50 protein-coding genes and 1 pseudogene (1 of these 51 running past the window's edge) are annotated in these 57,671 nt (G+C 64.8%); 15 read left to right on the top strand and 36 right to left on the bottom strand.

What is annotated here, in order from left to right; translation table 11 throughout:
* The 4 genes in view from glyS to B9Z01_RS13190 are tightly spaced (at most 40 nt apart) and all read left to right on the top strand, a layout consistent with a single transcriptional unit that may run on beyond the window.
* Positions 1-1,111, top strand: the 3' portion of a protein-coding gene (glyS, locus tag B9Z01_RS13205; protein ID WP_085483644.1) for a glycine--tRNA ligase subunit beta. It extends 989 nt beyond the left edge of the window; the window shows 1,111 of its 2,100 coding nt (coding positions 990-2,100); its start codon lies beyond the left edge, outside the window; it ends in the stop codon at positions 1,109-1,111.
* Positions 1,112-1,121: 10 nt separating this feature from the next.
* Entirely contained in the window at positions 1,122-1,676 is a 555-nt protein-coding gene (gene gmhB / locus B9Z01_RS13200; RefSeq protein WP_085483642.1) for a D-glycero-beta-D-manno-heptose 1,7-bisphosphate 7-phosphatase, read from the top strand.
* Positions 1,677-1,716: 40 nt separating this feature from the next.
* Positions 1,717-2,475 (top strand): lysophospholipid acyltransferase family protein, encoded by a 759-nt coding sequence (locus B9Z01_RS13195; RefSeq protein ID WP_085483640.1) that lies wholly within the window; start codon positions 1,717-1,719, stop codon positions 2,473-2,475.
* 40 nt (positions 2,476-2,515) lie between these two features.
* Positions 2,516-3,418 (top strand): M48 family metallopeptidase, encoded by a 903-nt coding sequence (locus B9Z01_RS13190; RefSeq protein ID WP_085484741.1) that lies wholly within the window; start codon positions 2,516-2,518, stop codon positions 3,416-3,418.
* Positions 3,419-3,506: 88 nt separating this feature from the next.
* Here B9Z01_RS13190 and gloA read toward each other — a convergent pair whose 3' ends face one another.
* Entirely contained in the window at positions 3,507-3,890 is a 384-nt protein-coding gene (gloA, locus tag B9Z01_RS13185) for a lactoylglutathione lyase (RefSeq protein ID WP_085483638.1), read from the bottom strand.
* A 211-nt stretch (positions 3,891-4,101) separates the two neighbouring features.
* Between gloA and B9Z01_RS13180 the strand changes: the two genes are divergently transcribed.
* Entirely contained in the window at positions 4,102-5,058 is a 957-nt protein-coding gene (locus B9Z01_RS13180) for a DMT family transporter (RefSeq protein ID WP_085483636.1), read from the top strand.
* Positions 5,059-5,120: 62 nt separating this feature from the next.
* Here the strand turns inward: B9Z01_RS13180 and rsmA are convergent, their stop codons facing one another.
* The 4 genes from rsmA to B9Z01_RS13160 all read right to left on the bottom strand — a co-directional run bounded on the left by rsmA (position 5,121) and on the right by B9Z01_RS13160 (position 10,998).
* Positions 5,121-5,963 (bottom strand): 16S rRNA (adenine(1518)-N(6)/adenine(1519)-N(6))-dimethyltransferase RsmA, encoded by an 843-nt coding sequence (gene rsmA / locus B9Z01_RS13175; protein ID WP_085483634.1) that lies wholly within the window; start codon positions 5,961-5,963, stop codon positions 5,121-5,123.
* Between the two features lie 210 nt (positions 5,964-6,173).
* A complete protein-coding gene (pdxA, locus tag B9Z01_RS13170) occupies positions 6,174-7,184 on the bottom strand; it encodes a 4-hydroxythreonine-4-phosphate dehydrogenase PdxA (RefSeq protein ID WP_085483632.1) in 1,011 nt (336 codons plus the stop codon).
* Positions 7,185-7,198: 14 nt separating this feature from the next.
* A complete protein-coding gene (locus B9Z01_RS13165) occupies positions 7,199-8,566 on the bottom strand; it encodes a peptidylprolyl isomerase (RefSeq protein ID WP_208625985.1) in 1,368 nt (455 codons plus the stop codon).
* 65 nt (positions 8,567-8,631) lie between these two features.
* Entirely contained in the window at positions 8,632-10,998 is a 2,367-nt protein-coding gene (locus B9Z01_RS13160) for an LPS-assembly protein LptD (protein WP_085483628.1), read from the bottom strand.
* 221 nt (positions 10,999-11,219) lie between these two features.
* Here B9Z01_RS13160 and B9Z01_RS13155 point away from each other — a divergent pair, with 221 nt between their 5' ends.
* Both B9Z01_RS13155 and murU read left to right on the top strand, forming a co-directional pair.
* Entirely contained in the window at positions 11,220-12,287 is a 1,068-nt protein-coding gene (locus B9Z01_RS13155) for an aminoglycoside phosphotransferase family protein (protein ID WP_085483626.1), read from the top strand.
* Positions 12,288-12,290: 3 nt separating this feature from the next.
* Positions 12,291-13,010 (top strand): N-acetylmuramate alpha-1-phosphate uridylyltransferase MurU, encoded by a 720-nt coding sequence (gene murU / locus B9Z01_RS13150; RefSeq protein ID WP_085483624.1) that lies wholly within the window; start codon positions 12,291-12,293, stop codon positions 13,008-13,010.
* 37 nt (positions 13,011-13,047) lie between these two features.
* On the opposite strand, the gene B9Z01_RS13145 is transcribed toward murU, so the two are convergent.
* Positions 13,048-14,955 (bottom strand): ABCB family ABC transporter ATP-binding protein/permease, encoded by a 1,908-nt coding sequence (locus B9Z01_RS13145; protein ID WP_085483622.1) that lies wholly within the window; start codon positions 14,953-14,955, stop codon positions 13,048-13,050.
* Between the two features lie 282 nt (positions 14,956-15,237).
* Between B9Z01_RS13145 and B9Z01_RS13140 the strand changes: the two genes are divergently transcribed.
* Both B9Z01_RS13140 and B9Z01_RS13135 read left to right on the top strand, forming a co-directional pair.
* The gene (locus tag B9Z01_RS13140) at positions 15,238-15,633 is read left to right on the top strand and encodes an acyl-CoA thioesterase (protein WP_085483620.1); all 396 of its coding nucleotides are present in this window, start codon (positions 15,238-15,240) and stop codon (positions 15,631-15,633) included.
* A gap of 298 nt (positions 15,634-15,931) precedes the next feature.
* Positions 15,932-16,546 carry a glutathione S-transferase family protein gene (locus tag B9Z01_RS13135; RefSeq protein ID WP_085483618.1) on the top strand — a complete coding sequence of 205 codons (615 nt, stop codon included), beginning with the start codon at positions 15,932-15,934 and terminating at the stop codon, positions 16,544-16,546.
* Positions 16,547-16,630: 84 nt separating this feature from the next.
* On the opposite strand, the gene B9Z01_RS13130 is transcribed toward B9Z01_RS13135, so the two are convergent.
* Both B9Z01_RS13130 and B9Z01_RS13125 read right to left on the bottom strand, forming a co-directional pair.
* Positions 16,631-19,759 carry a sensor domain-containing protein gene (locus tag B9Z01_RS13130; protein ID WP_085483616.1) on the bottom strand — a complete coding sequence of 1,043 codons (3,129 nt, stop codon included), beginning with the start codon at positions 19,757-19,759 and terminating at the stop codon, positions 16,631-16,633.
* 281 nt (positions 19,760-20,040) lie between these two features.
* Positions 20,041-20,517: a nitrate reductase associated protein gene (locus B9Z01_RS13125; protein ID WP_085483614.1), complete on the bottom strand. Its 477-nt coding sequence runs from the start codon at positions 20,515-20,517 to the stop codon at positions 20,041-20,043.
* Between the two features lie 158 nt (positions 20,518-20,675).
* On the opposite strand from B9Z01_RS13125, the gene fdhD reads away from it, so the two are divergent.
* Positions 20,676-21,650 carry a formate dehydrogenase accessory sulfurtransferase FdhD gene (fdhD, locus tag B9Z01_RS13120; RefSeq protein ID WP_244196010.1) on the top strand — a complete coding sequence of 325 codons (975 nt, stop codon included), beginning with the start codon at positions 20,676-20,678 and terminating at the stop codon, positions 21,648-21,650.
* 127 nt (positions 21,651-21,777) lie between these two features.
* On the opposite strand, the gene B9Z01_RS13115 is transcribed toward fdhD, so the two are convergent.
* The 9 genes from B9Z01_RS13115 to B9Z01_RS13075 all read right to left on the bottom strand — a co-directional run bounded on the left by B9Z01_RS13115 (position 21,778) and on the right by B9Z01_RS13075 (position 31,076).
* Positions 21,778-22,986, bottom strand: a complete 1,209-nt coding sequence (locus tag B9Z01_RS13115) for an ABC transporter substrate-binding protein (protein WP_085483612.1) — start codon at positions 22,984-22,986, stop codon at positions 21,778-21,780.
* Positions 22,987-23,012: 26 nt separating this feature from the next.
* Entirely contained in the window at positions 23,013-23,813 is an 801-nt protein-coding gene (locus B9Z01_RS13110; RefSeq protein WP_085483610.1) for a GntR family transcriptional regulator, read from the bottom strand.
* 39 nt (positions 23,814-23,852) lie between these two features.
* The gene (locus B9Z01_RS13105) at positions 23,853-25,991 is read right to left on the bottom strand and encodes an acetate--CoA ligase family protein (protein WP_085483608.1); all 2,139 of its coding nucleotides are present in this window, start codon (positions 25,989-25,991) and stop codon (positions 23,853-23,855) included.
* Between the two features lie 31 nt (positions 25,992-26,022).
* Positions 26,023-26,784, bottom strand: a complete 762-nt coding sequence (locus tag B9Z01_RS13100; RefSeq protein WP_085483606.1) for an enoyl-CoA hydratase/isomerase family protein — start codon at positions 26,782-26,784, stop codon at positions 26,023-26,025.
* Between the two features lie 4 nt (positions 26,785-26,788).
* On the bottom strand, positions 26,789-27,511 hold the full coding sequence (locus B9Z01_RS13095) for an ABC transporter ATP-binding protein (RefSeq protein ID WP_085483605.1): 723 nt from the start codon (positions 27,509-27,511) through the stop codon (positions 26,789-26,791).
* Entirely contained in the window at positions 27,508-28,266 is a 759-nt protein-coding gene (locus B9Z01_RS13090) for an ABC transporter ATP-binding protein (protein WP_085483603.1), read from the bottom strand. The genes B9Z01_RS13095 and B9Z01_RS13090 overlap by 4 nt, the downstream gene beginning before the upstream one ends.
* On the bottom strand, positions 28,263-29,285 hold the full coding sequence (locus tag B9Z01_RS13085; protein WP_085483601.1) for a branched-chain amino acid ABC transporter permease: 1,023 nt from the start codon (positions 29,283-29,285) through the stop codon (positions 28,263-28,265). The genes B9Z01_RS13090 and B9Z01_RS13085 overlap by 4 nt, the downstream gene beginning before the upstream one ends.
* Positions 29,286-29,334: 49 nt before the next feature.
* Positions 29,335-30,204, bottom strand: coding sequence for a branched-chain amino acid ABC transporter permease (locus tag B9Z01_RS13080; RefSeq protein ID WP_208625982.1), 870 nt, complete (start codon positions 30,202-30,204; stop codon positions 29,335-29,337).
* Between the two features lie 266 nt (positions 30,205-30,470).
* Positions 30,471-31,076, bottom strand: coding sequence for a TetR/AcrR family transcriptional regulator (locus B9Z01_RS13075; protein WP_085484735.1), 606 nt, complete (start codon positions 31,074-31,076; stop codon positions 30,471-30,473).
* A gap of 132 nt (positions 31,077-31,208) precedes the next feature.
* Between B9Z01_RS13075 and B9Z01_RS13070 the strand changes: the two genes are divergently transcribed.
* Both B9Z01_RS13070 and B9Z01_RS13065 read left to right on the top strand, forming a co-directional pair.
* Positions 31,209-32,024, top strand: coding sequence for an enoyl-CoA hydratase/isomerase family protein (locus tag B9Z01_RS13070; protein WP_085483599.1), 816 nt, complete (start codon positions 31,209-31,211; stop codon positions 32,022-32,024).
* Positions 32,025-32,060: 36 nt separating this feature from the next.
* The gene (locus tag B9Z01_RS13065; RefSeq protein WP_085483597.1) at positions 32,061-33,056 is read left to right on the top strand and encodes an MDR family oxidoreductase; all 996 of its coding nucleotides are present in this window, start codon (positions 32,061-32,063) and stop codon (positions 33,054-33,056) included.
* A gap of 110 nt (positions 33,057-33,166) precedes the next feature.
* Here B9Z01_RS13065 and B9Z01_RS13060 read toward each other — a convergent pair whose 3' ends face one another.
* Complete coding sequence (locus B9Z01_RS13060) at positions 33,167-33,547, bottom strand: ATP-binding cassette domain-containing protein (protein WP_420814665.1); 381 nt, start codon at positions 33,545-33,547, stop codon at positions 33,167-33,169.
* On the opposite strand from B9Z01_RS13060, the gene B9Z01_RS13055 reads away from it, so the two are divergent.
* Complete coding sequence (locus B9Z01_RS13055) at positions 33,547-33,993, top strand: IclR family transcriptional regulator (RefSeq protein WP_167387470.1); 447 nt, start codon at positions 33,547-33,549, stop codon at positions 33,991-33,993. The genes B9Z01_RS13060 and B9Z01_RS13055 overlap by 1 nt on opposite strands.
* 3 nt (positions 33,994-33,996) lie before the next feature.
* A pseudogene (locus tag B9Z01_RS36905) lies at positions 33,997-34,108 on the top strand (IS110 family transposase); the annotation flags it as partial.
* A 31-nt stretch (positions 34,109-34,139) separates the two neighbouring features.
* Here the strand turns inward: B9Z01_RS36905 and B9Z01_RS13050 are convergent.
* The 18 genes from B9Z01_RS13050 to B9Z01_RS12965 all read right to left on the bottom strand — a co-directional run bounded on the left by B9Z01_RS13050 (position 34,140) and on the right by B9Z01_RS12965 (position 56,856).
* Positions 34,140-34,910 (bottom strand): enoyl-CoA hydratase, encoded by a 771-nt coding sequence (locus B9Z01_RS13050; RefSeq protein ID WP_085483593.1) that lies wholly within the window; start codon positions 34,908-34,910, stop codon positions 34,140-34,142.
* A 142-nt stretch (positions 34,911-35,052) separates the two neighbouring features.
* Complete coding sequence (locus B9Z01_RS13045) at positions 35,053-36,252, bottom strand: acetyl-CoA C-acyltransferase (protein ID WP_085483591.1); 1,200 nt, start codon at positions 36,250-36,252, stop codon at positions 35,053-35,055.
* A 131-nt stretch (positions 36,253-36,383) separates the two neighbouring features.
* Positions 36,384-38,819 carry a 3-hydroxyacyl-CoA dehydrogenase/enoyl-CoA hydratase family protein gene (locus tag B9Z01_RS13040; RefSeq protein WP_085483589.1) on the bottom strand — a complete coding sequence of 812 codons (2,436 nt, stop codon included), beginning with the start codon at positions 38,817-38,819 and terminating at the stop codon, positions 36,384-36,386.
* 181 nt (positions 38,820-39,000) lie between these two features.
* A complete protein-coding gene (locus B9Z01_RS13035; RefSeq protein WP_085483587.1) occupies positions 39,001-40,788 on the bottom strand; it encodes an acyl-CoA dehydrogenase C-terminal domain-containing protein in 1,788 nt (595 codons plus the stop codon).
* A gap of 95 nt (positions 40,789-40,883) precedes the next feature.
* Entirely contained in the window at positions 40,884-41,483 is a 600-nt protein-coding gene (locus B9Z01_RS13030) for a TetR/AcrR family transcriptional regulator (protein ID WP_085483585.1), read from the bottom strand.
* Positions 41,484-41,747: 264 nt separating this feature from the next.
* Positions 41,748-43,007 (bottom strand): cardiolipin synthase ClsB, encoded by a 1,260-nt coding sequence (clsB, locus tag B9Z01_RS13025; protein ID WP_085483583.1) that lies wholly within the window; start codon positions 43,005-43,007, stop codon positions 41,748-41,750.
* Positions 43,004-43,555, bottom strand: a complete 552-nt coding sequence (nudB, locus tag B9Z01_RS13020; RefSeq protein ID WP_085483581.1) for a dihydroneopterin triphosphate diphosphatase — start codon at positions 43,553-43,555, stop codon at positions 43,004-43,006. The genes clsB and nudB overlap by 4 nt, the downstream gene beginning before the upstream one ends.
* 185 nt (positions 43,556-43,740) lie before the next feature.
* Positions 43,741-45,540: an aspartate--tRNA ligase gene (aspS, locus tag B9Z01_RS13015; protein WP_085483579.1), complete on the bottom strand. Its 1,800-nt coding sequence runs from the start codon at positions 45,538-45,540 to the stop codon at positions 43,741-43,743.
* 76 nt (positions 45,541-45,616) lie between these two features.
* Positions 45,617-46,273 (bottom strand): DUF502 domain-containing protein, encoded by a 657-nt coding sequence (locus tag B9Z01_RS13010; RefSeq protein WP_085483578.1) that lies wholly within the window; start codon positions 46,271-46,273, stop codon positions 45,617-45,619.
* Between the two features lie 75 nt (positions 46,274-46,348).
* Positions 46,349-46,693: an FmdB family zinc ribbon protein gene (locus tag B9Z01_RS13005; protein WP_085483576.1), complete on the bottom strand. Its 345-nt coding sequence runs from the start codon at positions 46,691-46,693 to the stop codon at positions 46,349-46,351.
* A gap of 191 nt (positions 46,694-46,884) precedes the next feature.
* Positions 46,885-47,508 carry a methyltransferase domain-containing protein gene (locus B9Z01_RS13000; RefSeq protein ID WP_085483574.1) on the bottom strand — a complete coding sequence of 208 codons (624 nt, stop codon included), beginning with the start codon at positions 47,506-47,508 and terminating at the stop codon, positions 46,885-46,887.
* 35 nt (positions 47,509-47,543) lie between these two features.
* Positions 47,544-49,121, bottom strand: a complete 1,578-nt coding sequence (ubiB, locus tag B9Z01_RS12995; RefSeq protein ID WP_085483572.1) for a ubiquinone biosynthesis regulatory protein kinase UbiB — start codon at positions 49,119-49,121, stop codon at positions 47,544-47,546.
* Between the two features lie 15 nt (positions 49,122-49,136).
* A complete protein-coding gene (locus tag B9Z01_RS12990) occupies positions 49,137-49,781 on the bottom strand; it encodes a ubiquinone biosynthesis accessory factor UbiJ (RefSeq protein WP_085483570.1) in 645 nt (214 codons plus the stop codon).
* 165 nt (positions 49,782-49,946) lie between these two features.
* Positions 49,947-50,939 (bottom strand): Tim44 domain-containing protein, encoded by a 993-nt coding sequence (locus tag B9Z01_RS12985; RefSeq protein ID WP_085483568.1) that lies wholly within the window; start codon positions 50,937-50,939, stop codon positions 49,947-49,949.
* 37 nt (positions 50,940-50,976) lie between these two features.
* Positions 50,977-51,708, bottom strand: coding sequence for a bifunctional demethylmenaquinone methyltransferase/2-methoxy-6-polyprenyl-1,4-benzoquinol methylase UbiE (ubiE, locus tag B9Z01_RS12980; RefSeq protein ID WP_085483566.1), 732 nt, complete (start codon positions 51,706-51,708; stop codon positions 50,977-50,979).
* 66 nt (positions 51,709-51,774) lie between these two features.
* Positions 51,775-52,188, bottom strand: a complete 414-nt coding sequence (locus B9Z01_RS12975; RefSeq protein WP_085483564.1) for a gamma-butyrobetaine hydroxylase family protein — start codon at positions 52,186-52,188, stop codon at positions 51,775-51,777.
* Positions 52,189-52,287: 99 nt separating this feature from the next.
* Positions 52,288-52,716, bottom strand: a complete 429-nt coding sequence (locus tag B9Z01_RS12970; RefSeq protein WP_085483562.1) for an HIT family protein — start codon at positions 52,714-52,716, stop codon at positions 52,288-52,290.
* Positions 52,717-52,749: 33 nt separating this feature from the next.
* Complete coding sequence (locus tag B9Z01_RS12965; protein WP_085483560.1) at positions 52,750-56,856, bottom strand: DUF3683 domain-containing protein; 4,107 nt, start codon at positions 56,854-56,856, stop codon at positions 52,750-52,752.
* 471 nt (positions 56,857-57,327) lie between these two features.
* Between B9Z01_RS12965 and B9Z01_RS12955 the strand changes: the two genes are divergently transcribed.
* Positions 57,328-57,671, top strand: a 344-nt coding sequence (locus B9Z01_RS12955; RefSeq protein ID WP_420814664.1) for a pyridoxal-phosphate dependent enzyme, incomplete at its 3' end; no start/stop codon positions are given.

Raw genomic sequence — 57,671 nt, 5'->3', positions numbered from 1 at the left:
CGTGGTGCGCCCGCGTCTCGCCGACGCGAAGTTCTTCTTCGAGCAGGACAAGAAGAAGCCGCTCGCGGATCGTGTGCCGCTGCTCGCGAACGTCGTCTATCACAACAAGCTCGGCTCGGCGCTGCAACGCGTCGAGCGTCTCGAAGGACTCGCCGGCGCGATCGCCGGGTTGACCGGCGCGGACGTCGCGCTCGCCAGACGCGCGGCGCGTCTCGCGAAGGCCGACCTCATCACCGACATGGTCGGCGAATTCCCCGAGCTGCAAGGCACGATGGGCACGTACTACGCGCGCCACGACGGCGAGCCGGAAGAGGTCGCGCTCGCGTGTTCGGAGCACTACCAGCCGCGCTTCTCGGGCGACGCGTTGCCCGCCACCGCGACCGGCACCGTCGTCGCGCTCGCGGACAAGCTCGAAACACTGGTCGGCATCTGGGGCATCGGCCTGCAACCGACCGGCGAGAAAGATCCGTTCGCGCTGCGCCGTCATGCGCTCGGCGTGCTGCGCATTCTGGTCGAGAAGCAGTTGCCGGTCGACTTCGTCGAACTGCTGCGCGCCGCCTACGCGCAATTCGCGGGCGTGCCGAACGTCGCCGATTCGACTGACGCGATCTACGAATTCAGCATGGACCGCCTGCGCGGCCTGCTGCGCGAACGCGGCTACGCGGCCGGAGAAATCGACGCGGTGCTCGCGCTGAACCCGACGCGGCTCGACGACATCGTCGCGCGCCTCGACGCGGTGCGCGAATTCGCGTTGCTCGCCGAAGCGGAGTCACTCGCGGCGGCCAATAAGCGCATCTCGAACATCCTGAAGAAGTCGGACGGCGCGGCAACGGGCGGCGTGCAGCCCGCACTGTTCACCGAAGCGGCGGAAAAAGCGCTGCATGCGCAGCTCGAACAGGTCGCACCGCGCGTGCAGTCGCAACTGGCCGCGCGCGAGTACACCGGTGCGCTCAGCGCGCTCGCCGCACTGCGCGAGCCGGTCGACACGTTCTTCAACGACGTGATGGTCAACGCCGAAGACCCGGCGTTGCGCGCCAATCGTCTGGCCTTGCTCGGCGCGCTGCATCAGCAGATGAACTGCGTCGCCGACATTTCCCGACTCGCCGCCTGAGCCCAGCGCCATGCCGAACAAGAAAGTGGTGATCCTCGACCGCGACGGCGTCATCAACGTCGACTCCGACGCGTTCATCAAGTCGCCCGACGAATGGATCGCGCTGCCCGGCGCATTCGAGGCGATCGCGCGTCTGAACCAGGCGGGCTATCGCGTCGCGGTCGCGACGAACCAGTCGGGCATCGGCCGGGGTCTGTTCGACATGAATGCGTTGAACGCCATGCATCTGAAGATGCACCGGCTGGCGGCGGCCGTCGGCGGGCGCATCGACGCGGTGTTCTTCTGCCCGCACACGGCGGAAGACCACTGCGAATGCCGCAAGCCGAAGCCCGGCATGCTGAAGATGATCGCCGAGCGTTTCGAGATCGATCCGGCGCATACGCCGACCGTCGGCGATTCGCTGCGCGATCTGCAGGCAGGCGCGGCGCTCGGTCATCCCACGCATCTGGTGCTGACCGGCAAGGGCCGCAAAACGCTCGCCGCCGGTGGCCTGCCGGAAGGCACGATCGTGCACGACGACCTGCGCGCGTTCGCGCTCGACTTTCTCGCCGACGCCCAGGAGTGACGCGCACGCCGCGCGTTTCCAACCCTCACCGACCACGCCGATGCGCTCTCTCCGCTCCCTGCTGCTGCTGATCTATTTCGTCCTGGTCACGGTACCGTACGCAACCGCGTGCTTCATCGCGTTTCCGTTCCTGCGCGCGGAAAAGCGCTACTGGATGGCGGCCGGCTGGTGCCGCATCACGCTGTGGACGGTGCGCTACCTGAACGGCATCCGCTACCGCATCGAAGGCTACGAGAACCTGCCCGACGGTCCGGCGGTGCTGCTGTCCAAGCATCAGTCGGCATGGGAAACGCTCGCGTTTCCGGCGATCATGCCGCGGCCGCTGTGCTACGTGTTCAAGCGCGAGCTGCTATACGTGCCGTTCTTCGGCTGGGCGCTCGGCATGCTGAAAATGATTCACATCAACCGCAAGGAAGGCAAATACGCGTTCGTGTCGGTCACGAACCAGGGCAAGGCGCGCATGGCCGAAGGCGCGTGGGTCATCATGTTTCCGGAGGGCACGCGCACGCCGACCGGCAAGCAGGGCAAGTACAAGACCGGCGGTGCGCGCTTCGCGATCGCAACCGGCGCGCCGGTCGTGCCGATCGCGCACAACGCCGGACGCGTCTGGCCGCGCAACTCGTTTACGAAATATCCGGGTATAGTCACAGTGTCGATCGGCAAGCCGATCGACACGACGGGACTCACCCCCGAAGAAGTGAACACGCGCGTCGAACAGTGGATCGAAGCCGAAATGCGCCGCATCGATCCCACGGCATACAGCGCGGCGGCAAGCGATTCCGCCGCCGCTCCCATCTGACGCGCCACGCCCTCGCGGCGTATTGCGCGAAGCGAAGCCGATGCAGAAGTCTCCTACGCCGCAGCCCGCCGCGGCGCTCGAAAACCGGCAGCTCGATCTCCCGCTCTTCGCCGAGCCGGGGTCGACGTCGTCGTCCCCTTCACCTGTGGCGCCCGGTTCGCCGGGGCCAGCGGGCCTCGTGCCAGCCACACCGCCCACCGTGCCGCTCGCGCCGGACGGCAGCAAGCTGCGCAGCCTCGCCCTCGGTTCGCGTACGCTGCACTACGTGCTCAAACGTTCGGCGCGCCGCTCGATCGGCTTTGCGATCGACAGCACCGGGCTCACGATCACCGCGCCGCGCTGGGTCACACTTGCCGATATCGAAACGGCGATCACCGAGAAGCAGCGCTGGATTTTCACGAAGCTGATCGAATGGCAAACGCGCGTCGAACAGCGCGCGCTGCCGAAAATCGACTGGAAAGACGGCGCCGAGGTGCCCTACCTCGGCCAGCCAGTGCGCGTGACGCTCGGTGCGCCGCAAGGCACGCTCGCGTTCAGCGCCGAGAACGCCGCGCTACGGCTGCCGCTGCCGTTGCAAGCCGACCCGCAACAGATCAAGGATCGTGTGCAGGGCTGGCTGCAAGGCGAAGCAAAGCGCCTGTTCGGCGAGCGTCTGGCGATTTACGCGCAGAAGCTCGGCGTCAACTATCGCGCGTATGCCCTGTCTTCAGCGGCGACGCGCTGGGGCAGTTGTTCGAGCGACGGCAAGATCCGCCTGAACTGGCGGCTCATTCATTTTCCGCTGTCCATCATCGATTACGTCGTCGCGCACGAACTCGCGCACCTGCGCGAGATGAATCACAGTCCGCGCTTCTGGCAAACGGTCGAATCGATTTTTCCGGAATTCCGCGAGGCGCGGCAGACGCTGAAGTCGCATCCGCCGGAATTGCTGCCTACGCTTTGAGGCAGCTTCAGGACTCTCGGGCCGGTATGAAAAACGCGGGCCGGAACTTGCGTCCGGCCGCGCCTGCGGATTCAACCGGCCGTTCACATCACTTCTTCTGGATGAATTCGATCTTGTAGCCGTCCGGGTCCGTGACGAACGCGATCACGGTCGTGCCGTGCTTCATCGGACCAGCTTCGCGCACGACGGTGCCGCCTTGCGCCTTGATCTTTTCGCATGCGGCATAGGCGTCTTCGACTGCGACCGCGAGGTGACCAAAGCCGTTGCCGAGATCGTACGACGGCGTATCCCAGTTGTGCGTCAGCTCGATGACCGTGCCTTCGCGCTCGTCCGTATAGCCGACGAACGCCAGCGTGAATTTGCCATCGGGATAGTCTTCACGGCGCAGCAGTTTCATGCCGAGCAGTTCGGTATAGAAAGCGATCGAACGATCGAGGTCGCCGACCCGGATCATGGTGTGAAGCAGGCGCATTACGCACTCCCTGTTGCTTGGTAACGAGACCGTAAATGTACCCGGAATCAGGCGACGCTGCAGCGCGCGGCGAACCTGCCGCGATTCCCGGGAAGCTCGTGTCGAAGATAGGGGCTTCGATCGGCGCTAATGCAGGTTTGCTATCGTATGGCCTCTGCCATCCGCCCGGCCAACTCATTCGCCGCTTCTCCCTCTCACCACCACACCGCCCATGAGCACTACCACCGCCCTGCCCGCGCGCCGCGCTCCGGATAGCTTCGCGATCCTGCTGATGATCGGCCTCTGCGCAATCTGGGGACTCCAGCAGGTCGCGATCAAGAGCACCAACGCGGCGCTGCCGCCGGTCTTTCAGGCGGGGCTGCGCTCGGCGATTGCCGCGGTGCTGGTGTGGATGTGGGCGCGCTCGCGCGGCACGCCGCTCTTTCGCGACGATGGCACGCTCGGCGCTGGCTTGCTCGCGGGCGTGCTGTTCGCGGCCGAGTTCGTCTGCATCTTTCTCGGCCTGACGCTCACGAGCGCGTCGCGCATGGCGGTCTTTCTGTACACGGCGCCATGCTTCACGGCGCTCGGCCTGCACTGGTTCGTCGATGGCGAACGGATGCGCCGCATTCAGTGGCTCGGCATTGCCGTCGCGTTCGCCGGAATGGCGCTCGCGTTCGCGGACGGCTTCCTGCACACCGGCGCAGGTACAGGCGCAAATACAGGCCACGGCTCGACGCTCGCGGGCGCCGCCGGCGACGCGCTCGGCGTACTTGCCGGCATCGCGTGGGCCGCGACCACGGTCGTGGTGCGCGGCTCACGGTTAGCGCACACGAGCGCGAGCAAGACGCTGTTCTATCAGTTGGCGGTGTCGGCGGTGGTATTGCTCGCGCTGGCGCTCGGGCTCGGCCAGATGCGCGTGGACGCCGTGACGCCGCTCGCGCTCGCGAGCCTCGCGTATCAGGCGGTGATCGTCGCGTTCGTGAGCTATCTGTTGTGGTTCTGGCTGCTCACGCGCTATATCGCCTCGCGCCTCTCGGTGTTTTCGTTTCTCACGCCGCTGTTCGGCGTGACCTTCGGCGTGCTGCTGCTCGGTGATTCGTTCAGCGCGCGCTTTCTGAGCGCCGCGCTGCTCGTGCTCGCCGGCATCGCACTCGTGAACGTGCCGGCAAAGCGCAACAAGGGCTAACGGCGAACGCTCGTGACGGCACCACCGCGATAAGCGGTGCGGCGGTGAATGGCGCCTGCCGCTTATTGCGGCGCAGCCCTGGAGCCTGCCACCGCCTGCGCGACGCGCACGTATTCGGCCACCGGCACGTCTTCGGCGCGGCGTTGCAGATCGAAGCCGAGCGCGTCGAAGTCGACGGTATCGCGCAGTGCGGAGAGCGTGTTGCGCAGCATCTTGCGGCGTTGCGAGAACGCGGCCGTCACCACCTCGCCGAGTACGCGTTCGTCGACGACCGGCAGTTCGTGCCGCTCGTACGGGATCATCCGCACGATCGCGGAGTCGACTTTCGGCGGCGGCTGGAACGCCTCGGGCGGCACGTCGAGTTGCTTGTCGATCACGTAGCGGTATTGCAGCATCACCGAGAGGCGGCCGAATGCCTTGGTGCCCGGCTCCGCGACCATCCGCTCGACGACTTCGTTCTGCAGCATGAAGTGCTGATCGATCACCCGTTCCGCGAACGTCGTCAGATGAAACAGCAGCGGGCTCGAAATGTTGTACGGCAGATTGCCGACGATGCGCAGCGACGCCTTCTCGCCAGGTGCCGCGAGCGAGCCGAAGTCGAACGCGAGCGCGTCGCCCGCGTGCAGTTCGAGCAGGTCGCCGAATTTCGTCTTCAGGCGGGCGATCAGGTCGCGGTCGAGTTCGACCGCATGGAGCGGCGCCTCGGGCGTCGCGAGCCGCTCGATCAGCGGTTCGGTCAGCGCGCCGAGCCCCGGCCCGATTTCGACCATGCGCTCGCCGCGCTGCGGCCGGATCACATCGACGATCGAATCGATCACGCCCATGTCGACCAGAAAGTTCTGACCGAAACGCTTGCGTGCGAGATGGCCCTGGTGACGGCCTTGCTGCTGTCTGCTGGTGGACATCGGAGAAACGCCAGAAAGAAAACTGCTTGGGAAAAGGGGTTAGGTCGGGCTAAACCGGGTTGAGTCGCCGCGCCGCGTGCATGGGAGAACACATGAAGCGCACATATGAAGCACACGTATGCGCGCCGAAGCCGCTGAACAGGCGTCGCTCGAACCACGGCAAGCGCACGCAACGCACACCACGCGCGCACCGCTAACGCGGCAGCGGCCTCAGCCCGCGCGACGGTGCTGCGCCATCGACACCGCCGTGTCGATCGCGGCGATCAGGCTGCCCGCGTCGGCGCGGCCGGTGCCGGCGAGATCGAGCGCGGTGCCATGGTCGACCGAGGTGCGAATGATCGGCAAGCCGAGCGTGACGTTGATGCCTTCGCCGAACGTCGCGTACTTCAGCACCGGCAGGCCCTGATCGTGGAACATCGCGAGCACGCAGTCGGCCTCTTCGAGATAGCGCGGCTGGAACAGCGTGTCGGCCGGATAGGGGCCGCGTGCGTCGATGCCCTGAGCATTCGCGCGCTGCAACGCCGGCGTGATGACGTCGATTTCCTCGCGGCCCAGATAGCCGTTTTCGCCCGCGTGCGGGTTCAGCCCCGTCACGAGAATACGCGGCGCGGGCAGACCGAAGTGCAGGCGCAAATCGTGGTCGACGATGCGCAGCGTCTCGACCAGACTCTCGACCGACAACGCCGCGGACACATCCTTGAGCGGCAGGTGCGTAGTGGCGAGCGCGACACGCAGCGGCCGCTTGCCGGTGCCCGCGAGCATCATGACGACGCGCGGCGTATGGGTGCGCTCGGCGAGATATTCGGTGTGACCGGTGAACGGCACACCAGCGTCGTTGATCGTGCTCTTCTGCAGCGGCGCCGTGACGATCGCATCGAAGGTGCCGGCCACGGCGCCGTCGATCGCGGTATCGAGCAGATCGAGCACGTAGCGGCCGTTCGCGGCGTCGAGCTTGCCCGCCTGCGACGGCGCGCCGAGCGCGCGATGCTCGACTCGCACGCGCTTGCCGTCGGCGATCAGCGCGGCCCAGTCGACGCCCACCGCGCGCGCACGTTCGGCGAGCAGTTGCGCGTCGCCGAGCACCGTGAACTGCGCGCCGGGCCAGTGCACCGCCGTGCCGGCCAACGCCTGCGCCGTCAGCTCGGGACCGACGCCGGCGGGCTCGCCGGTCGTGATCGCGATCCGCGGCGGGCGGCTTGTGGACTGGGCGGCGCCTGTCATGATGCTGACTCCGGTTACTGCACGCTCGACGACGTGATCGGCTTCACTTCCACGTAAGCGGTGTCGCGCAGTTCACGCAGCCAGTCGGCGTAAGCCTGCTCCGCCTTGCGCTGGCCGATCGCCTGGCGCGCGAGATCCATCTGCTGCGCGACCGAGCCTTCCGCGTCGCGGCGGCCCAGCACCTGGATCAGGTGGTAGCCGTATTCGCTGCGCACCGGGTCGCTGATCTGGCCGTCCTGCAGCGAGTTCATCGCGCGCTCGAATTCCGGCACCGTCTCGCCCGGGCTGACCCAGCCGAGGTCGCCGCCCTGCGAAGCCGAACCGTCCTGCGAGTAGGTGCGCGCGAACTTCGCGAAGTCGCCGCCCGCGGCGATCTCGTTGCGGATCTCGAGCAGCTTCTCGCGCGCCTGCGGCTCCGACATGCCGTCGCCGACGCGCAGCAGGATGTGGCGCACGTGCGTCTGCACGAGCTTCGGCGCATCCGCGCTGGTGCCTTGACCGGCGCGGCGCTCCACGAGACGCACGATCTCGAAGCCGTCGTTCGTGCGGATCAGATCAGGATTGACCTCGCCCGGGCGCAGCGCCGACGCGGCCTTGACGAATTCAGGCGGCAGCTTCGACGGTGCGAGGAAACCGAGGTCGCCGCTGTTCTTCTCCGCATCCGGCGCCTGCGAATTAGCCTTCGCGAGCTTTCCGAAATTCGCGCCGCCCTTCGCTTCGGCGAGCAGCGCCTCGGCTTTCTTCTGCGCCGCTTCGATGTCGGTCTCCGACGCGTTCAGCGGCGCCTTCACGAAAATGTGCTGGATATGCAGGTCGTTCGTCTGGCCGGCGTTCGGGCCGCGCTGGCTGGCGATGTAGTTCACGACTTCAGCGTCCGTCACCGTGATCTTGCTGTCCACTTCCTTCTCGCGCAGACGCGAGAGCGTGAGTTCCGTGCGCGCGTCACTCATGAAGGTGCTCCAGGGCACGCCTTGCGCCTCGATGCGCGCGCGGTAAATTTCGAGCGACATGTTGTTCGCCTGCGCGAGACGCTCGAGCGTGCGCTGCACGGCCGCGTCGTCGACGGTGATGCCGTCTTCCTTCGCCTTCTGCAACTGGATGCGCTCGAGCACCATCTGCGTGAGCACCTGCTGGCGCAGCTGGTCCATCGGCGGGACCGGCGCGTTCTGCTGGTTCAGCCGGTGCGTGATGAGACCGATGCGTTCGTCGAGTTCGCGCCGCGTAATGACCCCGTTGTTGACCACCGCGGCGATGGTGTCGACCGTCTGGCCGCTATCGCCACCCAATGCCTGCGCCTGCGCCGGCGCAACCAGAATGAAAGACGCCGCGGCGGCGAGACCCGCCGCGAGTGTTGCCAAGCGAAGCTGTTTCATGATTGCCACAAATACTCCAATGATGTCGGGCGCTTCGCCCGTCTTTTCGCAAGCCATGAATGACCGGGCGAACGTCATTCGTAGTTGGTGAACCGCGACTCCGGCGGCGGCGGCGGCGGCAGCGGCGTATAGCCGGCCACGCTGGTACGGAACGCGGTCATCAGTCCGTTGTCGACGCTCGACAGACCCTTGAACGTCAACTGCGCCAGAAACCGCGTGCTCGACTGATTCTGTCCCGAGGTGTTCAGGCCGTTCGCATAGCGCTGGATGCCGGCGCCGAGCGTCCAGCAGTCCGCGTCGTATTGCAGGCCGATCAGCCCGTCGACGATGCGATGGCCACCCAGGTCGTAATTGAACCGTCCAACCCCGAACACCCGGTGCGACAGCGGCCATTGGCCCGAAATCAGCACCTGATTGATCGGCTGGTTGTCGAGCGTGGTGTTGGCGCGCGTGTAGCGGTACGCGACGTTGATCACCTTGCCGCTCGCCGGACTGAACCCGAAGCCGACGCTCGTCTTCATGAGCTGGTTGTTGTCCGCATTATATTGGAACGCCGTTTCCGAAGCGAAACCGGCGCCCAGCTTGAGCGACGCGCCCGCGATCAGGTCCGAATGCGTGGCCTGCGTGCTGGTTTCGGTCGGCAGCAGCGTGACGCGCTGATCCTGGAAATAGTATTCCTGCGCGATCACGAAACGCGCCCGTTCGTCGCCCGTGGCCGGGTTGATGAAGCGCGTGGTGATACCGGCGGTCAGACGGTTCGCGTCCGCGATCCGGTCGTTGCCGACGAACGTGTTCGGCGTGAAGATTTCCGCGAGGCCGAAGTCGGATTCGGCGGTGTCGAAGAGCGGCGCGTTCTGCTGGTTGCGGTACGGCGTGTACACGTAGTACAGACGCGGCTCCAGCGTCTGGATGTAGTCCGCGCCGAATATGCGCACCGAGCGCTCGAAAATCAGCCCCGTGTCGAAGCTCAGCGTCGGGATCGATTCGGTGAAATTCTTCTGCGAGCCGGCCGGCAGATCGGTGCCGATGTTGTTCAGGTTGTACGACGCCAGGTGCATCTGCACCTTCGGCGTGATGAAGTAGCCCGGACCCACCACCGAATACGACACGTACGGGTTGAACAGCACCCGCTGGCCTTCGGTCACGTCCGCGGTGGTGATGCGGAAGTTCGTGTAGTCGGCTTCGGTGCCGAAGTCGAAACCGCCGACGTTGTACTTCGCATACTTCACGTTCAACTGCGGCTCGCGGCCGTACGGCGCGACCGACGGCTGGAGCGTCTGCCAGTGCTGCTCGCGCGCGAGCACGGACCATGGCCCGTTGTTATAGGTCAACCCGGCTTCCTGCTGGTACAGGAGCTGGGTGCCGTTGATGAACTGGTTGACCGTCGACGACAGGTCTTCCGGATACGTATTGTCCGAAACCCTGTTGTAGTAGATGTAGCCACCGAACCCGTTGCCGAAGTTCTGGTTGTGCTGGATATAGATCGCGTAGCGGTTCGTATGCGTCTGGTGGTCGTCCGGCAGGAATTCGCCGGTGATCGAGCCGGAATACGTGGGCGACAGATAGCGGAACGTGCTTTGCAATTGCACACCGCGCTTCGAGATCAGACGGGGCGTGACCGTCAGATCTCGATTCGGCGCGATGTTGAAGTAATACGGCACCGACAGCTCGAAGCCGTTCGACGAACTCAGCGAGAACGTGGGCGGCAACAGGCCGCTGCGCCGGTCGCCCGAGAGCGGGAACGACAGCCACGGCGACGCGAACACCGGCACGCCCTGGAAGAACAGCACGCTGTTGTAGGCGACGCCTTCGTCCGCGCCGGTGTCGAAATCGAACTCGCTGCCCTTGATGTACCAGGCCGGATTGTCCGTGCACGAGCACGCCGTGTAGGTGCCCCTCGTGAACACCGAGCGCTCCGCGTCGAGCAGGTCGACGCGCTCCGCGCTGCCCGAACCGCCGGTCAGGTTGAAGTGATACTTCGGCGCGGTCATGAAGCCTTCGGTCGAATCCACGCGCAGATGCGCCTCGGGACCGAGGAAGGTATTGCCGGTGTTGATGACGTGGACATTGCCGTATGCGTCGGCCATGTCCGTGTCCTGATCGTAATGCAGCGCGTCGGCCTTGATCACGGACGTGTTGTGGCGCACCTCGGCCGAGCCCTTGGCCGCGAGATCCTGGTCGATCGTGCCGCTCGCGCTGTCGCCGAGCACGAACGTGGCCGGCCGCTGGCCCGTCTGCAACGGATGCTCGTCGAGCTGCGGAGCAAGCTGCATGCCCCAGGGCGCGTCGATCGGTTGCGGCTGCGCAGCTTCCCCCGCCAGTTGGGCATGCGCAAGCGCGGGCATCAGGCCCGGAACGGCGACCAACGCCGCGACGAGCCGCCTTTTTCGCGGCATGACTGCACAGGAGAGAGTGGTTTGGGAAAGCTGTCTGGACGGCATGTATTGTTTGGCAATCGGCCCGTGCGCAAGCTTCCGTGTTGCGATCCACCGCCTGCACACCGCGACCGTGACGTCGGCTGCACGTCAGGATTTACAGGTTGCCGAATGATGAGGCGGGCGGTGGAACGGAACACGCGAAAGCCAGCGTGTGAGTCGCGTCAAAAAAGTCGTGGGGTATTATATGGCAAGACGTTGTCCCTCAGAATTTGCCGCCGGTTTTCATGACGCTGCCCTCGCCCCACGACCTCACCGACACCCGCCTCCCACTACTCAAGGCCTGGCTGCAAAGCCACGCGGCGCGCCACGCGCTCGAGCCCGACAGCCTCGTTCCGGCTTCGTCCGACGCGAGCTTTCGCCGCTATTTCCGGCTCGCCGGTAAGGCGCCGCAAGGCAACGGCGCGGCCACGCTGATCGCCGTCGACGCGCCGCCGCCCGAAAAGTGCCGCGAATTCGCGCAGATCGCCGAGTTGCTCGACGCCGCCGGCGTGCACGTGCCGCGCGTGCTCGAAGTCGACTTCGACGCGGGCTTCATGCTCGTCACCGACCTCGGCAGCGCGCCGTACCTCGGCGCGCTGACCGACGCGCAGGCCACCGGCGACACGCGGCGCGCCCGCGCGCTGATGCGCGATGCGCTCGACGCGCTGATCCGCTGGCAACTGAGCTCGCGCGAAGACGTGCTGCCGCCGTTCGACGAAGCGTTCCTGCGCCGCGAGATGGAACTGATGCCGGAGTGGTTCATCGGCCGGCACCTCGGACGCGAGGTCGACGCCGATATGCGCGCGCTGCTCGATCGCAGCTTCGCGCTGCTGATCGCGAGCGCCCGCGCGCAGCCGCAGACCTTCATGCTGCGCGATTTCATGCCGCGCAATCTGATGATCGCCGCGCCGAACCCCGGCGTGCTCGACTTCCAGGACGCGGTGTACGGCCCGATCACGTACGACGTCGTGTCGCTGCTGCGCGACGCCTTCCTCAGCTGGGACGAGGAGTTCGAACTCGATTGCTTCGCGTACTACTGGGAGCGCGCGAAAAAAGCCGGCCTGCCGGTCGATCCCGACTTCGGCGAGTTCTACCGCCAGCTCGAATGGATGGGGCTGCAACGGCACATCAAGGTGCTGGGCCTCTTCTGCCGGATCAATTACCGCGACGGCAAGGCGCATTACATGAACGATCTGCCGCGCTTCATCGGCTATGCGCGCAAAGTTGCGGAACGTTACGCACCGCTGCGTGCGTTCGCGAAGCTGCTCGATGAGCTCGAAGGCCGCGCCGAAGAAATCGGCTACACCTTCTGACCGATGACGATGTCCGTGAAGAAAGCAATGATTTTTGCCGCGGGCCGCGGCGAGCGCATGCGTCCGTTGACCGACGCGTGTCCCAAGCCCTTGCTCGAAGCGGGCGGCAAACCGTTGATCGTCTGGCAGATCGAGCGGCTCGCGCGAGCCGGCATCGAGACGATCGTCATCAATCACGCATGGCTCGGCGAACGGATCGAAGCCGCGCTCGGCGACGGTTCGCGCTGGCAGGTCGAGTTGCGCTATTCGGCGGAGCCCGGGCGCGATGCGCTGGAAACCGCGGGCGGCATCGCATATGCGCTGCCGCTGCTCGAAGACGAAGGCGCGAGCGAAGTGTTCGTGGCGGTCGCCGGGGACGTATATGCCGATTTCGATTACAACACGCTTACTGCACAGGCCGAGCGCCTGCGTGCGTTGCCCGAGCCGGGCATGCATCTCGTGATGGTGCCGAACCCGCCGTTTCATCCCGACGGAGACTTCGGTCTCGCCGGCGGCGTGCTTTCGCTCGATACGCCGCCGCGTCTGACGTTCGGCAGCATCGGGCTCTACGACACGCGCATGTTCCGCGATCTGCCTCGCGGCACGCGGCGCGCGCTCACGCCTTATTACCGCGAGACGATTGCACGCGGTCTTGCGAGCGGCGAGTTGTATGAAGGTTTGTGGGAGAACGTCGGCACGCCGGAGCAATTGCGGGAGCTGGACCGGCGGCTGAAGGCGAGCTGAAGGTGGGTCGAGAGTGAACTGAGGGCGGCCTAAGGCCTCATCTCGCGCCCTCATCCACCCCCACCGCGCCGATCGCCCCTTCCGTTTCCGCTGCCGCCTGCGGCGTCTGCGCCGCACGCTGCTGCAGCGCCCACATCTGCGCGAAGAGGCCATTCGCGCGCAACAGATCCGCGTGCGTGCCGCGCTCGGCGATACGCCCCTTGTCCATCACGATGATCTGCTGCGCGTGCACGACCGTCGAAAGCCGGTGCGCGATGATGAGCGTCGTGCGTTCGCGGGCGATCTGGTCGAGTTCGTGCTGGATCGCGCGCTCGGAACGCGAATCGAGCGCGGACGTCGCTTCGTCGAACAGCAGGATCGGCGGATTCTTGAGGATGGTCCGCGCAATCGCGACGCGCTGCTTCTCGCCGCCGGAGAGCTTGAGCCCGCGCTCGCCGACCGGCGTGTCGTAGCCCTTCGGCAGACTCTCGATGAACTCGTGGATATGCGCCGCGCGCGCCGCCGCGATTACTTCCTCGCGCGCCGCCTCAGGCTTGCCGTACGCGATGTTGTAGTAGATCGAGTCGTTGAACAGCACCGTGTCCTGCGGCACGATACCAATCGACGCGCGCAGCGAATCCTGCGTCACGTCGCGAATATCCTGTCCGTCGATCACGATCGCACCACCCGTCGCGCGCTCCAGATCGTAGAAGCGGAACAGCAGCCGCGCGAGCGTCGACTTGCCCGAGCCGCTGTGTCCCACCACCGCGGTCGTCGTGCCGGCCGCGATCGTGAAGCTCACGTCGTGCAGGATCTGCCGCGCCGGTTCGTACGCGAAGCTCACGTGCTCGAAGCGCACCTGCGCGCCGCTTACCTGCAATGCGGGCGCATCGGGCGCGTCGGGCACTTCCTGCGGCGCGCCGAGCAGCGAGAACATGCGGTCCATGTCGGTCAGGCTCTGCTTCAGCTCGCGATACACGACGCCGAGAAAATTGAGCGGAATATAAAGCTGCAGCATGAACGTGTTGATGAGCACGAGATCGCCGAGCGTGAGATGCCCCGCCATCACGCCTTGCGTCGCGCGCCACAGGATGAACACGAGCCCCGTGCCGATGATCGCCTGCTGCCCGAAGTTCAGCGCCGAGAGCGAACGCTGCGACTTGATCGCGGCCGTGCGATAGCGCTTGAGGTTCTCGTCGTAACGGCTCGCTTCCCATTCCTCGTTGCCGAAGTACTTGACGGTCTCGTAGTTGAGCAGCGAATCGATCGCGCGCGAATTCGCTTTCGAATCGAGCTCGTTCATCGTGCGGCGAAAATGCGTGCGCCACTCGGTGACCTTCACCGTGAAGATGATGTACACGGCGAGCGCGACGAACGTGACGATCGCGTAATACGCCTCGTATTTGACGACGAAAAAGCCGAGCACGAGGCCGACTTCGACGAGCGTCGGCAGGATGCTGTAGAGCGAATAGGAAATGAGTTGCGTGATGCCGCGCGTGCCGCGTTCGATGTCACGCGACATGCCGCCCGTTTGCCGTTCGAGATGAAAGCGCAACGACAACGCATGCAGATGGCGGAACACCTTGAGCGCGAGCTGGCGCACCGCGCTTTCGGTCACCTTCGAGAACAGGATCTCGCGCAACTCGGTGAAAAACGACGTGGACAGCCGCACCACCGCATACGCGACCACGAGCAAACCGACGCCACCGAGCAACACGATGCCGGGCGCGTCCTGCGCGCGGCCGAGCGCGGTCAGGTGCTGGACCGACGCGAGGCCGTCGACGATGCGCTTCATCACGATCGGCACGCCGAGATTGGCGACCTTCGCGCCGATCAGGCAGCTGAGCGCGAAGCCGACGCGCCATTTGTAGGTGGCGAGATACGGCAGCAGCGACAGGATCGTCTGCCAGTCGTTGCGAGGCTGGGTGGAAATCGGCGAGGGTTCGGACGAAGGCGTGCGGCGCATGGGGTCGGCTTGGGGGAGTGTGTGGAATTGCCGGAGTTCGCAGCGGCGCGGAGGCTCGACCCGCCGCCATGGCCCGCGCGGGCCGCGTGAGCCGCATAAACCGCCTGAGCTCGCGGCCGGCGCGGCGCGCGGGTCACGCGCTTCGCTGGGCGCTTTCCCGTACAATTCCTGATCTTCGTATTGTCGCAGAAGCCCGCCGGCGCCGCTTTTCATGGGCTCTACGGCCGGGCCGGTCCAGCCAATACGTCAATACGCGTGAATACGTTTCTCAAGGATGTCCCGATGACCGATCTTCTTCAACTTCCGTCCAAGCCCTGCGCGCTGCGCGTGATGCCGCAGCCGGCGGACGCGAACATCCACGGCGACGTGTTCGGCGGCTGGATCATGGCGCAGGTCGACATTGCCGGCTCGATCCCGGCAAGCCGCCGCGCGAACGGCCGCGTTGCGACCATCGCGGTCAACTCGTTCCTGTTCAAGCAGCCGGTGTTCGTCGGCGATCTTCTGAGCTTTTACGCCGATATCGTCAAGACGGGCAATACCTCGGTCACGGTGTCGGTCGAGGTATACGCGCAGCGCATGAGCCTCGCCCAGGAAGTCGTGAAAGTCACCGAAGCGATCCTGACCTACGTCGCCACCGACAGCGACCGCCGTCCGCGCGCCCTGCCCGTGCTCGACTGAGCGCTGCCGCCAACGAATTCGCCGCCAGCGAAGTTACCGCTACCCCGCGCGCCCGAGGCCCCCAAACCTCGCCGCTGCGGCTGCCGCGCCCGGGCAGTCCGCTGGCAGTCTCCCGGCAGTCCCCCAGCAGTCCCCATTTCCTTCCCGCAGAAAATCTCCGCCGCGGCGCTTTCGTTCACGCGCAAGGATGCTTAAGCTAACGGTTCCACGCGTCACGCGCCGCGCCGATGGGCAATCGCCCCAGCCCGGCAGCGCACGAGGCCGGGCGCCCAATGGTCGATCTTCTAACGGGAATGAAATGAAACTGATCGGAATGCTCGACTCGCCCTACGTGCGGCGAGTCGCTATCTGTATGAAGCTGCTCGGGCTCGACTTCGAACACCAGTCGGTTTCGGTGTTCAGTACCTACGACCAGTTCGCGAAAATCAACCCGGTCGTCAAGGCGCCGACGCTGATCGCCGACAACGGCTCGGCCCTGATGGACTCGACGGTGATCCTGCAGTATCTCGCGCTGCTCGCCGGCCCCGGCCAGCGGCTCTTCCCGACGCGTCCCGACGAAGCGCTGCGCGCCGCCCGGCTGACCGGCCTCGCGCTCGCCGCGAGCGAAAAGAGCGTGCAGATCGTCTATGAACGCAATCTGCGCCCGGCCGAGAAGCAGCACGAACCGTGGGTCGAGCGCGTGCGCACGCAACTGCTCGCCGCTTACGCCGGGCTCGAACGCGAACTCGCCGCGGCGCCGCTGCCCGAACGGCAGGAACAGTTCGACGCGGCGGGCGTTGCTGTCGCCGTCGCCTGGTACTTTACGCACATGATGCTGCCGGAGATGGTGAGCAAGGCCGCTCATCCGCAACTGGAGAAATTCTCCGCGCTCGCGGAAAGCCTGCCGGTGTTCAGGGAGACGCCGGCGGTTTGAGCGGCTGACGTGAAGCGGCACGAAAAGTGACGAAAAGGGGCGAAGCGGCACGACGCGCGGCGCCCCGCTTCGCATGCCCTCACCTCAAGCCGTCTCCAGCTCCTTCACGAGCCCACCGTGCAGCAGCTCGGAAATCGCGTCCGTCGACAGCGGCTTCGCAAAGTAATAGCCCTGCATCTCGTCGCACTCGCGCTCCCTCAGGAAATCGAGTTGCGCCGACGTCTCCACGCCCTCGGCAATCACCTGCAGCTTCAGTGAATGCGCGAGCGCGATGATCGCCGACGTGATCGTTTCGTCATCGCCCGACACACCGATGTCCGACACGAACGAGCGGTCGATCTTCAGCCGGTCCACCGGGAAGCGCCTCAGATAGCTGAGGCTCGAATAGCCGGTGCCGAAATCGTCGATTGCAAGGCCGATGCCGAGCGCGTGCAGTTCGTTGAGCATCGACACCGCCTCTTCGGCGTTGCGCATGATCGTGCTCTCGGTCAATTCGAGTTCGAGATACTTCGGCTCGAGCCCGGTCTCGGCGAGCACCTGCGTGACGAGCTTCGCGATATCGCGCTGCTGGAACACGCGCGCCGACAGATTCACCGAGACGCGCGCGGGCGGCAGGCCCTGATCCTGCCACGTCTTGTTCTGGCGGCACGCTTCGCGCAGCACCCACTCCGACAACGGGCCGATCAACCCGCTCTCCTCCGCGAGCGGAATGAACGACGACGGCGGCACGAGCCCGACACCCGGGTCCTGCCAGCGCACCAGCGCCTCGATGCCGACGATCTGTCCGCTGCCGATATCGACCTGCGGCTGATAATGCAGCAGGAACTCGTTGTCGCGCAGCGCGTGACGCAGACGGCGTTCGAGGTTCAGACGCGCGCCCGCGCTCGCGTTCATCTCCGGCTGATAGAACTGGAACGTGTTGCGGCCCATGTCCTTCGCGCGATACATCGCGACATCGGCTTTCTTCATCAGCGTTTCGGCATCGTCGCCGTCTTGCGGGAACAGGCTCGCACCCATGCTGCAGCCGACGTACAGTTCGTTGCCGTCGAGCCAGACCGGCTCCGCGATCGACGAGCGCACGCGCTCCATCCACGCGATCAGCGATTTTTCGTCGACGGTGTCGGTCATCACGATCACGAACTCGTCGCCGCCGTGCCGCGCGATCGTGTCGCTCGTGCGCGAGCAGCGCGTGAGCCGCTCGGCGACCACGCCGAGCAGCCGGTCGCCGACGCCATGCCCGAGGCTGTCGTTGACGTTCTTGAAGCCGTCCAGATCGAGGAACACGACCGCCACGCCGGAGTGATGCCGCCGTGCGAGAACGAGCGCATGCTCGAGCCGGTCGCGCAGCAGGTTGCGGTTCGGCAAGCGCGTGAGGCTGTCGTAATTGGCCTGATATTCGAGCTGCTCCTGATAGCGGATCAGCTCGGTCACGTCGTTGATCACGCCGATATGATGCGTAATCACGCCTTGCGCATCCGGCACCGGCGCGATGAACAACTGATTCCAGAACAGCGCGCCGTCCTTGCGATAGTTGCGCACCACCGCGCTCACCTCGCGATTCGCCGCGAGCGCCTGGCGGATCAGCGCGACGCCTTCCTGGTCGCGGTCGTCGCGTTGCAGCACGCGGCAGTCGTGGCCGATCACCTCGGCGGGATCGTAGCCGGTGATGCGCATGAACGCCGGATTCACGTATTCGATCAGGTTGCCCGACGGCGACGGCGCTGTGATCAGGATCGCGTTGACGCTCGCATCGAGCGCGCGGCTTTGCAGCCGCAGCGCGAGATCGGCGCGCTTGCGCTCGGTCACGTCCATGTACGAACCAAGCACGCCGATCACGCGGCCGTCGCCGTCGGTAAACGGCTGCTTGCTCGCGACCCGCGTGCGGCACTCGCCGTCGATCACGAGCTCGACCTCGAAGTTCATCTTCGGCAAGCCGGTGCTCACTACTTCGCGATCGAAGCCGGTCATCATGTCGGCGAACTCGGCCCAGGGCAGATCGGCGTCGCGCTTGCCGACCACCTGCTCGGGATACGCGAGCCCCGCGTCGCGCGCGAACGCCATGTTGCAGCCGAGATAGCGCGAGTCGAGATCCTTCCAGAAAATACGCTGCGGAATGTTGTCGATCACGGCCTCGAGCATCTGGTTCGAGCGCTGCGCTTCGGCTTCGGCGTTGATCTGATCGGTGACGTCGTCGGCGAGCACGAAAAACGCGTCGCAGCCCATGAAGTTCAGCGCGTGATACGACACGTCGGCGCTGATGATCGTGCCGTCCTTGCGCCGGTGACGCCAGATGCCCGCCATCGTACGGCGTTGCCGGACCGCGTTGCTGCGCGCGAGATGCGTCTCGAGGCGCGCGACCTCGGATTGCGCGCGGATCGCGCGAATCGTCATGTTGAGAAACTCGCTTTCCGAGTAGCCGTATTGCTGGATCGCGGCCGCGTTGACGGCGAGAAAGCGCAGCGTCTCGCGATCGAAGATGTACATCGGCACCGCGTGATCGTCGAACAGGCTGCGAAAGCGCTCCTCGTTGCGCACGAGCGCGCGGGCGCTGCGCAGTTTTTCGCGCGCACTGTTCTCGCGCGCGCCGAACGTCATGATGAGCAGCGTGCTGCCGGCAAACATCGTCACGATCAGCACGAACATCGCGCGCTCGCTGTCGCTCGCCGACGCCGCAAGCGACTTCTGCAACGAGCGGTCTTCCTCGGCGCGCAGCGCGGCGAGCGCCGCTTGCACACGGTTGAGCGCGGGCCCAAGACGCGTACGCACCGAAGCCGCCGCTTCGCCCGATGCGCCCGACGCGCCGGGCGCTCCGGGCGCGGCGCTCGCGCTTTTCTGCTGCGCGGCGTCGAGGTCGCGTTGCAGCGCGCGACTGTCCACGGAGAGCTGGGCCAGCTCGCCGGTCATGCGCGGCTCGCTCGCCAGTTCGTCGTGCAGCGTGCGCTCCAGGCCGGCGAGCTTCGAGGTCGTCGCGGCGGCCGTGTCGAGCGGCGCCGGCTGGCCGCGCGCTTCGGAGCGGCTGAGTGCGGCCAGCGCGTTGTCGAGCGTCGCCCGGTATGCGTCGAGTTGCTGGCGCACGTTGGTCGAGCGCAACATGCGCGCGTCGACGTCGCTCTGTCCGAGGATCTGCGTGTAAGCGACGAGCGCGTTCGCACCGACCGCGACGACGACAACCGCTATGTTGATCAGCAGCCGCTTCGATAAGAAAGAAGTCATGGGTTCCGAACGTCAATCGTTCCGAGGGCGGAAGCGCGTTCGCTTTCGGTGCGTCGGGCTGCATCGATGCGAGTCTTCTTTTTACGCGCCAACCTTTGGATATCGGCAGAGTCCGGAAGCGGGTTGAGGGTACGAACGAAAAAAATTGGCGCAGCGGTGACGGCGAAAGACGTTGGGAGCCGGTTGTGGCATGCGGCCCGATCAAAGCAGACGCATTCGACCGCGCTCAGCCGGTGCGTCTCGTCGGAGAGCGGCGCGTGGGGGGCTGCATCTGGCCGGCTCTAGCCGGCCGCGCCAAACTCCTTCATTGCCGGGGCGAAGTCGTGGTTCGCTTCCGGCTTGCGCGACAGTTTGGCGAGCACGTAGCGCTTGAACGGATCCAGTTCGGCCCAGCGCGCGACGCTCGGCGCGGCGAGGCCGGCGAGCCCTGCCTGAAGCGCGACGCCTTCGGGCACGCGGTCCGTGCTGCGCCAGGCGGGCGCCGCCTCGGGCGTGAACCACTCCGGCTCGACGTTCGCGTGTGTGCGCAGCATTTCGAACAGCGCGTGATCGAAATTCGGTTCGATTTGCGTGTCTTCGTCGACCGGAAAACGCGCGAGCAGCTTGCGGTCTTCGAGCGGCAGTTGCTGCCATTGATCGAGCGATATGCGCAGCCCGAAACGGTCGAGATTGAAGCGCACCGACATCGGGATATAGGTGAAATTCTCCGAGGACGCGACTTCGAAGTTAAACAGAAGCGGTGCTTCGTTGAGCCCCATGACAATGCTCCTTCTCGATGACGGACAGCGTGCGGGCGTCGCTTGGGGTATTTTAGAACCTTATTCGCGCGACAGCGGTCCGCGCGCCGGGTGCTGCCAGGCACCCGGCAATGCGGGCGGACGCCTGGGCGCGCGGCATCGTACAGGAGCGAAGCAGCTTGAACGGACAGGAAAACGAGCAGGAAAGTGGGCACGACAGCGGGCGGAAAAGCGCTCAGCCGGACGGCGAGCGAGACGGCCGGCTGAGCGGGCAGACGGGTGCCCGGCAAGGCGGTGAAGGCGGCGCCCACGGCGGCCTCGACCACGACGGGGCCGAGCAACCCGGCGCGGTTGAGCGCGAAGTGCGCCGGCATCGCGGCGCGCAGGTCGAAACCGTCATCGATCACGTCGGCCAGGAATGGCCGGTCGCGCTCGTCTTCAACGGCATTTCGCACGCGGTGATGATGTGCACGCCGCGCGACCTCGAAGCGTTCGCGGTCGGCTTCGCGATTTCGGAGGGCATCGTCGAGCGTGGCAGCGACATTCAGGATATCGAAGTCGAATGGCACGACCACGGCGAACTGCCGCATGCCGAGGTGCAACTCCAGGTGGTACAGCAGGCGTTCGTCGCGCTGAAGGAAAAGCGCCGCGCGCTCGCCGGGCGAACCGGCTGCGGCGTGTGCGGCATCGAAAGCATCGATCTGCTGGATCTGCAACCGGCGCGCGTGCCCGACACCGGCTTTCTGCAGCGGCTCGCGCCCGATGCGATCGCGCGCGCCGCGCGCGCGTTGCCCGGGCACCAGGCGCTCACGCGCCTGACAGGCGGCCTGCACGCCGCCGCGTGGTGCGATGCGGCAGGCGCGATCCGCTATGCGTTCGAGGATGTCGGCCGCCACAACGCGCTCGACAAGCTGATCGGCCAGCTCGTGCTCGATCGGGCGGATACGCGCGATGGCTTCGTGTTTCTGTCGAGCCGCGCGAGCTACGAGCTCGTGCGCAAGGCCGCGCGCGTCGACGTGCCGATGCTCGCGACGATTTCCGCGCCGTCGTCGCTCGCGATCGCGATTGCACGCCAGGCGGGCGTGCGGCTCGTCAGCTTCTGCCGCGAAAGCAGCTACGTCGATTACGACACGTGGCAGCCGCAACAGCCCTGAGCGGTTGAAGCGGGGTTAGCGTGCTGCCTGAACGGTTCACGAACGTGAAGACGCTACACGGGCAACGCGCCTGCCATCACCGGAATCGACACCGTGCCGGCGCGCGGACCTGCCGTTCGTTCCAGCGTCAAAGCCCTTTGCAGCCGGTCTCGTTGAGCGGCACCTTGACCATGTCCCACGGCAGTTGCTGGATCACGTGCCAGCCGACCTTGGCCCCGCCGGGCGCGTCCTTGAGTGGCGCGGACTCGGCCATGTAGGTGCCGACCGTGCCCTGGTGGTCGGCCTTGCGGATCGCGAGCTTACCGATGACCGTGTCCACCGAGCTCTTCTCGATCGACGCGATCAGGTCGTCCGGCGACAGCGACGGCGCCGCCTCCATTGCCGTGAGCACCAACTGCATGCCCGCGTACGCCTGAATCGCCTGCGGTCCCGGAACGGTGTGATAAGCCGCCGTGTAAGCCTTCACGAACGACGCCATCTTCGGGTCCTTGTCCTGCGTCGTCCACGAGGCAAACAGACCGCCGGTGACGAGCGGCGGCGTATCGGTGCCGAGCGCTTCGAGCATCGAGTCAGGCATACCGAGCGGCGGCAGCATGAACTGCTTGAGACCATAGCTGCGCGCCTGCCTCAGGAATGCTGGCATGTCGTCACCGACCGCGAGCGCGAGGTAGATCGCGTCGGCGCCGCTGTTCTGGATCTCGGAGATGGTACTGGACCAGTCCGCGGTGCCCATCGAGCGACCCGCCTCGCCGACCACCTTGACGCCCGGAATCTTTTCGAACTGTTCCTTGTTGCTGCGTCCCCAGACGAAGTCGTGATACACCACGAACCATTTTTTCTGCGCGAGTTCAGGCCGCTTCTGGAGCAGGATCCGCGTGCCGTTGGCGACCATGGCGTCGTTCGGATTGGTGCGGAAGATGAAGCGGCTGCATTGCGCGCCGGTCGTCTGTACCGCTTGCGAATTCGTACTGACGATCGGCACGTTGAGCCGCGCGGCCTGCGCGGCCAGCCCGAGCACCACGGCGCTGCTCGTGCCGCCCACAAGAACTTTCGCGCGGTCCTGAATCACCAGCTTCTGCGCCTTCATCAGGCCGGTCGCCGCATTGCCCTGATCGTCTTCGACCACCAGCCGTATCGGCGTGCCCTTGATGTTGGGATGCTCCTTGACCGCGATCCGATAGCCGCGTTCCATGTCCACGCCAAGCGGCGCGAGCGCGCCCGTCGACGACACAAATACACCGACCGTGATGTCGTCAGCAGCGCTGCCGAGCACGGGCCACCCCAGCGCGCACGCGAGTGCGCCAGTCAGCCAGTAACGTCCCTTCGATCGTTTCATGTCGTCTCCTTTTTGTCCGCTATCGATTAGCGGCGTGCCTGTTTGCGCTCCTGAACGGGCGTCTGTGTGGGCTTTTTCCGGGACCGCCTGGTACCCTCGGCCCCGCCTGCCTGCGGCGAGCCTTCGAAATCGGTCTCCGCGAGCCTCAGATCTTTCTCGTACACCGCTATGATCCAGCGACGCGCGGTCGCATCGGCCGCAGTCACATCGCCGCGCTCGATCTGGGCGAGCACCGCTTCCCAGTCGGCGATCCAGGCGCCGCGGTTGCGCTCGTCGAGCATCACCTTGCGCGTGACGGGCAGCGTCAGCCGCAGCAGCGACGACAGAAACTTGTACGCGTATTCGTTGCGCCCCGCCTCCACCACCTGTCGGTTCAGCGCGTACCAGAGCGGCATGTACGTTTCGACGTCGGCCCCGACGTTCGCTTTCAGCGCTTCGGTGCTGGCACGCAAACGGCCGAACAGCGCGATGTCGCATTGCTGGGCGAGATCCGCGGCAATCAGTCCGTACAGCACCGCGCGCACCTCGAATACCGCCTTCATCTTTTCCGGCGTAATCACCGCGACGGTCGCGCCACGTCGAGGCTGGATCGTTACCAGTCCTTCGACCTCGAGCAGTTGCAACGCGTCGCGAATCGGCCCGCGGCTGACCTTGTAGGTTTCCGCAAGGGTTGTCTCGACCAGTTGCTGACCCTGCGCATACACGCCTTTGATGATGTCCGCCGCGAGGCTGTCGGCGATCTGCTCGGCCAGCATCAACGTGATCTTCGGGCGATCTCCGTAGTCGGGCATGTAGTAATCGTGTCGGAGACGGGTCCGGTGGGGCATGGGGCATTCCTCTCGTTCGCAGATTCCGGGCCGGGCGTCTCAGTCGGATCTGGCCGACAGCGTGAAGAGCTTCTGAAGCGCTCGCACCGCCCGGGTGGTCGACGAGAATACCGCAATCCCCTTCGGCAGCAGCTCCGCGCGTTTGCGCCGCACGAAGTCCTCCTGGGTCTGATCGCCGGTCGAGCGTAGCGCGACGACCACTTTCGGGCCGGTCGGCTTCGCGCTGGCGATGCTCGCGCAAATCGACTCGAGTTCCTTCAGCCCGCTCGCCTCGTCGTCCGAAAAATCCATGATCGAGCCCATCTCGACATAGACGACCACCACGTCGAGCGCCGGATCCTGTTTCAACTGGTCGATGATCTCGCCGAAGATGTGCCGCTCGCCGTCCTTCAAGCCCCAGACGGGAATGTCGATCGGATTCGCGATGCTGGTGCCAGGCACGCCGAAGCGCCTCAATTTCCCGGCGTTCGCCGTCGAGAACGCTGGAACCTGCAGGCCAGCGCGCGCCGCGACGTCGCTGCATGTGACGCTGACGCCGCCGCCCGAGCCGAATACGCCCAGACGCGGCCCCGGCAGGCTGCCATGCGCGCTATGAATCAGGAACGCGTCCATCAGCTCGTCGACACTATCGACCTGCAACACGCCAGCCTGCCGGAGCGCGGCGCGCCAAAGCGTCTGGTCGGTCGCCAGCGCGGCGGTGTGACTGCCGGCTGCGGCGAGACCCTGCTCTGTCGTACCGCCCTTGAACAGCACGACCGGCTTGCGGATCCGCCGAGCCAGCCGGAAGAAGAGTCCCGGATCGCGAATCGATTCGCTGTAGAAGCCGATGAGCGTCGTGTCCGGATCGGACTCGCAAAACAGCAGGAAGTCGATCAGATCAAGGTCGGCGCAGTTGCCGCACGACAGCACGCGCGCAACCGGCACGCCCTGCACCTGCGCGCGGCGCACCACGTCGCCGGCGAACGTGCCGCTTTGCGAGATGAACGTGATGCCGCGCTTTTCCGTTGGACAGTAGCGCGCGGCGCCAAGCGCCATCCGGCTCGTCGCGCTGAACGTGCCGATGCAGTTCGGCCCGACCATCCGCATGCCGCCATCGGCGAGCACGCCGGCGATCTCGCGTTCGAGCCGCTCGCCCGTCGCCGCGTCTTCGGCGGCCGACCACTCGGAGAAGCCGGCGGTCAATACCTGGACGACCTTGACGCCCTTACGCTGGCATTCGCGAAGCGCTTGCGGCACCTGCGCCGCGCCGAGCGCGATGTACGCGCGATCGACCGGGCCCGGTACATCGCTGATCGTCGGATAGGCCGGCAGATCGCAGATCGTCGCGGCTTTGGGATGGATCGGATAAATGCGCCCTTCAAAGCCGTAATCCAGCAGGTTGCGGATGCTGCGATAGCCAAGCTTGCTGCTGACCGTCGATGCGCCGATGAAGGCAATCGACTCGGGATCGAACAGTGCGCGGCCGTCGCCGAGTCTCGCCCGGCGCGCGTTACCCGCCCGCGCGACCTGCTCGTCCGACAGCACGCGCGCGGACAACGCGGGATCGAGCGGCATCACGACCGCATCCACCGCAACGCAGCCGTTCGCTCCGACCACCACTGGATTGATGTCGAGGTCGCCGGTTTCACCGCGCATGAGCAGCCCGTCGCCGCCGGCGATCGCCAGCAGACATTTGAGCAACGCCGCGCGGCCATCCGTGTCGAGCGCCTGGCGTTGCGGCGCAAACGCCTCGTCGATCAGCGCTTGCGCGGCGCGCGAATCGAGCGGCGCAAGCGCGGCAGCGGGAGCCTCCCGCTGCTCGACGCCGGTGCCGCCGTGGCCGAGCAGGACGATTGCGCCATAGTCGCGATCGACTCGCGCGCCGATGAACACTTCGAGCCCTTCGGGAACACGCTCCTCGACCAGCACGCCCTCGATCCGCGCATTTGGCGACGACGCATGGCATGCGGAAACGATCGCGTCGAATGCCCGTTCGACCTCGGCCAGCGGCACGCCAACCCGCACGCCGCCAGCCGCCGCCTTGTGCACGATGTCCGGCGACACGACCTTCAGCACGGCGGGCGCCGAAAGCGCGGCGGCGGCTCGCCGCGCCTCAGCGGCCGTGGTGGCCAGTACGGGTTCGGTTGTGGCGATGCCGCAAGCGCGCAACAGAGCTTTCGATTCGATCTCGTTTTTCATGGACGATAGGATTGGGTTCGGGCAGACGGAATTATTGGAAATTCGGTGCGCGCTTTTCGAGGAACGCCCGGACTCCTTCGACGGCGTCCGGCGCCTGCTGCAATTCGGCGCTCATGCGCCATTCGTGATCGCCGGCGGCGGCAGCCCCGTCGCTCAGCAGCAGTTCGAGCCCCGCCTTCACTTCGCGCACGACCCCCGTCGACTGGCGCGTGATTCCGGCCGCCATATCGAGCGCCGCATCGAGCGCGCCGCCGGGCTCGACGAGACGATTCGCAAAGCCGACGCGATACGCTTCATCGGCATGCATGTCGCGGCACGTCACGAGCAGTTCATGCGCGATCGCATGTGGCATCAGCGCCGGCAGACGGCTCAACTGGCCGCCGATCGGCAGCAATCCGATGCGGGCGCCCGGCGCCGCAAAACGCGCATTCGACGCGCACACGCGGAAGTCGCAATTCAGCGCCAGGATGAAGCCGGCGGCGAGCGAGAAGCCGTTGATCGCCGCGATCGTCGGCGTGCGCATCCGTGCGGGCAGCAGAAACGGCTCATTCAGCGAAGGATCGGACGCGTGCTCCTGATGCGCGAGCATTTCGTTGAGGTCGTGTCCGCTAGAAAACGCGACGTCGCCTGTGCCGGTAATCACCACGCACTTCACCACAGGGTCGCGCTCCGCTGCTTCGAGGTGAGCGCCGAGCGCCTGCGTCATGCCATACGTGAACGCATTGCGTTTGGCCGGATTGTCGATCGTCAGCACGAGCGTGCCGTCATGCATCGCATGGTCGATTGAAGGCATCAGGTCATTCCACCGTAAGTCGCTTTTCGAGGGCCGCGGGTTCGGCGAGCACGCGCTCGCGCGGCTCGCTGTAGACGATGTGCCCGCTCTCGATCACCTGGAAGTGATCGCCGACGGCGGTCGCCAGCGCGAGGCTCTGCTCCACCAGCAGCACACCGAAGCCGCGCGCTCGCATCTCGACGATGGCGTCGTGGATCGCCTCCACGTAATTCGGCGCGAGCCCTTCGGTCGGTTCGTCGAGCAGGATATAGCGCGGGTTCGCCACCATTGCGCGAGCGACCACCAGCATCTGCTGCTCGCCGCCGCTCAGCGTCCCCGCGAGCTGGTCCATCCGCTCGGCCAGACGCGGAAAGAGCCGCGTCGCGTCGTCAATCGTGAAAGCTGCCACGTCGTCGGACGGGCGTTGCCGCGCGACCTCGAGGTTCTCGCGCACGCTCAGTCCGGAGAACACCTTCCGGTCTTCCGGCACCAGCGTGACGCCGGCGCGCGCGCGTCGATGCGTCGGGCCGTTCAGCGGCCGGCCGTCGCAGACAATCTGTCCTTCCTGCCGGTCGACCAGGCCAAGAATGGCTCGCAGCGTGGTGGTCTTGCCCATGCCGTTCAGTCCGAGCAGACAACCGACTTCGCCGCGCCGCACGCACATCGACACTCCGTGCAGGATCCGGCTGCTGCCATAAGACGCCGTTACGTCGTTGAGCTTCAACTCGCGGCTCGCACTCTCGCTCATGACGCAAAACTCCCGTGCAGATAAGCGCTTTTCACGGCGGCGCTGTCGCGGATCACGCAAGGCGGCCCCTCGGCGATCACCTTGCCGTTCTGCATCACGGTAATCACGTCGGACAGCGACATCACCATGCCGACGTCGTGCTCGACCAGCACGACAGTGAGCCCCAATTCGTCGCGCAGCTTGACGATAAGCTCGCCGATGCCGTGCCGGTCGCCCTTCGACATGCCGGCGAGCGGTTCGTCCATCAGGATCAGGCGAGGCTTCAGCGCAAGGCCGATCGCGACGTCGAGCGCGCGTTGCGAGCCGTGCGCGAGCGCCTTCGCGCGAAGGCCGGCCTTTTCGGCCAGACCGACACTGCGCAGGCATTGATGTGCTTCTTCGCGAACTGCGGCATCTGTCGCGCGCGAGAGGCGCACGCTATAGTTCAGGCCCCGGTGCGAGCGGATCGCGAGCGCGACGTTCTCGCACAGGCTGAGCTCGAGAAACACGCTGGTGCGCTGGAACGTGCGCACGATGCCGCGTCGCGCGAGGCGTTCGGGCGTCCAGCCGGTCACGTCGCTGTCGTCGAACAGGACAGTGCCGGACGCGGGCGGAATCGCGCCGGTAATGAGGTTGAAAAGCGTGGTCTTGCCCGCGCCGTTCGGGCCGAGGATCGAGTGGATGGTGCGTTGCCCGACATTGAGCGACACGTCGCGCACGGCATGCAGGCCGCCAAAATGGCGGCACAACGCATGGGTTTGCAGCAGCGCGCTCATCGGTCGACCTCCGTGCCGCTGCGCGCCAACAGCTTCGCACGCAGCGGCTCGAACAGTCCATACAGTCCTCCGGGCGCGACGATCACGACGATCACGAACAGCGCGCCGAAATACACCATCCATGCATCCGTAAAGCTGCTGATCGCGTTCTCGGCGAATGTGAAGACGATCGCGCCGAGCGCGGGACCCACCACGCTCCCCACCCCGCCGAGCACCACGTACATCAGGATCTTGCCGCTCTGGAACCAGCCCAGCACTTCCGGCGTGACGGCGCCGTTGAACAGCACGAACAGAGCGCCGGTCAGACTTGCGAGTGTCGCCGAAACCGCATAGGCGATCAGCTTCAGACGGAACACATCCATACCGATGAAGCGCGCCCGCTGCGCGTTATCGCGAAGCCCGAGCCATGCCCTGCCGAGCGGCGTGCTGCGCAGGTACAGCACGCCCGCGATCATTGCCAGCAGAACACCGAGCAGCAGCCAATACCAGGTGTTTTGCCCGGCCAGCGTAATGCCGAATAGCGTCGGCGCTGGCACGCCTTGCAAACCGTCCTCACCGCCCGTCGTACTGCCGGCAACGAACACCAGCGAATACAGCACCTGGCTGAACGCGAGCGTGAGGATCGCAAAGGTCTTGCCAACCTGGCGCAGAAAGATCGCGCCAACGATCAACGCGAAGATCAGCGTCGGCAACGCGGTCATGACCAGCACCAACAGTAGATCAGCCGTCAGGCTGCGGGCGAGCAGACCAGCCACGTACGCGCCGAAGCCGAACCACGCCGCATGTCCGAACGACAGCAGGCCCGTGTTGCCGGTGAGCATGTCGAGGCTCACCGCAAGCATCGCCGCGATAAACGCGTGCGAGAACATCACGATCGTGAACGGCTGGTCGGCTAGCAGCAGCGGCAGCAGCACGGCGACGGCAACCAGTACTAGCGCGACGGTGGAAAGCACATTGGCGCGGCGGGGTTGCAGCGGCGAGACCTGCAGCAACGTCTTCGAGTCGATCTCTTTCTTCATGGCGTGCGCTCGTGGGAAATGATGTGATCGAACCAGTGGATAGACGGCGTCATTCAGTTCGCCCTTCGCCGAACAGTCCGCGCGGCCAGCGCACGAGCATCGCCATGACCAGGATGAACAGCACCATCAGCGCCGCTTGTCCGCCGGTATAGGCCTCGCCGAACACGACGATCATGCCGACGAGATACGCCGACACAACCGCGCCGCGAAAGCTGCCGAGACCACCAACGATGACCACCATGAATGACAGAATCAGCATCTTGTCGCCCACGGTTGCATACGCGTTGAAGATTGGCGCAGACGCGACGCCCGCGACACCGACGAGAGCCGCGCTGACGCCGACGACGGAATGCATCAGCACGTTGCGATCGATACCGAGACATGCGGCCATTTCACTGTCGTCGTTGGCGGCTCGCACGCGCAGTCCCCAGCGCGTGTTGCGCAGCACCATCATCAGCGCCAACGCGAGCGCAATCGCCAGCAGCGACGCAAACAGCCGGTATACCGGCAACGACACTCCGCCTGCGTGAACCGTGCCCGCCAGCACGGGCGGCGGCACCAGAGCCTGAATGCTGCGCCCGCCGAACTCGTACAGCAGACCGGTGATCAGCATCGCCAGACCAAAGGTGAGCAGCAAACCATCCATCATCGGGCGATTGCGGATCCGCGCGAACAGAGCCCAGTCGATCGCCACGCCGGCCGCGCCGACGAGTATCGCCGTCAGCGGCAGCAGCCCCCACAGGGATAAACCGCGCGTCGCGAGCCAGGCGCCGGCCATCGCGCCGACGCTGAACAACGCGCCGTGGGCAAAGTTGATGACCCGGCCGACGCCATAGATCAGCGTAAGGCCCAGACTGGATAGCAGCAGGATCGATCCGAATACGAAACCGTTCAGCACGAGCGACAAGAAAAGCACCACACGCCTCCTGTCTGATTGTTAACAATTAACTGTTGCCCATCATGTGGAAACAGAATCTTGCTGAAAAGTCGGACTTCTACTGATAGGGTTCGTGCGGGTGCGTTACGTAGGACTGCATTGCGTTGCAGTGCAATGACAATGCGCAGGACTCTTGAATAAGCGAGCCGTGCGATGCGGCGGCCGGAGCTGGAGCTTCGTATGTGACGAAGCTATCGGCGAGACGAGAGGAGAAAGACGAAGCAGGAAAGACGCCGGCAATGCGGGCGCTACAACCTCGCCTTGACGTGCGCGAGAAACGCCGAGCTCACGTTATCGAGCGGCTCGCGGGATTTTTCGAGTTTCGCGCATAGCACGGCGCCTTCCCAGGCGCTCCAGAAGTAACGCGCGAGCGCTTTCGTATCGGTACCCTGACCGACCTCGCCACATTGCTTGCCTTCGTCGAGACATAGCTGCAAACGCGTTTGCCAGCCTTGCAGCACTTTGGAAAGGACTTTCCGGTAGGTCTCGTCAAGCGCCGCAAGTTCCTGGCCGAGATTGCCGATCAAACAGCCCCGCCGATACTTGTGACGGCGCATTCCCGCGGCCGCATCATCGGTGAACGCCTTGATGCGCCCGAGCGGCGAAAGATCCGTATCGCCAAAATGCGACTCGAGTTTTTTCTGGAAATAGTTGTCGTACGCGTCGATCACCTCGAGGCAGTACGCATCCTTGTTCGCAAAGTAGTAGTGGAACGACCCTTTCGGCACATCAGCGAGCGCGACGAGTTCGTCGATCGAGAAATTGTGAAAGCCCTTTTCGGTGAGAATTGCGACGCCGTAACGAATCAACTCCGCACGCCGCTCGTTGCCCTTCCTGATCGATGCCGTTGTCATCGTTGCCATCCTCGTGCGGTGCCGACCGCGGTTCGGTAGTTTCCCGTACCAACTCTAAGTTTTACTAGACGACCAGTCAACTAGCGTTTATAAGTTTCAACCTGGCCGATCGTCTAGTTCGCGAGGATTTTCATGACCGACTTCAACACGTTGCGCTACGAGGTCAACGCTCCGATTGCCGTGGTGACGCTGAACCGCCCCGAACGACTCAATGCATTAGGCAAGCAATCACTGCTCGATATCAATGCCGCCCTCGATCGCGCGGAAGCTGATGAAACGGTGCGCGCGATCGTCGTCACCGGCGCGGGAAAAGCATTTTCCTCGGGCTTCGATCTGAAGGAGCAAATGGACGCGCGCCCCGAGGGAGAGGCGATCTGGCGTGAGATTCTCGATCGCGACTTCAAGACGACGATGCGTTTCTGGGACTGTCCGAAGCCAACCATCGCGGCAGTGCACGGCGCGTGCCTCGCTGGCGCGTTCGAGATCGCACTCGCCTGTGACATGACCATTGCCGCGCAGTCGGCAATCTTCGGCGAGCCCGAGCTCAAGTTCGGCGCCGGCATCGTGACGATGCTGCTGCCCTGGATGGCCAATCCGAAGCAGGCGAAGGAGATCATCCTGAGCGGCCTCGACCGGATCACCGCCGTGCGCGCGCACGAATTCGGCTTCGTCAACCGCGTGGTCCCGGAAGGCGAACATCTGAACGAGGCGCTACGAATCGCCCACACGCTGAGCGTGATCGACCCATCGCTGGTCCAGTCGACCAAACGCGCGATCAATCACAGCTTTGAAGTGCGCGGAATGAAGGAATCGCTGCAACACAGCCTCGACATCGATCACGCGATCGAGTCCGCGGTCTGCCCCGACAAGACTGCGTTCATGGAAGTGGCGCGCGCGCAGGGCATGCGCGAAGCGATCCGCTGGCGCGATCGCCGCTTTGCCGACTGATCGCACATCCGCATTCGACTTACGGAGAACTTTTCGATGTCCGAAACGACCTTTAAAGCCCTGCTGCTTCGCGAGGAAGACCGGAAAACGCTCGCCGCCGTCGAGACGCTGAAGCTCGACGCGTTACCGGCCGAGGACACTCTGGTCAAAATCGACTACTCCACGCTCAACTACAAGGATGCGCTCGCGATCACCGGCAAAGGCAAAATCGTCAGATCGTGGCCGCTGGTGCCGGGCATCGACTTTTCCGGCGAAATCGTCGAGACAACGAACGCGAGCCTGAAGCCGGGCCAGAAAGTGGTGTTGACGGGCTGGGGCGTCGGCGAAAAATACTGGGGAGGCTACAGCCAGTTTCAGCGCGTCCGTGGCGCCTGGCTGGTCCCGTTACCTGACTCGCTCACGACGCGTCAGGCAATGATGATCGGCACTGCCGGCATCACCGCGATGCTGTGCGTGGACGCACTCGAGGCCGCCGGCATCAATCCGGGAAGCGGACCTGTCCTCGTGACAGGCGCCTCTGGCGGCGTCGGCAGTACCGCGGTGGCGATCCTTGCGCATCTCGGCTATGACGTGACCGCGCTGACCCGCAGCGCCGCAAAGCACGACTTTGTGAAGGGGCTTGGAGCCCGCGCGTTCGCGGACGATCCATCGTGGGCCGAAGCGCCGCGTGCACTCGAAGGCCAGAAGTGGGCGGCCGCAATCGACACGGTCGGCTCCAGGGTGCTGGCGCGCGTGCTTGCGGAAATGAACTACAACGGTGTGGTTGCTGCTTGCGGGCTGGCCGGCGGAGCGGATCTGCCAACCACCGTCATGCCGTTCATCCTGCGCGGCGTCAAGCTTCTGGGCGTGGATTCGGTCATGCTGCCGTACGAGCAACGCGTGCGCGCATGGCGCAGGATCGCCACGGATCTTCCGATGCCCATGCTCGAGCAGATCAACACACGTACGGTCAGGCTTCCAGAAGTCGTGGCGGCCGCAAACGCGCTGCTCACCGGGCAACTACGCGGCCGGGTGCTCGTTGACGTGAACTAGAACGAAACGTTGGCGGGCTTTTCGTCACACTGAGCCAATCCTCCGACGCACGGCATGCGTCAAAGGATCGCAAGGGATCGCGACGTCTGCGGTGAATCACGCTTTGGCAGTCAGTTCAAAACAGGCACGCTGTCTATCAGCATCCGCGTGTATGGCTGCTGGGGCGCCTTGAATAACGATTCGGTATCGTTGATCTCGCATAGCCGTCCGCCCTGCATCACCGCCACGCGGTCGGCCATCTGATAGACCGTAGCGAGGTTGTGCGAGATCAGCATGTACGTGAGGCCGAGTTGATCCTGCAGATCACTCAGAAGATTGAGCACACGCGCCTGCACCGATACGTCCAGAGCGGAAGTCGGTTCGTCGCAGATCAGGAACTCGGGCTCGCTCGCCAGCGCACGCGCGATCGCAATGCGCTGCCGTTGCCCGCCGGAGAAACATTGCAGATGATCGATCTCCACGAGCGGAGCGGGACACCCTGACGCACTCATTGCACCTTCTCCTGTGTGGCCGGCGAGCCGATATCGGCGCATGCGCTTGCATCGTCACGACGGTCGGCAGTCACGCGCCGTCACACTGCTCCGCGATGGGCAAGGCGATCGTCGCGTACAACCCCGAGTTCGAACGCGCCGTGCTCGGTTCACCGCTCAAGCGGAGCACCGCCGATACGATCGTCGATCCGGAAGCGCTGCGCGATGACTTCGCGCGCACGCGCGAGCGCGGCTACTCGCTCAGCATCGGCGAATTCTCGAACGATATGGTGGGCATTGCGTCGCCTGTCTACGATCGTTCGGGCGTGGCGACGTTCGGCATCGGCATGTGGGCGCCGGCTACGCTGATGACCGAAAGCCGCATCAAGGAAATCGCACCGAAACTGGTGCTGACCGCGAAGGCCATTTCAGCCGAATTGGGGCACTTCGTTCGCTTGGGAAGCTGACCCGGAAAGCCTCCCAAGGTCGCGCTGGTCGCTTGCATACGCAAGCTGCTCCCCACGCTCAACGCCGTGGTCAGAACCAACACGCCCTGGGGATAACCCGCTTCATTGCGCTTGACCCGGTAGGCGGTCACTCAAGTCATTCCCGCTCAATCGAACTGCCGGAAATCCGGCTTGCGCTTCTCGAAGAACGCCTTGAACGCCTCGCGCGCTTCGGGTGCGAGCAGCATCTTGCCGAAATGCACGGCTTCCTCGCTTATCTGCGTTTGCAGTTCCTGGTGGCTTGCGCGCTTCATCAGACTCTTCGTCACGCGCAACGACGACGCGGGCAGCGCCGCCAGCTTCGCCGCCTGCGATGCCGCGAACGCGTCGACCTCGGCCGCAGGCAGCACGCGATTCACGAAGCCCATGCGCTGCGCTTCCGCTGCGTCGAACGCTTCGCCGAGCAGCAGTTTTTCCGCCGCAGCCTGATAGCCGCTCACGCGCTGCAACAGCAGGCTCGACGCCGCCTCCGGACACAGCCCGAGCTGCGTGAACGGCAGCGAGAAGCTCGCGGTGTCGGCCGCGTAGACGAGATCGCAATGCAGCAGCATCGTCGTGCCGACGCCCACCGCCGGCCCCGCGACCGAAGCCACCAGCGGCTTTTCCGCCGAGCTGATCGCGCGCAGGAACTGGAACACCGGCGCGTTCTCGCCGACTGGCGGCGTCTTCATGAAATCTTCGAGATCGTTGCCGGCGCTGAAAATGCCCGCGCTGCCGCGAATCAGGATCGCGCGCACCGACGCGTCACGCTGTGCTTCGGCAAGCGCGTCGGCCATCGCCTGATACATCGCGGCCGTGATCGCGTTTTTTCTGCCGGGCCGGTTCAGTGCAATCGTCAGCACCGCGTCGGCGCGCTCGACCAGAATATCCGTCGTCATCCCATTCATCTCCTTTCGCTCCTGCTGAATGTAAAAACGGCTCGCAAGCCGAGCGGCCTGCGAACCGTTGCATGGTCCCTCGCGAATGCCACGGGTCAGCTCGCTCACCCGAAAACCACCGCGAGGATCATGGCGAACCTGCTTACAGGCGCTCGATGATGCCCGCCGCGCCCATGCCGGTGCCGACACACATCGTCACCATGCCGTACTTGTAGTTGCGGCGGCGCAGGCCGTGCACCACGGTCGACGCCCGAATCGCGCCCGTCGCGCCGAGCGGGTGGCCGAGCGCGATCGCGCCGCCGAGCGGATTGATCTTCGCCGTATCGAGACCGAGATCCTGGATCACCGCGAGCGACTGCGCGGCGAACGCTTCGTTCAGCTCGATCCAGTCGAGGTCGTCCTGCTTCAGGCCCGCGGCCTTCAGCGCGGCCGGAATCGCTTCCTTCGGACCAATGCCCATGATTTCCGGCGGCACGCCGCGCACCGCGAAGCTCACGAAGCGCGCGAGCGGCGTCAGGTTGAACTGCTTGAGGATTTTCTCCGACACGACGATCAACGCGCCCGCGCCGTCCGAGGTCTGCGAGCTGTTGCCGGCCGTCACCGAGCCCTTGTTCGCGAACACGGCGCGCAGTTTCGCAAGGCCTTCCATCGACGTGTCGGCGCGCGGACCTTCGTCGAGCGAGACCTCGCGCGTCTTCACGCTGATCTCGCCGGTCGCGAGATCGGGCACGCGCTCGGCGACCATGTACGCGGCGATTTCGTCGTTGAATTCGCCGGCCTGTTGCGCGGCGATCGCGCGGCGATGCGATTCGACTGAGAACGCGTCCTGCGCTTCGCGGCTGATCTTCCAGCGCTCGGCGACCTTCTCCGCGGTCAGGCCCATGCCGTACGCGATGCCGACGTCTTCGTTGCGATCGAAGATATGCGGCGACAGCGACGGCTTGTTGCCCATCATCGGCACCATGCTCATCGATTCGCAGCCGCCCGCGATCATCGCGTCCGATTCGCCGACGCGGATGCGGTCGGCGGCCATCGCGAGCGCGGTCAGACCCGACGCGCAGAAGCGGTTCACCGTAACGCCGCCGACCGTGTTCGGCAGGCCCGCGAGCAGCGCGCCGATACGCGCGACGTTGAGGCCCTGCTCCGCTTCAGGAATCGCGCAGCCGACGATCGCGTCTTCGATCACGCTGGTGTCGAGGCCGGGCACCTGCGCCACAGCCGATTTGATCGCGTGGACGAGCAGTTCGTCCGGGCGCGTGTTGCGGAACACACCACGCGGCGCCTTGCCGATCGGCGTGCGGCTCGCGGCGACGATGTATGCGTCTTGCAATTGCTTTGCCATTTCGAGTTCCTCTCTGTCGACCAGAGTTAGCGCTTTAGCGCTTACTCTGGTCCCATGCAACTTGTTGCGGTCGACCAGAGTTAGCGCTTTAACGCTTACTCTGGTCCCATGCACATTGTGCGAATCGCCGCTTAGTTACGCACCGGCTTGCCGGTCTGCAGCATGCCCATGATCCGTTCCTGCGTCTTTTGCGTGCCGAGCAGATCGACGAACGCACGACGCTCGAGTTGCAGCAGCCATTCTTCGTCGACGAGGCTGCCCGCTTCCACGTCGCCGCCGCACACCGCTTCCGCGATGCGGCTCGCGATCAGGAAATCGTGCTCGCTGATGAAGCGGCCGTCGCGCATGTTGACGAGCGAGGCCTTGATCGTCGAGATCGCCGAGCGGCCCGCCACCGGCACCTGCGCCGCGCGCAACGGCGCACGGTAGCCCGCTGCGGCGAGCGCGCGCGCTTCCTTCTTCGCGACGTCGAGCAGTTCGAACACGTTGAAGACGATCGTGTCGGACGGCTTCAGATAACCCATCGCGCGGGCGTCGAGCGCCGAGGCCGAGACCTTCGCCATCGCCGCGTTCTCGAACGACTTCTGCAGGAACTTCAGCAGATCGTTCGTCGCGCCGACCTGGCTTGCCGCTTCGGCCGCGCGCAGCGCCGCTTCCTTCAAGCCGCCGCCCGCGGGCACGAGACCCACGCCGACCTCGACGAGACCCATATAGCTCTCGATGTGCGCGACACGCTTCGCGCTATGCAGCGCAAGCTCGCAGCCGCCGCCGAGCGCGATGCCCGAGATCGCCGCGATCACCGGCACGTTCGCGTACTTCACGCGCAGCATGCCCTGCTGGAAGTTCTTCACGAACGGCTCGATACCCTTCGCGCCGCCCATCATGAACGCGGGCAACGCTTCTTCGAGATTCGCGCCCGCGGAGAACGGACCGCCCGGTGTGCCGAGCTTCAGCGAGGTCGGCTGCCACACCACCAGCCCCTTGTAGTCTTTTTCCGCCAGCTCGATTGCTTGTGTCAGACCGTCGATCACCGCCGGTCCGATCGTGTTCATCTTGCTCTTGAACGACACGATCAGCACGTCGTCCTCGCCCGCGCGATCGTCGACCCATGCGCGCACCGCGTCGGTCTCGAACAGCGTCTTGCCGTAGGTCTTCGGATCGGCGCCGGTTTCGCCGACGAGCGGCGCGCGGAACACCTGCTTGCGATACACGTCGAGCGACGAACGCGGCACGAACGTCTTCGTGGCCGGCGACCATGAGCCCTCGCCGGTATGCACACCGCCCTTCCCGGCAACCGGGCCTTCGAGCACCCACGACGGCAGCGGCACGTTCGCGAGCGCCTTGCCCGCCGCGATGTCTTCCTGCACCCACCCGGCGACCTGCTGCCAGCCGGCCGTCTGCCAGCCTTCGAACGGGCCTTCGTTCCAGCCGAAGCCCCAGCGGATCGCGAGGTCGACGTCGCGCGCGTTGTCGGCGATCGACTCCAGATGCACGGCGATGTAGTGATACACGTCGCGGAAGATCGCCCACAGGAACTGCGCCTGCGGGTGCTGCGTTTCGCGCAGCAGCTTCAGACGCTCGGCGGGCGGACGCTTGAGAATGCGGCCGACGATTTCATCCGCCTTCCCGCCGCCATCGACGTACTCGCCCGTCTTCGGATCGAGCACCTTGATCGCCTTGCCTTCCTTCCGGTAAAAGCCGCCGCCCGTCTTCTGACCGAGCGCGCCCTTCTTCACGAGTTCGGCGAGCACGGCGGGCGTTTCGTAGACCGGGAAGAACGCATCATCGGGCAACGTGTCCTGCATCGTCTTGATGACGTGCGCCATCGTGTCGAGACCGACCACGTCGGCGGTACGGAACGTCGCCGACTTCGCGCGGCCGAGGCGCGCGCCGGTCAGGTCATCCACTTCATCGAAACGCAGGCCGAACTTCCCGGCTTCGGCAATCACCGCGAGGATCGAGAAAATGCCGACGCGGTTCGCGATGAAGTTCGGCGTGTCTTTCGCGCGCACGACGCCCTTGCCGACCACGCTCGTCAGGAACGTTTCGAGCTGATCGAGAATTTCCGGGCGCGTCGTCGCGGTCGGGATCAGCTCGACCAGATGCATGTAGCGCGGCGGATTGAAAAAGTGCACGCCGCAGAAGCGCGCTTTCAGGTCGTCCGCGAAACCTTCGGAGAGCGCGGTGATCGACAGACCCGAGGTGTTGGTCGCGAAGATCGCGTTCGGGCCGATGTGCGGCGCGACCTTTTTGTAGAGGTCGTGCTTCCAGTCCATGCGCTCGGCGATCGCCTCGATCACGACGTCGCACTCGGCAAGCTTCTCGATGTCGTCGTCGTAGTTCGCGGGCTGGATGTATTGCGCGTCGTCCTTCACGCCGAACGGCGCCGGCGACAGCTTCTTCAGATTGTCGATCGCCTTCAGCGCGATCCCGTTTTTCGGGCCTTCCTTTGCGGGCAGGTCGAACAGCAGCACCGGCACCTTGGCGTTGATCAGGTGCGCGGCGATCTGCGCGCCCATCACGCCGGCGCCGAGCACGGCGACCTTGCGAATGATCAGATTGCTCACGTCGTTCCTCCGGGAATTGATGCTGTGTCGCGAAGATTCAGCGGCTCTTCGCGCGATGTTGATTTCGGTGGGTGTCTCGCTGGGTCTATCGCGGGTCTATCGACACATGCCGCGATGCGACCCGAGCGAGGCGTTGCAAATCCGGTATGCGCGAACGCCTCGTCCGTTTTCAGCGTGAGCGTCAGAACAGCGCTTCGTCGACTTCCATCATCGGTTTCGAACCGGCGCGCGCCTGGCGGATCGTCATTGCCGTTTCGGGTAGGAGCTTCGCGAAGTAGAAGCGTGCGGTGGCGAGCTTCGCCTTGTAGAACGGATCGCCCGAAGCCTCTTTGTCCAGCGCGATACGCGCCATGCGCGCCCAGAAGTACGAGAACACCAGGTGGCCGACCGTGCGCAGATACGGCACAGCCGCGGCGCCGACTTCGTCCGGGTTCTGCATCGCCTTCATGCCGATTTCCATCGTGAGCTTCTGCACCTTTTCGCCGATGTCGGCGAGCGGGTTCACGAACTCCTGCATTTCCGGCTTGATGCCCTCGGCTTCGACGAACTCGGCGACGAGCTTGCCGAACTTCTTCATCTTCGCGCCCATGTCGCCGAGCACCTTGCGCCCGAGCAGGTCGAGCGCCTGAATACCGTTGGTGCCTTCGTAGATCATGTTGATGCGCGCATCGCGCACGTACTGCTCCATGCCCCATTCGGCGATGAAACCGTGACCGCCGTAAATCTGCATCGCGTGATTGGTGCCCTCGAACGCGTTGTCCGACAGGAACGCCTTGAGGATCGGCGTGAGCAGCGCGACGAGATCGGCCGCTTCCTTGCGTACCGCTTCGTCGGCGTGCGACAGTTCTTTGTCGATATGGAGCGCCGACCAGTACGAGAACGCGCGCGCGCCTTCGGCGTAGGCCTTCTGCGTGAGCAGCATGCGGCGCACGTCCGGGTGCACGATGATCGGGTCAGCGGCTTTTTCAGGCGCCTTCGGGCCCGTGAGCGAACGCATCTGCAAACGCTCTTTCGCGTACGTGAGCGAGTTCTGAAAAGCGACTTCGGTGAGCCCGAGGCTCTGCATGCCGACGCCGAGACGCGCGGCGTTCATCATCACGAACATCGCGTTCAAGCCTTTGTTCGGCTCGCCGACGAGCCAGCCGCGCGCGTTGTCGAGATTGATCACGCAGGTCGCGTTGCCGTGAATGCCCATCTTGTGTTCGATCGAGCCGCACTTCACGCCGTTGCGCTCGCCGGGCTCGCCCGCTTCGTTCGGAATGAACTTCGGCACGATGAACAGCGAAATACCCTTGGTGCCCTTCGGCGCGTCGGGCAAACGCGCGAGCACGAGGTGAACGATGTTTTCCGCGAGGTCATGCTCGCCGCTCGAGATGAAGATCTTCGTGCCGCTGATCGCGTACGAACCGTCGCCGTTCGGCTCGGCTTTCGTGCGCAGGATACCCAAGTCGGTGCCGCAATGCGGCTCGGTCAGACACATCGTGCCGGTCCAGACGCCCGCGACGAGCTTCGGCAGATAACGCTGCTGCAGCTCGGGCGTGCCGTGCGCATGCAGACACTCGTACGCGCCATGCGACAGGCCCGGATACATCGTCCACGCCTGATTCGCCGAGTTCAGCATTTCATAGAGCGCGTTGTTGACGAACGCGGGCAGCCCCTGGCCGCCGTATTCCGGGTCACAGCCGAGCGCCGGCCAGCCGGCTTCGACGTACTGCTGATACGCTTGCCTGAAGCCCTTCGGCGTGGTCACGACGCCGTCGCCGGCATACGTGCAACCTTCCTGGTCGCCGCTATGATTAAGCGGGAACAGCACTTCGGAGCAGAACTTGCCGGCTTCCTCGAGCACCGCGTTGATCGTGTCGGCATCGAGATCCGCGTGCTTCGGCATGTGCCTGAGTTCGGCTTCGACGTTGAGCACTTCGTGCAACACGAATTGCATGTCGCGCAACGGCGCGGCGTACTGTCCCATGACTCTCTCCAAGTTTGACAAAAAGCCAGGCCGTTGGCTGAGTCCGTGGACGGACCTTCTGCACCGCGCGTTTCCGGTAAGTTCCGGCGACGCCGCTAACGGCTTTCGCTCTGATACGAATTAATCAGTTTTTCCAGCGCGGCCCACGTGAGACGCACCGCATCGGGCAGATGCAGGAAGCGCGCGTCGTGATGCAGACCGAGCGTGACGCTATACAGTTCGAAGAGCATCAGCTGCGGATCGGTATCGGCACGCAGATGCCCTTCGTCCATCGCCTGCGAAATCGCACGCGTGAGCGCCGCGCGCCACATCGTCACGCTCGCCACCAGCTGCTCGCGCACCTGGCTGTCCGCGCGATCGTCGTATTCGACGGCGCCGCTGATGTAGATGCACCCAGTCGTGACTTCCTGAATGCGTTTCTCGATCCAGCGGGAGATCATCGCGCGCAAGCGCGGCAGACCGCGCGGCTCGCGCAGACTCGGGAAAAACACCTCGTCTTCGAAACGACGGTGGTATTCGCGCACGACCTCGACCTGCAAATCCTCGCGCGACCCGAAATGCGCGAACACACCGCTCTTGCTCATCTGCATGCGCTCGGCCAGCAAGCCAATGGTCAGACCTTCCAGTCCGTCACGGCTTGCCAGATCGAGTGCGGCATCGAGAATCGCGGCTCGCGTTTGTTCGCCTTTTCGCATAGCTGTTTTTTACCGTTCTAATGTGGTCGAAATAAAATCGAACGGCCGTACTATTATTGAGTGCTGCCGTCCGCGAAACAAGGACTTTATTAGAAACCGGTTTCTAACCCGGTTCCAATTTTGCGGCTTTCGACAATCAGATCAATCAGATTTTTAGAGGCGTTTGCCTTGAAACGAGGGTTGCCAATCAGCGTATTGCTTCTTCGATTGTCTCTTCAATTGCCCCTGCTCGCCGACATGATGCAGCAAGCGAGCCGCTGGACTCTAGTCGTATCCGCCCACCGTCAGCAGTTTCATCGCAACCCGATAGCTCGTGTACGCGATCCAGCTCAGCGCGCGCAGGCGGGCCGGGCGTGATTCGTAGTGCGCCTCATCGATCCGGCGCGCGTCCGCGAACGCGCCGAGAATCGCCTCGCGCAACCCGCCGATCGCCGGATCGTTCAGGAGCACCACGTTGGCTTCGTTGTTGAGCATCAGACTGAGCGCATCGAGATTCGACGAACCCACGGTGCCCCAGTTCGAATCGACCACGGCGACCTTGCCGTGCAGCAGCGTCTTTTCGTACTCGGCGATCTGCACCCCCGCGCGCAGCAGCGCGTGATAGAGGAACGGCACCGCGTAATCGAGCGCCTTGAACTCCTTGCGCCCGATGACCAGCTTCACCATCACGCCGCGCCGCGCCGCGACCACCAGCGCGCGGCGCAGCTTGCGCCCCGGCATGAAGTATGGATTCGCGAGCAGGATTTCGTGGCGCGCCTGGCCGATCGCGGCCAGATACGCCTTTTCGATCGCCCGGCGGTTGATGAGGTTATCGCGCGCGACGAAAGCCACGCACGGCTCGCCGCCCGCCCACAACGCCTCGTTACGGCGACGCCGGCGCCGCCGCAAGCTGCCGAGCGACGCGGTGTCGTGCGGGGCGAGGTCGGGCCTCATCGATTCGAGCGGCCGATGCCCGACGCGAATCCGTCTCCACTGCACCTCGAACGCGTCGCGCACGTCGGAGACCACTGGCCCCTGCAATTCGACCGCGAAATCCCAGCGCCTGTAAGGCAGCTTCTCGCCGTTGTTCTCGTAGTCGTCGACGATGTTGATGCCGCCGCAGTAAGCGTACTGATCGTCGATCACCGCGAGCTTGCGATGCGTGCGCGAAAAGCCGAAACGGCCGAACAGATGCGGGTTGTAGATGCGATGGTCGACGCCGGCGAGCGGCCATTGCTCGAACATCTTCAGGCGCGCGGTGCCGACGCCGTCGGTAATCACGCGCACCCTGACGCCGCGCGCGGCCGCGCGCAGCAAGGCGTCGTTGACCTCCTGGCCGGCTTCGTCGTCGCAGAAGATGTAGGTTTCGAGCATGACGTCGTGCCCGGCGGCGTCGATGCGCCCGATCAGCGCCTCGAAAAATTCGTCGCCGGAGCGCAGCAGCTTGACCTCGTTGTTAGTGGTGAAGCGGTAGCGCTGCCAGTAACGGCGGCCGAGCAGCGTGTGCCGCAGTCGCGCGAAACGGCCTGCGCCGCCAGCACTCACCGGCCACGCTCCCCGGCCTGCGGGCCGGTCCGGGGAGCAGTCCGCAGATCGGTCTGCGGATCGCTCTGCAAGCCGGCCGAACGCGCGCCAAGCCGGCGCGGCAACTGCAGGATCGCGTCGGCATTCGACGACGAAAAACAACGCGACGCCGCCTCTTCATGCGGCAGCCACAGAAACGCGGTGTGCTCGCGCGGCGCGAGCGTCACGTCGATCCGCTCGGGTACCTGCAGGCTGAACCAGTGCTCGGTGTTGTGGATCACGCCGGATTCGTAGCGGTGGCGGAATTCCGGGTAGATCTCGTATTCGATCGAATAGCGCCAGTCGAGCAGCGCGCTGTGCGGCACGAGCGCGCCGCCGATCATGATGCCGGTCTCCTCGCCGACCTCACGCACCGCCGTTTCGGCGAGCGGTTCGTCGAGCCGGTCCTTCGAGCCTGTCACGGACTGCCAGAACCCGGCATGATCGGCGCGCTCGATCAGCAGCACGTCGAGCGCCGGCGTATGGATGATGACGAGCACGGACTGCGGAATTTTCGGCGGTTTCGGCATGGTTTGAAAACTGAGCGCGACGACGCACGCGGTACATGTCGGATGACGGTCGAAAGTGACTCGAAAGCGGTGGCTTCACTGTAACGCAAAAAACGGAAAAGGCGCTGCGGTGTGGTTCACCGCAGCGCCTTTTTCGGATTGCCCGGGTGGCCGCCTCAAAAACGGCCACGCCATGCGGACTCGGCTTACGCCTTCGGCTCCGGCGTACGCAGACGGATGTGCAACTCGCGCAGCTGGCGCTCGTCGACTTCGCTCGGCGCCTGCGTCAGCAGACACTGCGCGCGCTGCGTTTTCGGGAACGCGATCACGTCGCGGATCGAGTCGGCGCCGGCCATCATCGTGACGATGCGGTCCAGACCGAACGCGATGCCGCCGTGCGGCGGCGCGCCATATTGCAGCGCGTCGAGCAGGAAGCCGAACTTGGCCTGCGCTTCTTCCGCGTTGATCTTGAGCGCGCGGAACACCTTGCTCTGCACTTCCTCACGGTGAATACGCACCGAACCGCCGCCGATTTCCCAGCCGTTCAGCACCATGTCGTAGGCCTTCGCGAGGCAGCGCGCCGGGTCCGTTTCGAGGTATTCGAGGTGCTCGTCCTTCGGGCTCGTGAACGGGTGATGCGCGGCCACGTAGCGGTTGTCTTCCTCGTCAAACTCGAACATCGGGAAGTCGACCACCCACAGCGGCTTCCAGCCCGATTCGACGAGACCGTTGGCCTTGCCGAATTCCGAATGGCCGATCTTCAGGCGCAGCGCGCCGAGGCTGTCGTTCACGATCTTCGCGCGATCCGCCGCGAAGAAAATGATGTCGCCGTCTTGCGCGCCGGTGCGCTCGACGATCGCCTTGAGCGCTTCGTCGTGCAGGTTCTTGACGATCGGGCTTTGCAGACCGTCACGACCCTTCGCGACTTCGTTGACCTTGACCCACGCAAGGCCCTTCGCGCCGTAGATGCGCACGAATTCCGTGTAGCTGTCGATGTCGCCACGCGAGAGTTCGCCGCCCTTCGGCACGCGCAGCGCCGCGACGCGGCCGTCCTTCGTGTTGGCCGGCGTGCTGAACACCTTGAAGTCGACGTCCTTGACGGCGTCCGTGAGGTCGGTGAATTCGAGCTTCACGCGCAGGTCCGGCTTGTCCGAACCGAAACGGCGCATCGCCTCCGAGTACTCCATGACCGGGAATTTCGCGTCCAACTCGACGCCGATCGTCTGCTTGAACACGTGGCGGATCATCGCTTCGAACAGGTCGCGGATTTCCTGTTCCGAGAGGAACGAGGTTTCGCAGTCGATCTGCGTGAATTCCGGCTGGCGGTCGGCGCGCAGGTCTTCGTCGCGGAAGCACTTGACGATCTGGTAGTAACGGTCGAAGTTCGCGACCATCAGCAACTGTTTGAAGAGCTGCGGCGACTGCGGCAAGGCGAAGAACTGGCCCGGGTTCGTGCGCGACGGCACGAGGTAGTCGCGAGCGCCTTCCGGCGTGCTCTTGGTCAGCATCGGCGTTTCGATGTCGATGAAGCCCTGCTCGTCGAGATACTTGCGCGCTTCGATCGCGACGCGGTAGCGCAGACGCAGGTTGTGCTGCATCTGCGGACGGCGCAGGTCGAGCACGCGATGCGTGAGGCGCGTGGTTTCCGAGAGGTTGTCGTCGTCGAGCTGGAACGGCGGCGTGATCGACGCGTTCAGCACGATCAGCTCGTGGCACAGCACTTCGATCTTGCCGCTCTTGAGCGCGGCATTGGTCGTGCCTTCCGGACGGCTGCGCACGACACCCTTGATCTGCAGGCAGAACTCGTTGCGCACGCCTTCGGCGGCCTTGAACATTTCCGCGCGGTCCGGGTCGCAGACGACCTGAACGAGCCCTTCGCGATCGCGCAGGTCGATGAAGATGACGCCGCCGTGGTCGCGGCGGCGGCTTACCCAGCCGCACAGCGAGACGGATTGGCCCAGCAGTTCTTCGGTCACCAGACCGCAGTATTCAGATCTCATCGACATGATGTTTGTCTTTCGTTTTGCATTGGTTGAACGGCGCGCCGCAGTTGGACACTGCGTGAAACACTGCGCACCGGCATTACAGCGGAGGCTCGACGGTCGTGCGGCGCACCGGCGCCGGCTGCGGCGCGGACGGCGCCACCACGCCCATCGAGACGATGTACTTGAGCGCAGCGTCGACTGTCATGTCGAGTTCGATCACTTCGCTTTTGGGCACCATCAGGAAGAAGCCGGACGTTGGGTTCGGCGTAGTCGGCACGTAGACGCTGACGTACTCTTCTTTCAGGTGGTTGGCTACGTCGCCGCCCGGGATCCCGGTCAGAAACGCAATCGTATAGGAACCGCGGCGTGGATACTCGATCAGGAGCGCCTTGCGGAACGCGTTGCCGCTGCTCGAGAGCAACGTGTCCGACACCTGCTTGACGCTCGTGTAGAGCGGGCCGACCACCGGAATGTGAGCGACCAGCAGCTCCCACCACTTCACGAGCTTCTGCCCAATGAAGTTCTGCGTCAACAGCCCGACGACAAAGATGAACGCGAGCGTGAGCACCGCGCCCAAGCCGGGCAGGCGATAGCCGATCGCGCGTTCCGGCTGCCAGGAAGTGGGCAGCAGGAGCAGCGTCTGGTCCATCGTGCCGATGATCAGACCGAGCACCCACAGTGTGATGGCCAGAGGCACCAGCACCAGCAGGCCGGTCAGGAACACCGATTTGAGCGTGGTTTTTTTCGTCGTCATGTGTACCGCCAGAAAGCCGCGCGGACCGAAGCCCGACGCGCGGTAGATGCGCCGCCCGCGCGGGCGGCAGTGCCACTAGGCGTTGTCCGAGCCGCTCGTGCTGGCCGCGGCGGCCGGAGCAGCGGACGCAGCCGATGCAGCCGCGGGGGCTGCCGGCGCGGCGGCCGTGGCCGGGGCCGCATCGGATGTCGCGGCATGGTCGGCTTCCGGCTTGGCCGGCGCGCTCGCGCCGCCACTGCCGCCGCGAAAATCGGTCACATACCAGCCGGAGCCCTTCAACTGGAAGCCAGCGGCGGTGAGTTGTTTGCTAAAGGTGTCTTTCCCGCACTCGGGGCACTGTGTCAACTGAGGGTCGCTCATCTTCTGGAGCACATCCTTCCCGAAGCCGCATGACCCGCAACGATAAGCGTAGATCGGCATGATCCTTTCCTACTCCAAATCCCTACTGAAATCTTGTAAACGCTTGCAAAGCCTTGAATTATAGCCGCAAACGGTAGCCGCCCCCGGATTTCGGGAGCCAATGCGCGACACACGCCGCCGTCACGTTAAATGGGGGCGGCCCGTGAAGCTCTCAAGGGCAGCCGGCGCCACGTACGCTACGGCAGCCGTCCTTACCCGCGACGACGCCAGGTAAGCCAGCGCTCACGTCCGGCAAACACGGCGATCGAATCGGCCACCGCCTCGTCTTCGATCAGCTCGAAGTGCGGCGTGAGCAGCGCGTCGAGTTCGGCGCGCTCGACACCGAACGGCGGCCCCTTCGGTGTCGCGCCGATGAAGAAGAAACCCGCGAGCAGCGCGCCGGCGGGCAGCAGTTCGGCCATCCGGCGTGCGTAGTCGTCGCGGCGCGACGGCGGCAACGCGCAGAAAAACGCGCGCTCATAAATCCATGCCGGTGTGAACGGCGGCTCATAGGTGAAGAAATCCGCCTGCTCGACCAGTTGCGCATGCTGCGCGCCCAACTGCTCGCGCGCGGCCGCGACGGCAGCCGGCGAGAAGTCGATCGCACGCACCGGATTGCCCTGCTGCGCAAGCCACACCGCTTCATATGCGCTGCCGCAGCCCGGAATCAGCACCGGAGCGTCACGGTGACGCCCGGCGAACGCCCGGAACGCAGACGGCACGCCCGCCTGATCCCATGGCGTGAAGCGGCGCTCGAAGCGTTCGTCCCAGAACTCGGGGGAGTTGGGATCGCGGGTCGAGAAATCAGGCGCGGAGGGTTGGGTCGGGTCGCTCATCGGATGCCTCGTACAGGTTGCGGTCGGTCGTTGCGCTATCCACCATAAGCGAGCGCCAGAAACGCCCGCGCCAACACTGCCCCCACGCCGACCGCCACGCCGAACAGCAGCAAGCCTTGCAGCAGCCGGTTGGTGCGTTTCTGTTCGAGCAGAATCTGGCGGACCACGTCGTCGTTCGCCCCGCCCGCCGGATGGTTACGCTCGGCCAGCATGTAATGGATGAGGCGCGGCAACTGCGGCAGCGTCTTGCTCCACTGCGGCGCCTCGATCTTCAGGCGTTCGTACCAGCCGCGCAGGCCGATCTGCTCGTTCATCCACCGTTCGAGATAGGGCTTCGCGGTCTTCCACAGGTCCAGTTCCGGATCGAGCGAGCGGCCGAGCCCTTCTACGTTCAGCATGGTCTTCTGCAGAAGCACCAGTTGCGGCTGGATTTCGACGTTGAAGCGCCGCGAGGTGGAGAACAGCCGCATCAGCACCTGGCCGAGCGAAATATCTTTTAGCGCGCGGTCGAAATACGGCTCGCAGACCGCGCGGATCGCGCTTTCGAGTTCCTCGACGCGCGTGGTCGGCGGCACCCAGCCCGACTCCAGATGCAGCGTGGCGACGCGATGGTAGTCGCGCTTGAAGAACGCGAGGAAGTTCTGCGCGAGGTAATTTTTGTCGAAGTCCGACAGCGCACCGATGATGCCGAAGTCGAGCGCGATATAACGGCCGAAGTGCGCCGGATCGAGGCTCACCTGGATGTTGCCGGGATGCATGTCGGCGTGAAAAAAGCCGTCGCGGAACACCTGGGTGAAGAAGATCTCGACGCCTTCGCGCGCGAGTTTCGGAATGTCGACGCCCGCCGCGCGCAGCGTCTCGACCTGGCTGATCGGCACGCCGACCATGCGCTCCATGACCAGCACCGTGGGCGTGCAGAACTCCCAGTACATCTCCGGCACGAGCAGCAGATCGAGCCCCTGGAAATTGCGCCGCAACTGGCTGCCGTTGGCCGCCTCGCGCATCAGATCGAGTTCGTCGTGCAGGTATTTGTCGAATTCGGCGACCACTTCGCGCGGCTTCAGGCGCTTGCCGTCCGCCCACAGGCGCTCCGCCCACACGGCGATGTCGCGCAGCAGAGCGAGATCGGAGTCGATCACGGGCAGCATGTTCGGGCGCAGCACCTTGACCGCGACGGCCTTGCCCGCATGCTGGCCGGCCTTCACCTTCGCGAAGTGAACCTGCGCGATCGACGCGCTCGCCACCGGCACCCGCTCGAAGTCGTCGAACAGCACATCGACCGGCGCGCCGAGCGACTTCTCGACGAGCCCGATCGCGACCGCCGAGTCGAACGGGGGCACCTGGTCCTGCAGCTTCGCGAGTTCGTTGGCGATGTCGACCGGCAGCAGATCGCGCCGGGTCGACAGCACCTGGCCGAACTTGACGAAGATCGGCCCGAGGCTTTCGAGCGCGAGCCGCAGACGCACGCCCGGCGGCTCGTCGAACTTGCGGCCGATCGTCGTGATACGCAGCAGCAAGCGCACGCGCCGGTCGTTGATGCGGCTCAGCATCATTTCGTCGAGGCCGAAGCGGATGACCGTAAAAAATATCTTGAGAAAACGCAGAAAACGCATGACTGGGCCCGGTGACTAGCGCGTGCCGCGCAACGTGGCGGCGCCGCCCGGCGCGTTCGCGCCGCGGGCTTCGACCTTCTGTTCAAGACGCTCGATGCGCTTTTCGACGCGCGCCAACGCGTCGCGAGCGCGCGCCAGTTCGGCGTTGAAGTCGTCGAGCGCGGTGCGGCGCACCAGTTGCGGATTCTCGTCGAGCAGATACTCGGCGGCGCTGTCGAGCAGGTTGCGGCCGGTGCGCTGCACATGCTCGCCGACCGTCCGCACGACCGATGCAATGCGCCAGGCCGGACCGTCGCCGATCAGCTTCGCGAGATCCTCCTCCGGCTCCCAGCGCAGATGCTCGGCGAGTTTCGCGATCACGGTGGCGAATTCGGCGTCGCCTTCGATCTTCACGTGCTTCATCACGGCAGCCTGGCCGCCTTGCATGAAAGCCGGCAGCGCGTCGGACGGCACCGAGATCGTCACGTCGAACTGATGCGCGTCGGCTTCGCCGATCGTGCCCAGATGGCCGTCCGGCTGCACCAGCAGCGACAGCGCAACCGGCGGACACGACAGGCGGGCGGTCTTGCCCGCGTAAGGAACGAGGCGCTCACGTGCCCACGATTCGCGGGCGAGCAGATGATTGACAGCAGCAGCGAAGGGCTTGGCGGCGAGGGTCATCGAAAGTGGCAAGAAAAAACCCGCGCGGGCGAGGTGCCCGCGCGGGTTTCTATTGTAACGTCCGTTCGCTTCGCAGCCTGCCTGGCCGAACGGCCAAAACGATGCGCGAGGCCGGAAACCGGCGCGCCGTCCCCGGTGTTTTTCGAAACCGGCTGAGCCAATGCCTCAGTGCTGCTCGACCTGCTGGATGCCAGCGAGCAGCCAGCCTTCGCCTGGGCGATTCGCCTTCGACAGATTCCAGACCTCGACGAACGGCTCGGCCGCCGCACCCGGCTCCTCGCGAATCAGGCCGGAGAAGCGCACGCTCGCGAAGTACTCGTTCGCCCGCTCCTCGACGCCGAGCAGCTCGGCGTTCAGTTGCACCACGTCGGTCTGGTCCGACTGCGTGCCGCGCGATGCAAGATCGACGCGCACTTCGGCGAACATTTCCGGCGTCGTGAATTCGCGGATGTCCTCGATATTGCCGACGTCCCACGCGGCCTGCAGGCGCACGAAGTACACCTTCGCATTGCGCAGGAACGCTTCCGAATCGAAGCCGGCCGGCACGACAGGCGCGGCGCCGGCGGACGGCGTGGCGAGCGGGTTGCCTTGCGGTTCGAGATACGAGCCAGTGGGCGGCGCGCTGTAGCGCGGCTCCTGCGCGTAGCCGGTGTTACCCGTGTTCAGCGACGGCGCCGTGCCGGCATACGCCGGCTGCGCCGCAGCGCGCTTGCGGCCGGTAAAGCGGCGGATCAGCCAGATGACGATCATCGCGATGATCGCGAGCACGATCACGTTGGCGAACGCGCCAGCGAATGCCTCGCCGAGACCGAAGTGCGACAGCAACGCCGCGATGCCGAGGCCGGCCGCGAGACCCGCGATCGGCCCAAGCCAGCGGTTGCGGTTCGGCGCGGTAGTCGGCGCGGGCGTAGGCTGCGGGCGCTGCTGCTGCATGGCCTGATTGTTCTGCGCCGGTTGCGCCGGCGGCGGCGTTTGACGCTGCTGCTGGAGGCTGTTCGACTGACGGCCGAGGCTGCGGCCGCCGCCCATGCGGCGGGCTTCGGCGTCGAGGGAAGCAAGCGAGCCTGCCACGAGCAGACCGACCATCGCGATCAGTCCGATTTTTCTCGCCAGTGACCGCTTAACCTTACGAGTAGATAACAAACCTGAATCGGACATTTCGCACTTTCCTTTAAAAATCGATGGGTTAGGAACCCTAGTACTTGGTCCCCACATGTAAAGCTACCACGCCAGCTGACAAATTGTAATATTTGACGCCGTCGAGACCAGCTTGTTCCATCATTGTTTTCAAAGTTTCCTGGTCCGGATGCATGCGGATTGACTCCGCCAGGTACTGGTAGCTGTCCGCGTCTTTGGCGAAACGCTCGCCGAGCCACGGCAACACCTTGAACGAATAGATGTCGTAGACCTTTTTTAGCGGATCCCATACCTTCGAGAATTCCAGCACGAGCAGCCGCCCGGCCGGCTTCAGCACGCGGCGCATTTCCGCGAGCGCGATGTCCTTGTGCGTCATGTTGCGCAAGCCGAAGGCCACGGTCACGACATCGAAGTAGTTGTCCGGAAACGGAATTTTCTCGGCGTCGCAGAGCAGCGCCGGCGTGATGACGCCCTTGTCGAGCAGCCGGTCGCGGCCCACGCGCAGCATCGATTCGTTGATGTCGGTATGCCAGACTTCGCCGGTCTCACCGGCCTGCTTCGCGAATGCCTTCGACAGGTCGCCCGTGCCGCCCGCGATGTCGAGCACCTTGTAGCCCGGCCGCACGTTCGCCTGGGCGATCGTGAACATCTTCCACGCCCGGTGCAATCCGCCCGACATCAGGTCGTTCATCAAGTCGTAGTTGGCGGCGACCGAGTGGAACACACCCGCCACCTTCTGCGCTTTTTCCTGTTCGTCGACCGATTGAAAGCCGAAGTGGGTTTTGCTCATCGCGCTCGTCCTTTCGCGTTTTCTTGAATGTTGCGCCGCTCAGGCGGCGTTCGGGGGCGAATCGTATCAGTGACAGTGACCGTGCGCGGCGCCGGCGGGAACCATCGGCGTATCGCGATCGATGCCGGCCGCTTCCAGTTTGGCGAGATACGCGCGCCAGAGTTCATCCTGACGCACGGCCATGTCGTACAGCAGGTCCCACGAATAGATGCCGGTGGCGTGCCCGTCCGAGAAAGTGGGCTGCAGCGCGTAATTGCCGACGCCTTCGATCATCGTGATCGTCACTTCGCGCTTGCCGGTTTGCAGCGTTTCCTGGTCGGGCCCGTGGCCCTGCACTTCCGCCGACGGCGAATACACGCGCAGCAGCTCGAACGGCAGGCGATACGATTCGCCGTTTGCGTACTGCAATTCGAGCACGCGCGACTTCGAATGCACGACGACGCCGGTCGGCACCGGGGTCTCGGGAGTCAATCCGCTCATGATGGTCTCATAAAGAAAACGCCGGGCCGCCCCAGCTTTTGGCCCCTTGGGGCTTCGCGCGGCGACCGGTTAAATGACGCCCAGGGACGCCCGCAACGCTCAGCCGAGCGCCTGTTCGATTTCCTGCCGCACCGCTTCGCGCAGCAGCGTGGCTTGTGCGCGGCGCGACGACAGCATCACCTCGGACACCGTGCGCTGGCGCGGCGCCCAGATGGGCAGCGGAAAATGAGCGTCGTTCGAATAACGCGGGATGACGTGCCAGTGCACATGCGGCACCTGGTTGCCGAGGCTCGCCAGATTCACCTTTGCCGGCTGCATGACGCGCCGGATCGCACGCTCGACCCCATACACGGCTTTCATCACACGATCGCGCTCGCCGGCCGAAAGATCCGAAAACTCGGCCGCGTGCGCATTCCAGATGACGCGGCAGAGGCCCGGGTAATCGTGTTCGTCGGCGAGGACGACCCGCAGCGAGTCGTCCTGCCACAGCACATCGCCGCCGTCTTCACGGCAAAAAAAGCAGTCCATCGTCGTCCTCGGCAAAAATCGTCAGTCGTGCCATTAAACCAGCACGCGCTCGATTCCGCCATTGTTCGCCCGTTGAACGTAGTCCGCCATCCAGTTCTCGCCCAGCACGTGGCGTGCCATCTCGACCACGATGTAGTCCGCCTCGGTACCCGCGTCCTCGTTGTAGCGCGAGAGGCCTTGCAGACAGGACGGGCAGCTCGTGAGGATCTTGACGTCGGTCGTGCCCGCGTTTCCGTGATTGGGCTGCGGACCGTCGCCAGCCTTCAGCACGGAACCGTTCGGCGCACCCGCGGCGCCGGCCGATGCATTGGCCGGGTTGATCGCGTTCGCACCCGCTTCGGCGACGAGAGGAATGCCGCGCAGCTTCGCCGCCCCCTTGCGGATTTCCTCTTCCTTGCGGAAGCGCACCTGCGTGGAAATGTCGGGACGCGTGACCGCGAGCGTGCCCGATTCGCCACAGCAGCGATCGTTCTTCTCGATCTGGTAACCGTCGTGTTCGGAGCCCATCAGCTGATTGACGAGCTTGACCGGGTCCATCGTCTTGATCGGCGAATGGCACGGGTCGTGGTACATGTAGCGCACGCCGTTCACGCCGTCGAGCTTGATGCCCTTCTCGAGCAGATACTCGTGAATGTCGACGATCCGGCAGCCCGGGAAGATCTTGTCGAATTCGTAACCGGCGAGCTGGTCGTAGCACGTGCCGCACGACACCACCACGGTCTTGATGTCGAGGTAGTTCAGCGTATTGGCGACGCGGTGGAACAGCACGCGGTTATCGGTGACGATCTGCTCGGCCTTGTCGTACTGGCCCGAGCCGCGCTGCGGATAGCCGCAGCACAGGTAACCCGGCGGCAGCACGGTTTGCACGCCCGCTTCCCACAGCATCGCCTGGGTTGCGAGGCCGACCTGCGAGAACAGCCGCTCGGAGCCGCAGCCCGGGAAGTAGAACACCGCTTCCGTGTCGGCGGTGGTCGTCTGCGGATTGCGGATGATCGGAACGATCTTGTTGTCCTCGATGTCGAGCAACGCGCGTGCGGTCTTCTTCGGCAGGTTGCCAGGCATCTTCTTGTTCATGAAGTGGATCACCTGCTGCGTGACCGGCGGCTTGCCGACGGTCGCCGGCGGATGCGCGGTCTGCTTCTTCGCGAACTTCTTGAGCACTTCGTTGCCGAGGCGCTGCGCCTTGTAGCCGACGCCCATCATCGCGGTGCGCGCGAGATTGATGGTCTGCGGGTTGGTCGCGTTCAGGAAGAACATGCCGGCCGCGTTGCCCGGGTTGAACTTCTTCTTGCCCATTTTGCGCAGCAGGTTGCGCATGTTCATCGTCACGTCGCCGAAGTCGATCTTCACCGGACACGGCGTCACGCACTTGTGGCAGACGGTGCAGTGATCGGCGACGTCGTTGAATTCGTCCCAGTGCTTGATCGACACGCCGCGGCGCGTCTGCTCTTCGTACAGGAACGCCTCGACCAGCAAGGACGTGGCGAGAATCTTGTTGCGCGGGCTGTACAGCAGGTTCGCGCGCGGCACGTGGGTCGCGCAGACCGGCTTGCACTTGCCGCAGCGCAGGCAGTCCTTGATCGACTCGGAAATCGCACCGATGTCGGACTGCTGCATGATGAGCGACTCGTAGCCCATCAGGCCGAAGCTCGGCGTATAGGCGTTGCGCAGGTCCGCGCCTTCGAGCAGCTTGCCCGCGTTGAAGCGGCCGTGCGGATCGACGCGCTGCTTGTATTTGCGGAATTCTCCGATCTCGTCGTCGGTCAGGAATTCGAGCTTCGTGATGCCGATGCCGTGCTCGCCGGAGATCACGCCGTCGAGCGAACGCGCGAGCTTCATGATGCGCGCGACAGCCGTGTGCGCGTCCTGCAGCATCTCGTAGTTGTCGGAGTTGACCGGCAGGTTCGTGTGCACGTTGCCGTCGCCCGCGTGCATGTGCAGCGCGACGAACACGCGGCCGCGCAGCACCTGCTTGTGGATCGCCTGGGCTTCGTCGAGGATCGGCTTGAACTCGCCGCCGTTGAAGATCAGCCGCAGCTCAGCCCGGATTTCCTGCTTCCACGACACGCGGATCGTACGGTCCTGCGTGATATGAAACACGGTGGCGTCGGGCTGCGCGTCGACGCGGTCGGCGAACTTCTCGGCGAGCGCTTCGTAGCCGAGGCCGACCAGGTAGTGCTGCGCCTCGCGCAACGACAGGTCGAGCTTGTCGCGCAGGAATTCCCAGCGCGTGCGCACGCGCGCGAGCAGATCGAGCGCCTGCTGCACGCGGTCTTCGAGCAGTTCGGCGCTGGGGATTTCGTTGGCGTCGTCGCTCTTGCCGAGCGGCAGTTTGCCGGCCTTGAAGAACGCTTCGAGCGCGTCGACCAGTTGCAGCTTGTTCTTGATCGACAGCTCGATATTGATGCGCTCGATGCCGTCCGTGTATTCGCCCATGCGGTCGAGCGGAATCACGACGTCTTCGTTGATCTTGAACGCGTTGGTGTGCTTCGCGATCGCGGCGGTGCGGCTGCGGTCGAGCCAGAAGCGCTTGCGTGCCTCGGCGCTGACCGCGACGAAACCTTCGCCGCTCTTGCCATTCGCCATGCGCACGACTTCCGAGGTCGCGTGCGCGACCGCGTCCGCGTCATTGCCGACGATGTCGCCGATCAGCACCATCTTCGGAAACGCGTTGCGCTTGCTCTTGGTCGCGTAGCCGACCGCGCGCAGATAGCGCTCGTCGAGATGCTCGAGGCCCGCGAGAATCGCGCCGCCCTGGCGCGACGTCTCGAACATGTAGTCCTTGATTTCGACGATGCTCGGAATCGCCTCGCGCGCCTGGCCGAAGAACTCGAGGCACACCGTGCGCGTATGCGCGGGCATCTTGTGCAGCACCCAGCGCGCGGACGTGATGAGCCCGTCGCAGCCTTCCTTCTGCACACCCGGCAGGCCGGCGAGGAATTTATCGGTGACGTCCTTGCCGAGACCTTCCTTGCGGAACACGCGGCCCTTGATGTCGAGCGCTTCGGTGCGCAGCAGTTTTTCGCCGGGCGCATAGTTGCCGTCGAACCATTTGAGCTCGAAACGCGCGACTTCGATGTCGTGAATCTTGCCCATGTTGTGCTCGAGGCGCGTGACTTCGAGCCAGTTCCCTTCCGGGTCGACCATGCGCCACCAGGCCAGATTGTCGAGCGCGGTGCCCCACAGCACCGCCTTCTTGCCGCCCGCGTTCATCGCCACGTTGCCGCCGACGCAGGATGCGTCGAGCGAAGTCGGATCGACCGCGAACACGAAGCCGGCCTGCTCGGCCGCCTCGGTGACGCGGCGCGTGACGACGCCCGCGCCCGAGAAAATCGTCGCGACCTTGCGATCGACGCCCGGCAGTTCGGTCATCTCGACCGCGCCGAGCTGTTCGAGCTTCTCGGTATTGATGACGGCAGAAAACGGCGTGAGCGGCACCGCGCCGCCCGTGTAGCCCGTGCCGCCGCCGCGCGGAATCACCGTCAGACCCAGTTCGAAACACGCCTTGATCATGCCGGCGATCTCGGCCTCGGTATCCGGCGTGAGCACGACGAACGGGTATTCGACACGCCAGTCGGTGGCGTCGGTCACATGCGACACGCGGGACAAACCATCGAACTTGATGTTGTCCTTTTCCGTGACCTTGCCCAGCACACGGGTTGCGCGGCGGCGCAGATCGTAAGTCTTCTGGAATTCGCTCGCGAAATCGTCGACCGCGCGGCGCGCGGCCTGCACCAGCGTCTCGACGCGAGCGGCACGGTCGACGCCCGCTTCGTCGCCGTGCTCGATCAGATCGGCGCGGCGGCGCTTTTCGATCTCCGAGAGACGGTGATGCAGCGCTTCGATCAGCAGCGCGCGGCGCTTCGGATTGTCGAGCAGGTCGTCCTGCAGATACGGATTGCGGCGCACGACCCAGATGTCGCCGAGCACTTCGTACAGCATGCGCGCCGAGCGGCCGGTACGGCGTTCCGCGCGCAGTTCGGCGAGCACCGCCCAAGCGTCGTCGCCCAGCAGGCGGATGACGATTTCGCGGTCGGAGAACGATGTGTAGTTATAGGGAATTTCGCGCAGACGCGCTTCGGGATCGACGGCCACCGCAGCGGCGGCGCCGTGCGGATCGAAAACTTGAGGTGCGTTCATGTTTGGACGACTCGGTAGGTCAACCGGGCGCGCTCATCACGAGGCGTCGGCTGACGATGCGCGTGGGGCGCAATGCCTGGAAATTTTCTATGGGAAGTGGAGCGAAGCGCAACCGACGGTCTACCCACATCGGCCGCTTCGCGGCGCTCAGATACTGCTACACGATCGTGCGTGCCGGACGTGCCGCTCCGCCGCGGGGCAGGATTCGCGCGGGACGGGCATCAGGTGGGTGATCCGAGGCTGCCAGTGCATCTTCCGATCCTTGTTCCAAAACGGAATTCTACCGCATGATTCCGCCACGCGTTGCCGGCGGAAAGCGGGCTGTGGCGGCACCTGCGGCACTTTCGGGACGAATCGGCCGGCGTCGCGCACGCGCTCGATTTACCGACCGGACGGTCGGGCGCGCCTGGACGCGTAGAGTCGTGAAACGATCGCGGCAGGAGCGCCGCATAGCCACCGCAAGCCACCCGTATGGCCTCCGCGAGGTCACGACAGCGCTCCGGCGCAGCGCGCGCAAAGGCCAGAGCGGGCACCGTTGGCGCTATCATTGACCCTTTCCCGTCTCACACAGCGCACCGCGCCACCTGCATGGCTTCCCACGACTACCTGAAAAAGACCCTGACCGCGCGCGTCTACGACGTGGCGCGCGAGACCGAACTCGAACACGCGCCGAACCTGTCGGCGCGGCTGCGCAATCCGGTGTACCTGAAGCGCGAGGATAACCAGCCGGTGTTCTCGTTCAAGCTGCGCGGCGCGTACAACAAGATGGCGCATATTCCGGCCGAGGCGCTCGGGCGCGGCGTGATCACCGCGTC

This window comes from Paraburkholderia susongensis, from assembly GCF_900177725.1.
GTDB lineage: Bacteria > Pseudomonadota > Gammaproteobacteria > Burkholderiales > Burkholderiaceae > Paraburkholderia > Paraburkholderia susongensis.
This window is presented reverse-complemented; position numbering and strand designations above follow the sequence as displayed.

Coding starts and splice junctions, on each gene's coding strand:
- B9Z01_RS13125 (WP_085483614.1), bottom strand. CDS start 20,517: ATGGGGCTCAACGAAGCACCGCTTCTGTTTAACTTCGAAGTCGCGTCC.
- B9Z01_RS13160 (WP_085483628.1), bottom strand. CDS start 10,998: ATGCCGTCCAGACAGCTTTCCCAAACCACTCTCTCCTGTGCAGTCATG.
- murU (WP_085483624.1), top strand. CDS start 12,291: ATGACGATGTCCGTGAAGAAAGCAATGATTTTTGCCGCGGGCCGCGGC.
- gmhB (WP_085483642.1), top strand. CDS start 1,122: ATGCCGAACAAGAAAGTGGTGATCCTCGACCGCGACGGCGTCATCAAC.
- B9Z01_RS13145 (WP_085483622.1), bottom strand. CDS start 14,955: ATGCGCCGCACGCCTTCGTCCGAACCCTCGCCGATTTCCACCCAGCCT.
- B9Z01_RS12985 (WP_085483568.1), bottom strand. CDS start 50,939: ATGTCCGATTCAGGTTTGTTATCTACTCGTAAGGTTAAGCGGTCACTG.
- B9Z01_RS12990 (WP_085483570.1), bottom strand. CDS start 49,781: ATGACCCTCGCCGCCAAGCCCTTCGCTGCTGCTGTCAATCATCTGCTC.
- B9Z01_RS13065 (WP_085483597.1), top strand. CDS start 32,061: ATGTCCGAAACGACCTTTAAAGCCCTGCTGCTTCGCGAGGAAGACCGG.
- B9Z01_RS12970 (WP_085483562.1), bottom strand. CDS start 52,716: ATGGACTGCTTTTTTTGCCGTGAAGACGGCGGCGATGTGCTGTGGCAG.
- ubiE (WP_085483566.1), bottom strand. CDS start 51,708: ATGAGCAAAACCCACTTCGGCTTTCAATCGGTCGACGAACAGGAAAAA.
- B9Z01_RS13005 (WP_085483576.1), bottom strand. CDS start 46,693: ATGCCGATCTACGCTTATCGTTGCGGGTCATGCGGCTTCGGGAAGGAT.
- B9Z01_RS13190 (WP_085484741.1), top strand. CDS start 2,516: ATGCAGAAGTCTCCTACGCCGCAGCCCGCCGCGGCGCTCGAAAACCGG.
- B9Z01_RS13095 (WP_085483605.1), bottom strand. CDS start 27,511: ATGAGCGAGAGTGCGAGCCGCGAGTTGAAGCTCAACGACGTAACGGCG.
- B9Z01_RS13030 (WP_085483585.1), bottom strand. CDS start 41,483: ATGCGAAAAGGCGAACAAACGCGAGCCGCGATTCTCGATGCCGCACTC.
- rsmA (WP_085483634.1), bottom strand. CDS start 5,963: ATGTCCACCAGCAGACAGCAGCAAGGCCGTCACCAGGGCCATCTCGCA.
- B9Z01_RS13000 (WP_085483574.1), bottom strand. CDS start 47,508: ATGAGCGACCCGACCCAACCCTCCGCGCCTGATTTCTCGACCCGCGAT.
- B9Z01_RS12975 (WP_085483564.1), bottom strand. CDS start 52,188: ATGAGCGGATTGACTCCCGAGACCCCGGTGCCGACCGGCGTCGTCGTG.
- B9Z01_RS13075 (WP_085484735.1), bottom strand. CDS start 31,076: ATGACAACGGCATCGATCAGGAAGGGCAACGAGCGGCGTGCGGAGTTG.
- B9Z01_RS13050 (WP_085483593.1), bottom strand. CDS start 34,910: ATGACGACGGATATTCTGGTCGAGCGCGCCGACGCGGTGCTGACGATT.
- B9Z01_RS13115 (WP_085483612.1), bottom strand. CDS start 22,986: ATGAAACGATCGAAGGGACGTTACTGGCTGACTGGCGCACTCGCGTGC.
- B9Z01_RS13085 (WP_085483601.1), bottom strand. CDS start 29,285: ATGAAGAAAGAGATCGACTCGAAGACGTTGCTGCAGGTCTCGCCGCTG.
- pdxA (WP_085483632.1), bottom strand. CDS start 7,184: ATGACAGGCGCCGCCCAGTCCACAAGCCGCCCGCCGCGGATCGCGATC.
- B9Z01_RS13135 (WP_085483618.1), top strand. CDS start 15,932: ATGAAACTGATCGGAATGCTCGACTCGCCCTACGTGCGGCGAGTCGCT.
- B9Z01_RS13035 (WP_085483587.1), bottom strand. CDS start 40,788: ATGGGACAGTACGCCGCGCCGTTGCGCGACATGCAATTCGTGTTGCAC.
- B9Z01_RS12965 (WP_085483560.1), bottom strand. CDS start 56,856: ATGAACGCACCTCAAGTTTTCGATCCGCACGGCGCCGCCGCTGCGGTG.
- B9Z01_RS13060 (WP_420814665.1), bottom strand. CDS start 33,547: ATGAGTGCGTCAGGGTGTCCCGCTCCGCTCGTGGAGATCGATCATCTG.
- B9Z01_RS13130 (WP_085483616.1), bottom strand. CDS start 19,759: ATGACTTCTTTCTTATCGAAGCGGCTGCTGATCAACATAGCGGTTGTC.
- ubiB (WP_085483572.1), bottom strand. CDS start 49,121: ATGCGTTTTCTGCGTTTTCTCAAGATATTTTTTACGGTCATCCGCTTC.
- B9Z01_RS13140 (WP_085483620.1), top strand. CDS start 15,238: ATGACCGATCTTCTTCAACTTCCGTCCAAGCCCTGCGCGCTGCGCGTG.
- B9Z01_RS13195 (WP_085483640.1), top strand. CDS start 1,717: ATGCGCTCTCTCCGCTCCCTGCTGCTGCTGATCTATTTCGTCCTGGTC.
- gloA (WP_085483638.1), bottom strand. CDS start 3,890: ATGCGCCTGCTTCACACCATGATCCGGGTCGGCGACCTCGATCGTTCG.
- B9Z01_RS13070 (WP_085483599.1), top strand. CDS start 31,209: ATGACCGACTTCAACACGTTGCGCTACGAGGTCAACGCTCCGATTGCC.
- B9Z01_RS13090 (WP_085483603.1), bottom strand. CDS start 28,266: ATGAGCGCGCTGCTGCAAACCCATGCGTTGTGCCGCCATTTTGGCGGC.
- B9Z01_RS13045 (WP_085483591.1), bottom strand. CDS start 36,252: ATGGCAAAGCAATTGCAAGACGCATACATCGTCGCCGCGAGCCGCACG.
- B9Z01_RS13010 (WP_085483578.1), bottom strand. CDS start 46,273: ATGACGACGAAAAAAACCACGCTCAAATCGGTGTTCCTGACCGGCCTG.
- nudB (WP_085483581.1), bottom strand. CDS start 43,555: ATGCCGAAACCGCCGAAAATTCCGCAGTCCGTGCTCGTCATCATCCAT.
- B9Z01_RS13105 (WP_085483608.1), bottom strand. CDS start 25,991: ATGAAAAACGAGATCGAATCGAAAGCTCTGTTGCGCGCTTGCGGCATC.
- aspS (WP_085483579.1), bottom strand. CDS start 45,540: ATGTCGATGAGATCTGAATACTGCGGTCTGGTGACCGAAGAACTGCTG.
- B9Z01_RS13155 (WP_085483626.1), top strand. CDS start 11,220: ATGACGCTGCCCTCGCCCCACGACCTCACCGACACCCGCCTCCCACTA.
- B9Z01_RS13110 (WP_085483610.1), bottom strand. CDS start 23,813: ATGCCCCACCGGACCCGTCTCCGACACGATTACTACATGCCCGACTAC.
- B9Z01_RS13180 (WP_085483636.1), top strand. CDS start 4,102: ATGAGCACTACCACCGCCCTGCCCGCGCGCCGCGCTCCGGATAGCTTC.
- B9Z01_RS13100 (WP_085483606.1), bottom strand. CDS start 26,784: ATGCCTTCAATCGACCATGCGATGCATGACGGCACGCTCGTGCTGACG.